Origin of the sequence: Streptococcus sp. 2018110, assembly GCF_019754115.1 — a bacterium.
Classification (GTDB): Bacteria; Bacillota; Bacilli; order Lactobacillales; family Streptococcaceae; genus Streptococcus; species Streptococcus hashimotonensis.
The window spans coordinates 1-57,671 of the sequence record NZ_JAIJZO010000006.1 but is presented as its reverse complement, the minus strand read 5'-3'; the positions used below and the strand labels follow the sequence as shown (position 1 = coordinate 57,671).

The 57,671-nt window shown below is 42.8% G+C and carries 49 protein-coding genes and 2 pseudogenes (1 of these 51 running past the window's edge); 45 read left to right on the top strand and 6 right to left on the bottom strand.

The window, feature by feature from the left end; all coding sequences use genetic code 11:
- Both K5Q34_RS05425 and K5Q34_RS05420 read left to right on the top strand, forming a co-directional pair.
- Positions 1–52, top strand: partial view of an ABC transporter ATP-binding protein gene (locus tag K5Q34_RS05425; RefSeq protein WP_221864638.1) — the 3' end only. It extends 833 nt beyond the left edge of the window; only the last 52 of its 885 coding nucleotides appear in the window; the start codon falls outside the window, past its left edge; it ends in the stop codon at positions 50–52.
- Positions 49–2,391, top strand: coding sequence for a hypothetical protein (locus tag K5Q34_RS05420; protein ID WP_221864637.1), 2,343 nt, complete (start codon positions 49–51; stop codon positions 2,389–2,391). Before K5Q34_RS05425 ends, K5Q34_RS05420 begins: the two co-directional genes overlap by 4 nt.
- 43 nt (positions 2,392–2,434) lie before the next feature.
- On the opposite strand, the gene def is transcribed toward K5Q34_RS05420, so the two are convergent.
- Complete coding sequence (gene def / locus K5Q34_RS05415; RefSeq protein ID WP_221864636.1) at positions 2,435–3,049, bottom strand: peptide deformylase; 615 nt, start codon at positions 3,047–3,049, stop codon at positions 2,435–2,437.
- A 129-nt stretch (positions 3,050–3,178) separates the two neighbouring features.
- Between def and K5Q34_RS05410 the strand changes: the two genes are divergently transcribed.
- Genes K5Q34_RS05410 through K5Q34_RS05395 form a run of 3 tightly spaced genes read left to right on the top strand, consistent with a single transcriptional unit; the run spans position 3,179 to position 5,724 of the window.
- Positions 3,179–4,342: an MFS transporter gene (locus K5Q34_RS05410; RefSeq protein WP_208564722.1), complete on the top strand. Its 1,164-nt coding sequence runs from the start codon at positions 3,179–3,181 to the stop codon at positions 4,340–4,342.
- A gap of 36 nt (positions 4,343–4,378) precedes the next feature.
- Complete coding sequence (locus tag K5Q34_RS05400; RefSeq protein WP_253214091.1) at positions 4,379–5,005, top strand: GNAT family N-acetyltransferase; 627 nt, start codon at positions 4,379–4,381, stop codon at positions 5,003–5,005.
- Positions 4,996–5,724: a pseudouridine synthase gene (locus K5Q34_RS05395; RefSeq protein ID WP_221864635.1), complete on the top strand. Its 729-nt coding sequence runs from the start codon at positions 4,996–4,998 to the stop codon at positions 5,722–5,724. Before K5Q34_RS05400 ends, K5Q34_RS05395 begins: the two co-directional genes overlap by 10 nt.
- A gap of 41 nt (positions 5,725–5,765) precedes the next feature.
- On the opposite strand, the gene K5Q34_RS05390 is transcribed toward K5Q34_RS05395, so the two are convergent.
- Positions 5,766–6,347, bottom strand: coding sequence for a xanthine phosphoribosyltransferase (locus K5Q34_RS05390; RefSeq protein WP_221864634.1), 582 nt, complete (start codon positions 6,345–6,347; stop codon positions 5,766–5,768).
- 216 nt (positions 6,348–6,563) lie between these two features.
- Between K5Q34_RS05390 and K5Q34_RS05385 the strand changes: the two genes are divergently transcribed.
- The 18 genes and pseudogenes from K5Q34_RS05385 to K5Q34_RS05315 all read left to right on the top strand — a co-directional run bounded on the left by K5Q34_RS05385 (position 6,564) and on the right by K5Q34_RS05315 (position 26,589).
- Entirely contained in the window at positions 6,564–7,874 is a 1,311-nt protein-coding gene (locus K5Q34_RS05385; RefSeq protein WP_114866846.1) for a nucleobase:cation symporter-2 family protein, read from the top strand.
- A 422-nt stretch (positions 7,875–8,296) separates the two neighbouring features.
- Positions 8,297–8,806, top strand: coding sequence for a hypothetical protein (locus tag K5Q34_RS05380; protein WP_002942154.1), 510 nt, complete (start codon positions 8,297–8,299; stop codon positions 8,804–8,806).
- A 256-nt stretch (positions 8,807–9,062) separates the two neighbouring features.
- Entirely contained in the window at positions 9,063–9,884 is an 822-nt protein-coding gene (locus tag K5Q34_RS11805; RefSeq protein ID WP_239515442.1) for a hypothetical protein, read from the top strand.
- A 68-nt stretch (positions 9,885–9,952) separates the two neighbouring features.
- Entirely contained in the window at positions 9,953–10,927 is a 975-nt protein-coding gene (locus K5Q34_RS11800) for an AAA family ATPase (protein WP_239515441.1), read from the top strand.
- 16 nt (positions 10,928–10,943) lie between these two features.
- Positions 10,944–11,474, top strand: coding sequence for a hypothetical protein (locus tag K5Q34_RS05370; protein ID WP_024407948.1), 531 nt, complete (start codon positions 10,944–10,946; stop codon positions 11,472–11,474).
- A gap of 33 nt (positions 11,475–11,507) precedes the next feature.
- Entirely contained in the window at positions 11,508–12,458 is a 951-nt protein-coding gene (locus tag K5Q34_RS05365) for a YafY family protein (RefSeq protein ID WP_205028467.1), read from the top strand.
- Positions 12,459–12,546: 88 nt separating this feature from the next.
- Positions 12,547–12,672, top strand: a complete 126-nt coding sequence (locus K5Q34_RS11795) for a hypothetical protein (protein ID WP_260619437.1) — start codon at positions 12,547–12,549, stop codon at positions 12,670–12,672.
- A gap of 32 nt (positions 12,673–12,704) precedes the next feature.
- The gene (locus K5Q34_RS05360) at positions 12,705–13,598 is read left to right on the top strand and encodes a ribonuclease D (RefSeq protein WP_221864633.1); all 894 of its coding nucleotides are present in this window, start codon (positions 12,705–12,707) and stop codon (positions 13,596–13,598) included.
- Between the two features lie 67 nt (positions 13,599–13,665).
- A complete protein-coding gene (locus K5Q34_RS05355; RefSeq protein ID WP_172115502.1) occupies positions 13,666–14,409 on the top strand; it encodes a hypothetical protein in 744 nt (247 codons plus the stop codon).
- Positions 14,410–14,437: 28 nt separating this feature from the next.
- Positions 14,438–14,548 (top strand): annotated as a pseudogene (locus K5Q34_RS05350) (polyketide cyclase); the annotation flags it as partial.
- A gap of 349 nt (positions 14,549–14,897) precedes the next feature.
- On the top strand, positions 14,898–16,175 hold the full coding sequence (locus tag K5Q34_RS05345; RefSeq protein ID WP_136627962.1) for a uracil-xanthine permease family protein: 1,278 nt from the start codon (positions 14,898–14,900) through the stop codon (positions 16,173–16,175).
- 202 nt (positions 16,176–16,377) lie between these two features.
- Positions 16,378–16,647, top strand: a complete 270-nt coding sequence (gene rpsO, locus K5Q34_RS05340) for a 30S ribosomal protein S15 (protein ID WP_002938849.1) — start codon at positions 16,378–16,380, stop codon at positions 16,645–16,647.
- A 14-nt stretch (positions 16,648–16,661) separates the two neighbouring features.
- Positions 16,662–16,787, top strand: a complete 126-nt coding sequence (locus K5Q34_RS11790) for a hypothetical protein (protein ID WP_260619436.1) — start codon at positions 16,662–16,664, stop codon at positions 16,785–16,787.
- A gap of 162 nt (positions 16,788–16,949) precedes the next feature.
- The gene (gene pnp, locus K5Q34_RS05335; RefSeq protein WP_105118974.1) at positions 16,950–19,169 is read left to right on the top strand and encodes a polyribonucleotide nucleotidyltransferase; all 2,220 of its coding nucleotides are present in this window, start codon (positions 16,950–16,952) and stop codon (positions 19,167–19,169) included.
- A gap of 53 nt (positions 19,170–19,222) precedes the next feature.
- Positions 19,223–19,840 carry a serine O-acetyltransferase gene (gene cysE, locus K5Q34_RS05330; RefSeq protein WP_105118975.1) on the top strand — a complete coding sequence of 206 codons (618 nt, stop codon included), beginning with the start codon at positions 19,223–19,225 and terminating at the stop codon, positions 19,838–19,840.
- Between the two features lie 293 nt (positions 19,841–20,133).
- Positions 20,134–21,477, top strand: a complete 1,344-nt coding sequence (gene cysS / locus K5Q34_RS05325) for a cysteine--tRNA ligase (RefSeq protein ID WP_172115504.1) — start codon at positions 20,134–20,136, stop codon at positions 21,475–21,477.
- Complete coding sequence (locus K5Q34_RS05320; RefSeq protein WP_024407940.1) at positions 21,470–21,868, top strand: Mini-ribonuclease 3; 399 nt, start codon at positions 21,470–21,472, stop codon at positions 21,866–21,868. Before cysS ends, K5Q34_RS05320 begins: the two co-directional genes overlap by 8 nt.
- 245 nt (positions 21,869–22,113) lie before the next feature.
- Positions 22,114–26,589, top strand: a complete 4,476-nt coding sequence (locus tag K5Q34_RS05315; protein WP_221864632.1) for an endo-beta-N-acetylglucosaminidase — start codon at positions 22,114–22,116, stop codon at positions 26,587–26,589.
- A gap of 39 nt (positions 26,590–26,628) precedes the next feature.
- Here K5Q34_RS05315 and K5Q34_RS05310 read toward each other — a convergent pair whose 3' ends face one another.
- The gene (locus K5Q34_RS05310) at positions 26,629–28,770 is read right to left on the bottom strand and encodes a GH92 family glycosyl hydrolase (RefSeq protein ID WP_105183600.1); all 2,142 of its coding nucleotides are present in this window, start codon (positions 28,768–28,770) and stop codon (positions 26,629–26,631) included.
- Positions 28,771–29,122: 352 nt separating this feature from the next.
- Between K5Q34_RS05310 and K5Q34_RS05305 the strand changes: the two genes are divergently transcribed.
- The 13 genes from K5Q34_RS05305 to K5Q34_RS11785 all read left to right on the top strand — a co-directional run bounded on the left by K5Q34_RS05305 (position 29,123) and on the right by K5Q34_RS11785 (position 45,504).
- Positions 29,123–30,409 carry a glycoside hydrolase family 125 protein gene (locus tag K5Q34_RS05305; protein WP_172115508.1) on the top strand — a complete coding sequence of 429 codons (1,287 nt, stop codon included), beginning with the start codon at positions 29,123–29,125 and terminating at the stop codon, positions 30,407–30,409.
- A 1-nt stretch (position 30,410) separates the two neighbouring features.
- On the top strand, positions 30,411–33,083 hold the full coding sequence (locus K5Q34_RS05300; protein WP_221864631.1) for an alpha-mannosidase: 2,673 nt from the start codon (positions 30,411–30,413) through the stop codon (positions 33,081–33,083).
- Positions 33,064–33,930 carry an ROK family protein gene (locus K5Q34_RS05295; RefSeq protein ID WP_221864630.1) on the top strand — a complete coding sequence of 289 codons (867 nt, stop codon included), beginning with the start codon at positions 33,064–33,066 and terminating at the stop codon, positions 33,928–33,930. Before K5Q34_RS05300 ends, K5Q34_RS05295 begins: the two co-directional genes overlap by 20 nt.
- 12 nt (positions 33,931–33,942) lie before the next feature.
- Positions 33,943–35,823 carry a beta-N-acetylhexosaminidase gene (locus tag K5Q34_RS05290; protein ID WP_221864629.1) on the top strand — a complete coding sequence of 627 codons (1,881 nt, stop codon included), beginning with the start codon at positions 33,943–33,945 and terminating at the stop codon, positions 35,821–35,823.
- A 201-nt stretch (positions 35,824–36,024) separates the two neighbouring features.
- Entirely contained in the window at positions 36,025–36,954 is a 930-nt protein-coding gene (locus tag K5Q34_RS05285; protein WP_044673256.1) for a sugar ABC transporter permease, read from the top strand.
- A 9-nt stretch (positions 36,955–36,963) separates the two neighbouring features.
- Positions 36,964–37,887: a carbohydrate ABC transporter permease gene (locus K5Q34_RS05280; protein WP_012027800.1), complete on the top strand. Its 924-nt coding sequence runs from the start codon at positions 36,964–36,966 to the stop codon at positions 37,885–37,887.
- Between the two features lie 68 nt (positions 37,888–37,955).
- Positions 37,956–39,437 carry an ABC transporter substrate-binding protein gene (locus K5Q34_RS05275; protein WP_024410857.1) on the top strand — a complete coding sequence of 494 codons (1,482 nt, stop codon included), beginning with the start codon at positions 37,956–37,958 and terminating at the stop codon, positions 39,435–39,437.
- A 128-nt stretch (positions 39,438–39,565) separates the two neighbouring features.
- Positions 39,566–40,171: a DUF624 domain-containing protein gene (locus tag K5Q34_RS05270; protein ID WP_221864628.1), complete on the top strand. Its 606-nt coding sequence runs from the start codon at positions 39,566–39,568 to the stop codon at positions 40,169–40,171.
- Positions 40,168–41,817 (top strand): sensor histidine kinase, encoded by a 1,650-nt coding sequence (locus K5Q34_RS05265; protein WP_221864627.1) that lies wholly within the window; start codon positions 40,168–40,170, stop codon positions 41,815–41,817. Before K5Q34_RS05270 ends, K5Q34_RS05265 begins: the two co-directional genes overlap by 4 nt.
- Positions 41,807–43,099: a response regulator transcription factor gene (locus K5Q34_RS05260; RefSeq protein ID WP_221864626.1), complete on the top strand. Its 1,293-nt coding sequence runs from the start codon at positions 41,807–41,809 to the stop codon at positions 43,097–43,099. The genes K5Q34_RS05265 and K5Q34_RS05260 overlap by 11 nt, the downstream gene beginning before the upstream one ends.
- 12 nt (positions 43,100–43,111) lie before the next feature.
- Positions 43,112–43,972, top strand: coding sequence for a helix-turn-helix domain-containing protein (locus K5Q34_RS05255; RefSeq protein ID WP_221864625.1), 861 nt, complete (start codon positions 43,112–43,114; stop codon positions 43,970–43,972).
- Between the two features lie 235 nt (positions 43,973–44,207).
- A complete protein-coding gene (locus K5Q34_RS05250; protein ID WP_002938838.1) occupies positions 44,208–45,338 on the top strand; it encodes an ABC transporter ATP-binding protein in 1,131 nt (376 codons plus the stop codon).
- Positions 45,339–45,375: 37 nt separating this feature from the next.
- Entirely contained in the window at positions 45,376–45,504 is a 129-nt protein-coding gene (locus tag K5Q34_RS11785) for a hypothetical protein (RefSeq protein ID WP_260619435.1), read from the top strand.
- 152 nt (positions 45,505–45,656) lie between these two features.
- Here the strand turns inward: K5Q34_RS11785 and K5Q34_RS05245 are convergent, their stop codons facing one another.
- The 3 genes from K5Q34_RS05245 to K5Q34_RS05235 all read right to left on the bottom strand — a co-directional run bounded on the left by K5Q34_RS05245 (position 45,657) and on the right by K5Q34_RS05235 (position 47,773).
- The gene (locus K5Q34_RS05245) at positions 45,657–46,244 is read right to left on the bottom strand and encodes a cadmium resistance transporter (protein WP_221864624.1); all 588 of its coding nucleotides are present in this window, start codon (positions 46,242–46,244) and stop codon (positions 45,657–45,659) included.
- An 88-nt stretch (positions 46,245–46,332) separates the two neighbouring features.
- Positions 46,333–47,313: an aromatic acid exporter family protein gene (locus K5Q34_RS05240; protein WP_221864623.1), complete on the bottom strand. Its 981-nt coding sequence runs from the start codon at positions 47,311–47,313 to the stop codon at positions 46,333–46,335.
- 70 nt (positions 47,314–47,383) lie between these two features.
- Positions 47,384–47,773, bottom strand: coding sequence for a DUF1761 domain-containing protein (locus tag K5Q34_RS05235; protein ID WP_105136472.1), 390 nt, complete (start codon positions 47,771–47,773; stop codon positions 47,384–47,386).
- Positions 47,774–47,966: 193 nt separating this feature from the next.
- Between K5Q34_RS05235 and K5Q34_RS05230 the strand changes: the two genes are divergently transcribed.
- The 9 genes and pseudogenes from K5Q34_RS05230 to K5Q34_RS05190 form a co-directional block, all read left to right on the top strand.
- A complete protein-coding gene (locus tag K5Q34_RS05230; protein WP_221864622.1) occupies positions 47,967–49,184 on the top strand; it encodes a PASTA domain-containing protein in 1,218 nt (405 codons plus the stop codon).
- Positions 49,185–49,239: 55 nt separating this feature from the next.
- Positions 49,240–49,968, top strand: a complete 729-nt coding sequence (gene rlmB, locus K5Q34_RS05225; protein ID WP_074391647.1) for a 23S rRNA (guanosine(2251)-2'-O)-methyltransferase RlmB — start codon at positions 49,240–49,242, stop codon at positions 49,966–49,968.
- Positions 49,969–50,481, top strand: coding sequence for an NYN domain-containing protein (locus tag K5Q34_RS05220; RefSeq protein ID WP_221864621.1), 513 nt, complete (start codon positions 49,969–49,971; stop codon positions 50,479–50,481).
- Positions 50,482–50,485: 4 nt separating this feature from the next.
- The gene (locus K5Q34_RS05215; RefSeq protein ID WP_221864620.1) at positions 50,486–51,349 is read left to right on the top strand and encodes a DegV family protein; all 864 of its coding nucleotides are present in this window, start codon (positions 50,486–50,488) and stop codon (positions 51,347–51,349) included.
- Positions 51,350–51,648: 299 nt separating this feature from the next.
- The gene (locus tag K5Q34_RS05210; RefSeq protein ID WP_205028450.1) at positions 51,649–52,059 is read left to right on the top strand and encodes a GNAT family N-acetyltransferase; all 411 of its coding nucleotides are present in this window, start codon (positions 51,649–51,651) and stop codon (positions 52,057–52,059) included.
- 301 nt (positions 52,060–52,360) lie between these two features.
- Complete coding sequence (gene rplM, locus K5Q34_RS05205) at positions 52,361–52,807, top strand: 50S ribosomal protein L13 (protein ID WP_002876943.1); 447 nt, start codon at positions 52,361–52,363, stop codon at positions 52,805–52,807.
- A gap of 19 nt (positions 52,808–52,826) precedes the next feature.
- The gene (rpsI, locus tag K5Q34_RS05200) at positions 52,827–53,219 is read left to right on the top strand and encodes a 30S ribosomal protein S9 (protein WP_002942223.1); all 393 of its coding nucleotides are present in this window, start codon (positions 52,827–52,829) and stop codon (positions 53,217–53,219) included.
- Between the two features lie 201 nt (positions 53,220–53,420).
- Positions 53,421–54,116: a methylase gene (locus K5Q34_RS05195; protein ID WP_221864619.1), complete on the top strand. Its 696-nt coding sequence runs from the start codon at positions 53,421–53,423 to the stop codon at positions 54,114–54,116.
- Positions 54,117–54,119: 3 nt separating this feature from the next.
- Positions 54,120–57,545: pseudogene (locus K5Q34_RS05190) on the top strand (DEAD/DEAH box helicase family protein); the annotation flags it as partial.
- Positions 57,546–57,671 lie beyond the last annotated feature (126 nt).

Below are 57,671 nucleotides of genomic sequence, written 5' to 3'. Positions count from 1 at the left end.
GGAATCCCTCTATCGTGATCTCTACGTGGAGGAAGGTGGTGAGGGGATATGAGACTGAACTTTGAAATCAAGAAAATTCTCTGGTCGCCTCTCTACTGCTTGCTCGTGCTGGGTTTTCTAGGTTTGGCTTATCTTCCTATTTCTCAGCGCCAAGTCCACCAAGCGGCCTATGTGGAAACCTACAAAGAAGAACTGAGTGAATTGGCTAGTGTCTTGGCAGATATAAAAATTGAGGAGGAGTCAGAAGAAGCACCGCGGATGGTGGGCTTGAAATCCGACATAGAAAGTGTCGGTCGGGCCTTAGATGAGGGGAAGTTTGAAGCTATCCCCAACTACCGCAAACTCATGTATCAGGATTTGGACTATTTTATCAGTCGCAATCGGCAGCTTTTTCAAACGCGACAATCCTTGACGCTTAGTGAAGTCGAGTGTTTGGCCAGATGGAATGACTGGTTGCTTGCCTACCAATTGCCTGATGGTCCTGAAAATCAAGCTTGGTCAACAGGCCGTATTGTTCAAGCCTACTTAGAAAGTTTGTTTGGTTTTCTTCCTGTATTTTTGGTGCTTGGTTTTCTACTTGCCAATCAACTGGCGGAAAAGACACTTGCGCATCAAGTTTGGCAGTTGCGGCAATGGGATAGTCTGAGTTTGCAGGGGATGAGGCGTTTGGCTGCTTCCTTGCTTTCGCTTTTACTGGCTGTGGGGATAGGTTTACTCTTTATCCTGGTCTATGATGGGCTGACAGGTCAGTTGGCTGTATCTAGTTTTCAAGCCCCTGTTGAGATTTTGGGTCAGAGTCAGTTGATAGGCTCTTGGCTTTACGGTCTTATCTTGCTTGGTTTTTGGCTGGTCTTGCTCCTAGCTATTCGTCTCTTATTTGGATTTCTAGACCACCTGTTAGCCAGTCGGCTGACTTTTGTGGTGACGGGGTTACTGTTAGCTCTGGGGCTTTCCTATCAGGCAGGTGCAGTAGCTGGTTGGTCAGGTCAAATTCTGCCCTTGCTTGCCTTTCCGAGTTTTTTAGACACAGCTGCATTTTCACAGGTCTTTGTAGCGGTGGATGTCTTGCTCCTGTTGACCATTGGGCTTTTTGTGGCTTATTATCTGCTGACAGAAAAGAAAAGGCTAGTCCTGACCGTGGGGCATCAGAAGGAGTTAGACACAGGGCGTTTGGACAAGGCTTGGTCTTTTGATGTTCTCATCCTTAGTCGGCTCAATTCTTGGAAAGGGCTCGTCTTAGGAAACTTGCTCCTAGCTCTGCTATTTTCCCTACTGACGGGACTAGAAAAGCAAGAGGTTGCCCAGGAGGAGAGGGTTTCGATGGAGTTGGTTGCCCAGTCCTATGAGCAGGATGGGGCCTATGTGGAGAATTTGCAGTCGGAAATTAACCGTCTGAGGCAGTTGGTCAAAGAGGATGCGAGCTATCAGGAGGAGTTGAAGTTGAGGGTTGGTCTCTTGCAAGAATACCGTGTCTATAAGGACCTCTATGTTAAGCAATGGCAGGTATATCAGGCCAATACCAAGGCTCTGCCCGCTAGTCATCTTGCTATGCTGGAGGCAGAGCAGGTCTATCTATGGGCTAGAGAGGAGAAGGCTTTTGCCAATGGTGATATTGGGGCTAGCCAGACAGTAGATAATCTTCGCCGTTACCAGACCCGCAATCAGGTCAGTCAGTATTACTGGCAGCAGCTGATGGAGGCTGGGGTGCCTGCGACCAAGCGGGGCAAGGATGTCATTTTGACCAGCTTGGAAAATCGTTTTGACACCAATGATGCCTTGGTTCCAGTAGACGATCCTTCTTGGGACCGCTCCAGAGATCTGTCAGGTATTGGAAGTCTGCGCTCTCTCTTTGATGGTCCGGCCTATTTGTTGGTGCTCTTGCTGGCGGTTTGGATTGGCAGTCGGGGTAAGGCGGTGGAGGTTGCAGGGAAAAACTGGCGTCTCTATCAGACCCAGCCTGTGGATTTGCGCAAGGTCCTAGTCACCAAGTGGTTGCTGGGACTGGGCCAGGCGCTAGGATTTACAGTGCTCTTTCTAGTTAGTCTTTTCCTGGTCAATAGCCTGATCGGAGGAATTGGTTATCTGGAAGATGGCCTTGTCTTGCTTTCTCATTCGGAGAGAGGGATTTTTCTTGAACTCCTGAGTGGACAGGAACTCTGGGCTTGGTTCCTTCCAAATGCCCCTTATCTCTTGTGGATGGTGCTTGGCTTGCTTGTCTTGGAAATTGTTCTAGTCAGTCTCAACCATCTTTTGCAAGTTCAGTTTTCAAATCGCTTGGTTGTCTTCATCCTACTAGCTGGTTTGCTGGCTCTGCTGGACTACCTCCTCTTTCAAGACCTGATTTTGGATGGGCAGGAAATTTTTAGGCAGTTAGCTCTGCTATTTTCATAAAAAAGAAAAACTGACCGAAAATTTTTCAGTCAGTTTCTTATGTTTACTCAATCACCAACATGCCTTCTTTGACGGCAAATGGGTGTTCTGGGTCAATGCGGTCGTAGAACATGACACCGTTGAGGTGGTCGATTTCGTGTTGGACCACGATGGCATTAAATCCTTTGAGTTTGATACGGTGTGTTTCTCCGTTTTTGTCCATGTAATCAACAGTCACGCGCGCGTGACGGACTACGTAGCCTTGGACTTCGCGGTCAACAGATAGGCAGCCTTCGCCTCCTTCCATAGCCGCTTCTTGGACAGAGTGTGCCACGATTTTAGGGTTGTACATGACCTCTTGTAGAGAGTAGGCTTGGGCAGGTGGATTGCCTTCCTCATCTTCTGGGTTTGGTACTAAAACAGCGATGATGCGTTTAGAAACATCCAATTGGGGTGCTGCTAGACCAACTCCGCCACGGAGTTTCATCTTCTCCGCCATGACTGGATCCTGCGAATGTTTGAGGAATTGCATCATTTTTTCGCCTAAAATAATTTCCTGGTCAGATAGGGGAAATACAACTTCTTCAGCGACCTGGCGTAGGGTTGGATGCCCTTCACGGATGATGTCATCCATGTCAATCAAATGGGCAGCTTTTGTCAATCGTTCAATAACAGACATAATTCTCTCCTTTGGGTATTGATAGATTAAGTATAGCATGAAATCTAGGAGAATAAAAGTCTCAGTCACCTATCTATTCTGTCTCAAATCTGTTATACTAGTAAAAGACGAACGTTGAAAGGGAGAAAAATGAAAAGAATTTTAGAAAAAGCCAGTTTGCTGGCCCTGTCCACCATGCTGGTTTCGACATTTGCTGTCTCGCCAGCTATTCCGCAGATGATTGAGTATTTTGCTCAGCAGGGAATTGCAGCGGCCCAGGTGGAAAATTTGATTACGGTGACCTCTTTTGCTATTATGGTTACTCTATTGGCAAACGGTCTAGTTGTCCGTTTCTTGTCTGAACGAAACATTATCATTGCAGGGCTTTTGCTTATGGCCATCGGCGGAGCTTTGCCCATGTTTCTAACTGCTTATCCTCTGATTTTATTGGCTCGTATCTTGCTTGGTTTGGGGATTGGTTTGATCAATGCGCGTGCTATTAATATCATCGGTAATTTTTTCACCGGTCAGGAGCGGGTACAGATGATGGGCTTGCGTGGTTCAGCAGAGGTTTTGGGAAGCGCAGGGCTTACCCTCCTTGTCGGTTGGTTGACCCAGTTTGGTTGGCAACCTGCCTTCTTGGTCTACCTATTTGCCTTGGTCATCTTGGCTCTCTTCCTTCTCTTTGTTCCCAAGGAGGAATTGCTGGCTCGCATGGAGGTAAAGGTTGAGGAGAATGCGTCCAAGGTCAAACTGGACAAGACCATGTGGATGATGGGCATTTTTCTGGCATTCTTAGCCTTCTTTGTTATCAATGTCAATACCTTCCTGACCATTCGTATTCCTCAGATTGTTTTAGCCAAGGGCATCGGTACTGCTCAGCAAGCCAGTCTGATTCTCAGTCTTATGCAGGTCATGGGGATTGTGGCAGGGACGGTCTTTAGTAGCTTGGTTGGTCGTTTGAAGGGCTGGCTTTTAGCTGTTTCCTACGTGGTCTTTGGACTCGCGGTTGTCGGCATTGCCTTTGCGGATAATCTCTGGGTACTGGGCCTCGGTGGTATGGTGTCAGGATTTTTCTACAGCATCATTCTAACCATTGTCTTTAGTCAGGTAACAGACCGAGCACCTAAGTCCTTGCTCAATGCAGTCATGACAATTGTCCTTATGGGTTGCAACATCGGCGGTGCGACATCTGCCATCTTGCCGACTTATCTGGAAAAACTTAACCCAACCCCAACAGGAGCCTTTGGTATCTACGCCATCGGCTGTGCCTTGATAAGCGCTGGCTTGATTTATAAACAACTGAAGAAATAGGAGCGGATTTCCGCTCCTTTTTGGTATAATATTCCTATGTTAGAAAACAACCGCTTAAATGAATTAATACTTCGCTTTCCCGAGGATGTTCAGTTGATTTTTAAGGACATGATTCCCTCCTATCAGTTGGGCTATGTGGATTATGTCTATCAGACAGATAATTACGCCACCCAAAACCGTCGGATTAAAAATTTGGCAAAAAATTTCCGAAGAATGGATTATTTTTATATCATGCCCTTACCCCAGGATCTGGCATTGGAAATTGCTAACCAATGGCGCTATCAACCACCTTTGGATGCCTATACGATTAGTGCAAACCCCGAGACTTATGCTGAGATGATTTCACCAGAGGCGCGTGGGGACCGCTTTTTTGCAGTCATCCGCAATGCCGCCCTCATGGGCTATTTCTGTATTGACCAAGATGGCGAGACCGTTGACATTCGTTTGGGCATGAAACCGTCTTTGACAGGTCAGGGAAATGGCAGAGCTTTCTATCAGACTATTGAAGACTACATAGTGGAACATGTTCAGCCAGCTAGTATCAAACTGACAGTTGCCACCTTTCATCAAGTAGCTCAAACCCTCTTTCATGCTCTTGGATTTACAGAAAGAGAACAGCAAGCAGAATATATCAAAATGGAAAAGAAACTCGTATGCGATTAGATAAATTTTTAGTGGATTGTGGTGTTGGCAGTCGAACAGAAGTCAAGAAACTCCTGAAAAACAAGCAAGTCACAGTTAACGGCCAAGTAGAGACGTCCCCAAAGCAACAAATTGACGAAAAGACGGACCAGATTGCAGTAGCAGGTCAGGTCTTGAGCCATGAGACATTCGTTTATTATTTATTGAACAAACCCAAGGGAGTTATTTCAGCAACCGAGGATGACCGTCATCGGACTGTCTTGGACCTGCTAGATGATACAGCTCGCCAGAAGGAAGTTTTTCCCGTTGGGCGCTTGGACATCGATACCCATGGCTTGCTCCTCTTGACCAACAACGGTCAGCTGGCTCATGCTATGCTTTCTCCGAAAAAACATGTTGATAAACTCTACCGTGCACAGGTTGACGGGATCATGACCCAAGAGGATGTCGAACGATTTGCGGCAGGAATTGAGCTGAAAGACTTTACCAGTCAGCCAGCCCAGTTGACCATCCTCTCTACAGATGAAGCTAAGCAGACTTCACTCGTTGACATCACCATCCGAGAAGGGAAATTTCACCAGGTCAAACGCATGGTACAGGCCTGCGGAAAGACGGTGACAGGCTTGCAACGATTATCAATGGGGCCTCTTCGCTTAGATCCAAAATTAGCGCTTGGGGAATACCGCAGGTTGACTGATGCCGAATTAAAGCAATTAGAAGTCTTTGGTGTGGAATTATAGATAAATAGAAGAGACTTGCTCCCGATTGGAAGCAAGTCCTTTTAAATATCTGCAGCTGCAAAAACAACCTGTCCATCTTGGAATTTTTCAATACGAGCGAGTGAAGTGACAGGGACACCTGCATCTAACAAGAGTTGACGTCCGTCTTGGAAGGATTTTTCGATGATGATACCAACGCCAATTACCTGAGCTTCGGCCTGTTGGATAATGTCAATCAAGCCTTTTGCTGCTTGTCCATTAGCCAAAAAGTCATCAACAATTAGAACACGGTCCTCAGGCGACAAAAACTTACTAGCAATAGAGACGGTGCTAGTGACTTGCTTGGTAAATGAATAGACTTCAGCGGTCAAAATGCCTTCGGTCATAGTAATATTTTTATGCTTTTTAGCAAAAATCATTGGCACATCTAAGCTTTCTGCAACATAGACGGCTGGTGCAATACCCGAGGCTTCGATCGTGACAACCTTGGTAATTTCTTTAGAACGATAGGCATCTGCCAAGACCTGCCCCATTTCTTTCATCAAGCGAAAATCAACCTGATGGGTCAAGAATGAGTCAACTTTTAAGATGTTTTCTCCTAATACCTGACCATCTTTTAAAATACGTGCCTCCAAAGCTTTCATGTTTATCTTCTCCTCCAAATGCTACTTTTGTGTATTATAGCATTTTTTTGTCAAAATCAAAACAATAAACGAATTTTTGGATTGAAACATTGTATATATTGACAAAATTCCGCAAAAAACACGAACGTTTTATGTTTTAAGGAGCGGAATGTATTGAAAATGATTGTGTTTTCTGATAGACTAATACCATTATTTAGGAATAAAGAAGGAGAACTCATGTCTCAGAAAATAACAAATGAACATTCCTCAGGGATGCTTTACGGAATTGATGAACAACCACCAAAAGGGATGGCTGTTTTGCTTGCTTTTCAGCATATTTTAGCAGCTTTTGCAGGAATCATCGCAGTACCTCTTGTCGTTGCGAGTGCCTTGGGATTATCGGTAGAAGATACTTCTATTATGGTATCAGCCTCTATCTTTGTTGCTGGTATTGCTACCATTTTGCAATCTAAAGGTTTGGGGCCAATTGGTTCACGTGTCTCTGGTATGATGGGGACGGACTTTACCTTTGCCAATCCAGCTATCAGCGTTGGTAGTCAGTTGGGAATTGCCGGTATCGTGGGTGCAACCATTGCTGGTTCATTTGTAGAGATTGCTCTCAGTCGCTTTGTCAAACCCTTGATGCGCTTCTTTCCGCCATTGATTACGGGGACTGTTGTATCCCTCATCGGTATTACCCTCATGCCAGTAAGTATGGACTGGGCAGCTGGTGGAGCTGGTGCTTCAGACTATGCTTCAGTTGAAAATATCAGTATTGCCTTTATCGTCTTGGTCTTTACTCTGGCATTGAATCATTATGGAAAAGGAATGTTGAAAACAGCGTCAGTCTTTTTCGGTATGGTTTTTGGATATGTCCTCTGTATTTTGCTTGGAAAAGTAGATATGTCTGCTGTTGGAGAGGCTGCCTGGTTTGCTCTTCCTAAAATTTTCCATTACGGTGTAAAATTTGACCTATCTTCTATTCTAGCCTTCATCCCAGCCTATGTTGTATCCTTGATTGGTACGGTGGGGATTATGATGGCCATTGGAGAAGCGTCAAATCAAAAGATTCCTTCTGAGCGGGCAGCAAATGGTGTTCTGGCAGATGGCGTTGGTTCCTTGATTGCTGGTATCTTTGGTGCAGGTCCAAATACAGCCTTTTCACAAAACGTTGGCCTCATTACTTTGACAAAAGTTGCTAGTCGTCATGTCATGATTTTAGCAGGTATTATCTTGACCCTACTTGGTGTCTTTCCCAAATTATCAGCCTTGATTTCCATCATGCCCCAGCCTGTTCTTGGTGGTGTTGGGATTATCATGTTCGGTTTGGTTGCTGCCCAAGGGATTAAGACTCTTGCAACGGTTAAAATTGGGGACCGTGAGCTCTTGATTATCTCTATTGCCTTTGCGCTTGGGATTGGAGTGACCGTTCGTCCAGAATTGTTAAGCCATCTTCCATCAGCTCTTCAAATGGTCTTCTCATCAGGTATTTCAACAGGGACCTTGGCTGCCTTGGTATTAAATCTGGTGTTAAAAGAGGAAAAATAAGAGTTATTTTATTAGCTTACTTAGATGAAAAGAGAAGAAGGTCCATTTGTGGTCTTCTTATTTTTTTAGGGTAAGTAAAAAATGCTGAGGATGTACAGTTGTCGTATCTGAAATTCTAGCCCCTGCTTGACCGTATTTGGTATAACATATTACAATATATATAAGAACCTGTGTTCACAGTTCATCGTTTCCATTGGAGTGTTTGAAGGTGGAGATAAGGAAAGGAAATTCCTGACCAATTAGGTGGTAGGCGAAAACAGCCACAGGATCTTTTTACTCGTCGAAGTAATAAAGTGAAACTAAATGATGATAGAGTCAAGTATTCCTTCAAAAAATGCCTTGATGAGAAAAAACGATGTCTTGCATAAGAATGCTTTGTTTATGAATATAGGTTCTAAGATTTGTCCAAGAGAGGTTATTGTATGTTGAAATATATCCGTGCCCTTCCCCTTGTTATAGTAGCGGGAGCGGTTGTTTACTTTACTATTTTTATCTGTATTGATAATGGTGATTGGACCTACGTTGTGACTAGAGCGCTCGGGCTTAAGGAAGAACATGCCAATAATGTTTCTTTGATTGTAATTGGTGCCCAATCACTTTTTCTGACTTCGGATTGGTTTTACAAGCGGATTCGTGCCTTTCTCAATCGTCGTTTGGAAAAGGCCAAAGGGCTTAATCGGCAGATTTATCTGGGCTATAAGGCAGGGATTGAGTTTTTGATGGCTCTGCCCAAACGAACTATTTTATTCACATTCTATCTACTTTTAGTAGTTGCTGAAAGTGTTGGTCTGATTGAAAAAGCCAAGGACTATGCTGCGGTAATCATCTTCATAATTGCTGTTGACCGCGTGACCAAAATCTGGCCGGAGGAAAAGCGGAGAATGATTGAGTTTAGTCAGAAGATTAAGAAACGGATTAAGAGTGTGGAGTAGGGAGAGTTGTTTGGATATATTTATTTTTTGAAAATCTAATGCAGATCTTCTTCTATTGAGAGAATGAACGGAACAGTGTGCTGTCTGTGTCTTACTGAAGGAATTCTAAGCAGTGGTATTGCCCTTGAGCCAAGATGCACTGAAAATAAAGTAGGGCGGAATGACACTTAAGTTTAACAATAAGCAAAGATGGACATATTTTGTCCATCTATTTTTATATACTTCTTATTGAGAATATCAGAATAGAGGGGTAAAGATGAACTATTATCACATAAAACTAATGGGAGAAGTACAGCAACTAGAGCGACCTAGTGAATCTTTTACACAAGAAAATAATTGGATGTATTTTTTGAAGGAAAAAGAAGATTTATTTATTGTAACGGGAGCTGCAAATACAAAACGAGAAATAGCAAAAAAGGTTCAATCACTTTGGAAAGTGGATGTCTATTTAGATGGCTATTCTTCACTAAACGAGAATGATTTTATTGAAAAAGTTGGGCGTGAAAATTTGGGAGAATTTGGTTATTTCTTATTGAAGCAATCAAAGGAAGATAAGCAAGATCTTACTCCGAATGCAGATGTGTTGTCAGAAAATATGATTGGTCTCAGCGACTTTAAAAATAGCATTCAGCATCTTATAAACTATTTAGACTACCAATCAAACGACTTAGAGTCGCATACGAAAGAGCCATTTTTCTTAATTTTCAACGGTCAAAAGGGGAGTGGACGAAAATATGCCCTCCAATATTTAGAACGATTGTTCAACTTGCAAGCGGTTGATACTCATTGTAGCGAATACTTTCTTCCTAAGACTGAAGAAAAACAATTTCCAGTTGTTTATGACTATTTAAAAGCAAGAGCTCGTCCTAAATTAGAACTTTTCGCTAATATCAATACAAAGAAGGAGAATAATATTTGTATTCTAATTGCTCAATCGACTGAAGAAGCTAAAAAAATAGAAATGGAATTACAGGAGGAATACTATAATGTAAATAGAATCGAGTTTCCTCCTTATACAAATGACGAACTGGTTGAAATTGCTATTCAACTATTAGCAAAAAGACGAGAATTAGTATAGACAAGAAAATTGTTAGGGAGTATGTAGAAAAGGCTTCAAATCTCATCAATGCAAAAGATATTCGACGAATGGTTCAGAGAATCCATGAATATGCGGTGGCAACCAATTACTGTCAAGAAAATGGACTGCTGGATCTGGGTCACTTTAGTTTACAAAAGGAACAATCTAAAAGTAAATGTGGCCAAGCTGAGAAGAGGCTGAATCAAATGATTGGTCTTCAATCTGTAAAAAAATTAATCAGACAACAAGTTGCTTTTGAACAACTATCGAAGCTGAGGAAAGAAAGAGGCTATCATGTTGAAGAAAGTAATGGGCACTTGTTATTCACAGGAAATCCAGGGACGGGTAAGACAGAGGTAGCTCGTCTTTATACAGAAATCCTGTATGAACATGGATTGATCGCAGAAAACAAGATAGTAGAGGTTGGAAGAGCAGATCTTATTGGGGAATATGTTGGCCAAACAGCACCAAAAATAAAAAAGGTGTTTGATAGTGCAAGTGGTGGTGTACTGTTTATCGATGAAGCTTACAGTCTGATTCCACAGAGTGAAAGAGATTTTGCCAATGAAGCTATACCAACCATTATTCAAGAAATGGAAAATCGTCGCAATGAGGTAGTTGTTATTTTTGCTGGTTATAAAGATTTGATGCACAATTTTATAGACACGAATCCAGGATTACAATCTCGAATCTCAAACATCATTCATTTTGAAGATTACTCTATGGACGAACTGTACGAAATTTTTAGAATGATGTTGAGTAAAAAAGAGTATTCTATTGAATCTAACTATGAGGAAGTATTGTGTTCGCATTTTTCAAAAGTTGGAACAACCGAACATTTTGGCAATGGTCGTTATGTTCGTAAACTAATAGAAGCTTGTTTGTATCAACAGGCGACTCGAGTGATGGAAAAGATAGACAATAGAACCTTAGAAGAAACAGAGATGAATGTCGTAATAGAAGCTGATATTAAAAACGCCATCCAAGAATTATCAGAGTTGGAATCAACTCAACGATTAATAGGTTTTGGATTACAGGGATAGAAGAAAGGAAATGCATATGAATAACAATGACTTGAAAGAAAACACTGTGTTTAATGATATGGAAATTTTAGAAATATTTATCGATTTGCTATACAGAAATTTGGACTCAGATACTAGGTTGAGAAGTTCTTTTGACAGTATCAATCGTGAAGTAAGTGATTTTTTGGGGATCCCTCAAAAGAGCTATATCGGACAACTTTTATATATTATTTCAGATGTTGATCAGATTAGAAGGAGCTTTGTTGACCACATAGAATTTTACTATCGAGAGATGAATAGGAAAGTGAAAAGAGTAGTTGGAGTTAGTCTAGCGATTGAAATAGTACAAAATGTTCATTTTCTAGAAGAATTTGATGTTGTGATGATTGAAAATATTGAAGAATTTTATAATAGTACCGATGCGATTCAGAAGAAATTGGCAAGAATTTTGGAAAGTTATCTAGAAACAGGCGGAAAATTACTGGTAACAGGTTGTGAGTTTGATAATTCAAATGACGCATTGAGCAAGATTCTTTACCAAGGAAATTTATTGAATTTGACTTGTTAAGAGTGTTATAATCTTTTTAGAATTGAGGTTTCTATGAACGATCAGGAAAGATTACTTACAATATTTTTACGCTTACAATCAGGGGCGCATCTAAAAAAATCACAATTGGCAGATGAATTTGGAGTTAGTGAGAAGACTATTCAAAGAGATTTTGCTCTTCTAGGAGGATTTATCGAAAGTCAGCCAATGATTGCAGCAGAGTTAGCCTATGATCCCAAGTACCATACTCGCTTCTTAAAAGGGAAGTCTCTTTTTAACAAAAAGGAAATTCTGACCATTTCTAAAATTTTGCTAGAAAATCGGGCTTTGAATAAGGAAGAAAATAAGGCTGTTTTAGATAGCTTATTTGCTCTAGTATCGAAAGATGAGCAGAAAGAAATTTCTGCCATTATCGCCAGTGAACTCTTAAACTATGCCCCTCTTTCAGATACTCAAAACAGGATTGATAAGATTTGGGAATGGTCAGAGGCCATTCGTAAGGAATTGGTATTAGATATTCGCTACCAATCTCCCTACAATGTAGAAAAGAAACACACAGTTTTTCCTGTGTCACTCTATTACGATAGTCATTACTTTTACCTTGTAGCTTTTAATCTAAAACATTCTTCCTATATGACTTTAAAGTTAGATCGGATTTTAGAGTGGAAAGTTTCGACTGAGAAGAAACCGGATATTTCTTATGGCAAAAAGTTTCGAGACGGTGAAGTACGGAATAAGCGCGTGGACTCTTTTATGGGACGGGAACTAACTATAAGAGTCAGATTTAGCTATGATCCAACCATTGTCTTGGATCAATTTCCGACAGCAAAGATTATCGAAACAAGCTCAGAAGGCAATGTGATTGAATTTGTCAGTCAAGACACACCAGGCTTAAAACGTTGGTTGTTGAGTCAGGCTGATGCCCTAACTGTGCTTTTTCCAAGTTCTCTTGTAGAAGATATGAAACATTTTCTCAAAAATATGCAAGAAAACTATAAAAATTAGAAAGGTAGGACAACATTCGTCCACCCTGTGTATTAGAATGAATGTATCAAATAGATATTGAATTCTTAATTGAAAGGAGGAGAAGTAAATGCAAGAATGGATTGTAGTAGATCAATTTGGGAATGTCATTGCAGGACCGTTTTATGATAAAACAGCTGCGGAAATGCATGCGAAAATGATTCCGAATGCAACAGTTATCTTGAAAAACAAATAGATTGCAAGAACAGGAATGGAGCTAGTAAGAATATGGAATACGTAGCAAGAATTAATTTAAAAACAGGAACAGAATTTCGTAATGAATTGATTGACTTTTGCCTGAAATCAGATGAACAATTTCTTGCGATTGGCTGGAGTGGTATTTTTAGTGAGAACGAAGAAGTTGATTACTTAGATTATTATAATGCAGTAAAAAGCCTTTCTAAGAAAATAAATCCAGTATTGAATATTTTTAGGGAAACCGAGGTTGACGATTTATTCTGGACACGTGACTTAGATGGTAATTACTGGATATGCAGAGCAATAGGGACTGCTGTTGCAAAAATCAATCACCGTTTAGATTACGGAGCTTTGTTACCCGTCAAAGCTTTTAAAGTTGGGACACAAGTTCCTGGACAGATAAAAGCTGCGTTCAACAGAGCTAATGCAGGCACAGCACAAAGAATTCGAGAATCAGTCATTATCGAGTATTCTAAAGCTGTTTATAACGAACTCTCTAATGAAAATTATTATGAGATTTCACACTTAGAGGGAAATCTACTGGACAACTTACCTGACTTTGACTTGGAGGAATTAGTGATAGCTTTTATCCAAATCAAGTATAATTACTATGTTTTATCCAATTCAATTGCTCGAAAATCTACAACTATTAAGGTAGAGTGTGAATTCCTTTCTCGAAATACAGATCAGCCTAAAAAAGCAATTGTTCAAGTAAAAGGGAGAAAAGCTACTCCACTAGATGCCCTGCAATTCATTGACTTTTTACAGGATGGGTATGAGGTGTTTCTATATGCCCCGACGATTGTAAATTCAAAAAATGTGAACAATCTCATTGTTATTACACCAAGTGAGTTATTAGAGTTTTATCATCAGTATAAGGCAGTCTTGCCTGCTTCTATAACACAGTGGGAAAAGTTGTACTAATGGATTTAATGGTATATGAGTACTGGAAATCAATCAACTCATAAAAAGTACAGATAAAGGAGAGGGTATGAGGCTACTTTATAAAACAGAACGAAGAAAGAGTACCAAGTATGAAAGTTTCCAAAATGAATATTACCAAAACGGAAATATAGTTGAAAGATATACAACTACTTGGACAAAAATTCCTGGTTGTCTTGAAAGAGACGAAACAAGAACGAAGGAAATACGAAGTTTAAGTGGTTCATGGGAGATTGATGACCCTCGTTTGCCACAATGGCTCAAAAAGTATATCGTTGTTGATTCGGATTCAGAATTACCTACTGAAGAATACATTGCGAAACTCAAAGACAAAGGATTTCGAGTTTATTTGTGGGGTGATGGTCATCTAATCGTTTTTAAAAATCGAATGGTCAAAATTTTACTTGAAGCTGTTTGGATGGACATCGTTCCGCTTATTAAGCTCTACTACGGTAAGAAAAATACTACTGAGAGACTATTGACTACTTTTGAGAATGATTGGTTTAATCAAAAAGTTACCTATCAACAACTATTGGATAGAGAAGAAGAAATTAATAAAGAAAAGAAACAGAATGTATATGACAACGCTTATCAAAGATTCTATGATATGGACTATGATAGTGAGGCATCAACAAGCCAGCTCATCAAACTCTTGAAGAAGCTTATTTCAATATCCAAAAAGAGTCATAAAGGATTCTATAGCAATCTCCTCGAACAAGTTCAACAAACTGAACCGAGTCGCGAGAGTTTTGCAACCTTTATGGCTACTATTTTCAAGCATAGGTCTCAATAAGCTATTACTGAATAATATTGTCTAATACTACGCCCACTTTGACGTCTACCGCCTCAAAGACGGAAAGATTGTCGAGCACTGGGACAACAAGGAAGTTATACCAGACAAAAAAGACTTGACCAATTTAGGGAAGTTTTAAGAAGGGAATTTTCTCTTCTTTTTTCTTGACTTGATTAGCTTCGCGGTGAATCGCGTGACCAAAATATGGCCAGAAGAAAAGCGCAGGATGATTGAGTTTGGTCAAAAGATTAAGAAACGGATAAGAGATGCAGGTGATAGCTAAGTTTACTGCTCTGCCATTTTCCTAAAAAATAAAATTTTATAAAATCCCTTGCAAAAAACCGAACCTTTATGTTACAATACCAAGAGCGTAGGTTTTTAAACTCATCCCGTGAGGTGAGAAAGACAACAGGAAAAATTATTAAGGGCCTATGACTATGTATATTTAGAAAGTCTGGGTCTTTTTGTGTACCCAGAATGGGAGATTTATGAGTACAAAAGCCAATCTTTTGTTTGATGTCCATGAGAAACCAGCACCGCTTCAAGGGATTTTGTTGAGTTTCCAGCACGTGTTCGCTATGTTTGGTGCGACGATTTTGGTGCCGCTGATTCTCGGTATGCCCGTATCGGTTGCCCTCTTCGCATCAGGTGTCGGGACCTTGATTTACCAAGTGGCAACCCAGTTTAAGGTGCCCGTTTACTTGGGTTCATCCTTTGCCTATATCTCAGCTATGGCCCTTGCTATCAAGGAAATGGGTGGTGATGTGTCGGCAGCTCAGACTGGTATTCTCTTCGTCGGCTTGATTTACGTATTGATCGCTGCACTTGTCAAAGTTATCGGTACTAAGTGGATCGACAGCCTCTTGCCACCGATTGTCATCGGACCAATGATTATCGTGATTGGACTTGGTCTTGCCAACTCTGCCGTGACTTCAGCGGGCTTTGTCGCAGACGGCGACTGGAAAAATGTCGTCGTGGCGATTGCAACCTTCTTGATTGCGGCTTTTGTCAATACCAAAGGGAAAGGCTTCGCCAAGATTGTTCCTTTCTTGATTGCCATTGTCGGTGGTTACGTGATTGCCCTCTGTCTTGGTTTGGTTGACTTCACACCCGTTTTGGAAGCGGCTTGGTTTGAATTGCCAGGTTTCTACCTACCATTTGAAACAGGTGCCTTCAAGTCGTACAATTTCTACTTCGGTCCAGAAATGATTGCTATTTTACCAATTGCTGTTGTAACAGTAGCTGAGCATATCGGTGACCACACCGTTCTCAGCCAAATCTGCGGCCGCCAGTTCTTGAAAGACCCAGGCCTCAGCCGTACCTTGATTGGTGACGGTGTGGCGACTGCTGTATCTGCCTTTATCGGTGGACCTGCTAACACGACTTATGGTGAAAATACAGGGGTTATCGGTATGACTCGTATCGCATCAGTATCCGTTATCCGTAACGCAGCCTTGATTGCCATTGCCTTCTCATTCTTGGGTAAATTTACAGCCCTTATCTCAACTATTCCAAGTGCCGTTCTTGGTGGTATGTCTATCTTACTTTACGGTGTTATCGCCTCAAACGGTTTGAAAGTTTTGATTGAAAGCCGTGTTGATTTCGGTCAAGTCCGTAACCTGATTATTGCAAGCTCAATGCTGGTATTGGGTCTTGGTGGAGCAGTTCTCAACATCGGTGCCATCACCCTCTCAGGAACAGCCCTCTCAGCCATTGTAGGTATTATCCTCAATCTTATCTTGCCAAAAGCAGAAAAGACTGAGTAAATGTGATATACAAGCAGAAAGTCAGCTCCGGCTGGCTTTTTTTGAAAATAGCAGAGCAGCTCAGCTATTTCTCAAATCAGTTGACAAAAGAGCCATTCCTTGATAGAATGGTTAAGGTCCAAAAGGACAAATCTAGCTTTTTCTTGGTTGCAGGTCGCCAACCTGTCACTCGGATTAGGCTCAAAACAAAGGAGAACATATCATGGCAATCTCAAAAGAGAAAAAAAATGAAATCATGGCACAATATGCTCGTCATGAAGGCGACACAGGTTCAGTTGAAGTTCAAGTAGCAGTACTTACTTGGGAAATCAACCACCTTAACGACCACATCAAACAACACAAAAAAGACCACGCAACTTACCGTGGTTTGATGAAAAAAATCGGTCGCCGTCGTAACTTGTTGGCATACCTACGCCGCACAGACGTAAACCGTTACCGTGAATTGATTCACTCACTCGGACTACGTCGTTAATATAGGAAACTGCCATGTCTTCGGACATTGGCAGTTTTTCTTATGTTCCATTATGGGAGTGTAGTGCTCGGAAAAAGCTGGGTGTTCTTCGTTTGATTGAAGAGTATTCGTTTCGTTCGGTTGTTTATATAGCAGGTTAGATTTTCCCTCAAATTCCTTCCTCAATTCCCCACATTTTCCGTCAAATATGATAAAATAAGAAGTATGCGTGGTTTTGTGCAAAAGAGAGTGAAACAAGCTTGTTTGATTGTCTTTTGTAGAAAACACGCAAGAAAAATTTCAGAAAAAATAGGAGACAATTCATGTCAAAACAAGTATTTGAAACGGTTTTTGCTGGCAAGAAATTGGTTGTTGAAACAGGCCAGGTTGCCAAACAAGCCAATGGTGCGGTTGTCGTTCGCTATGGCGACTCCACAGTCCTTACAGCGGCAGTTATGTCCAAGAAAATGGCAACGGGCGATTTCTTCCCGCTCCAAGTCAACTATGAAGAGAAAATGTACGCTGCAGGGAAATTCCCAGGTGGCTGGATGAAGCGTGAAGGCCGTCCGTCAACTGATGCGACCTTGACAGCTCGTTTGATTGACCGTCCGATTCGTCCAATGTTTGCAGAAGGCTTCCGTAACGAAGTACAAGTCATCAACACAGTGCTTTCTTATGATCCAGATGCTTCTGCTCCAATGGCAGCCATGTTTGGTTCATCATTGGCATTGGCAATCTCAGACATCCCATTCAACGGCCCAATCGCAGGAGTGCAGGTTGGTTATGTCAATGGTGAACTCATCATCAACCCTGACAAGGCTCAAATGGAAGAGTCTCTCCTTGACTTGACAGTAGCTGGTAACAAGGATGCCATCAACATGGTAGAGTCTGGCGCTAAAGAGTTGTCAGAAGACATCATGTTGGAAGCTCTTTTGAAAGGTCATGAGGCTATTCAAGAACTCCTTGATTTCCAAAATCAAATCGTAGCAGCAGTCGGCAAGGAAAAGGCAGATGTGGAACTTCTTCAAGTGGACCCAGAATTGCAGGCTGAGATTGTCGCAGCTTATAATGACGATTTGAAAAAAGCGGTGCAGGTTGAAGAAAAATTGGCCCGTGAAGATGCGACCAATGCCGTTCGTGAGACCGTCATCGCGGCCTACGAAGAAAAATACGCTGAACACGAAGAATTCGACCGCATCATGCGTGATGTCCATGAAATCTTGGAACTCATGGAGCACGCAGAAGTTCGTCGTTTGATTACAGAAGACAAGGTCCGCCCAGACGGCCGTCGTGTCGATGAGATCCGTCCGCTGGACGCAGAAGTGGACTTCTTGCCAAACGTTCATGGCTCAGGTCTCTTTACCCGTGGTCAAACTCAGGCACTTTCAGTCTTGACCTTGGCCCCAATGGGTGAAACTCAAATCATCGATGGTTTGGATGATGAATACAAGAAACGTTTCTTGCACCACTACAATTTCCCACAATATTCAGTTGGTTCAACTGGTCGTTATGGTGCACCAGGTCGTCGTGAGATTGGTCACGGTGCCCTTGGTGAGCGTGCCCTTGAGCAAGTCTTACCGAGCTTGGAAGACTTCCCTTACGCTATCCGCTTGGTAGCAGAAGTTTTGGAGTCAAACGGTTCTTCATCGCAGGCTTCTATCACAGCTGGTACCCTTGCCCTCATGGCAGGTGGTGTGCCAATCAAGGCACCAGTTGCAGGGATTGCCATGGGTCTGATCTCAGACGGCACCAACTACACTGTCTTGACTGATATTCAAGGTCTTGAGGACCACTTCGGCGACATGGACTTTAAGGTTGCTGGTACCCGTGACGGTATCACAGCTCTTCAAATGGACATCAAGATTGACGGTATTACACCGCAAATTTTGGAAGAAGCCTTGGCACAGGCTAAGAAGGCACGTTTTGAAATCCTTGATGTCATCGAAGCGACGATCCCAGAAGTTCGTCCTGACTTGGCACCAACCGCACCGAAGATTGACACTATCAAGATTGATGTGGACAAGATCAAGATTGTCATCGGTAAGGGTGGCGAAACCATCGATAAGATTATTGCAGAAACTGGCGTGAAAATCGATATTGACGAAGACGGTCTTGTCGCGATCTTCTCACCAGATCGCGATGCGATTGAGCGGACCAAGGAAATCATCGCAGGTCTTGTTCGTGAGGCAAAAGTGGACGAAGTCTTCCAGGCAAAAGTTGTTCGTTTGGAGAAATTCGGTGCCTTTGTCAACCTATTTGATAAGACAGATGCCCTGGTCCACGTTTCTGAAATGGCTTGGACTCGTGTCAATAAACCAGAAGACCTAGTTGAAATCGGTGATATTGTCGATGTTAAAGTCATCAAGATTGATGATAAAGGACGTATTGATGCTTCTATGAAGGCTCTTCTTCCAAAACCAGAAGGTTATGTGGAACCAGAAAAACGCGAGCGTTCAGACAGACCACGCCGTCATAAAGACAACAAAGAGAAAAAAGATAACAACTTTGGTGAATTCAAATTCCACAAGGTTGAAAAGAAATAAGCTGAGTAGACAAGTTCGGTAGCGGGCTTGTCTTCTCGCTAGAAGGAGTGACTATGGGTTGGTGGAAGGACACCATTGAGATTGTAAAAGAAAAAGATCCGGCAGCACGGACGACCTTGGAAGTTCTTTTGACCTACCCAGGTGTCAAGGCCTTGGCTGCCCACCGTCTGTCCCATTGGATGTGGAAAAAAGGCTTTAAATTACTAGCTCGGATGCACAGCCAATTTTGGCGTTTTTGGACCAATATTGAGATTCATCCAGGTGCCGAAATTGCTTCGGGAGTCTTCATTGACCATGGAGCTGGTTTGGTTATCGGTGAGACAGCTATTATTGAGTCTGGTGTCATGCTTTACCACGGCGTAACGCTTGGTGGAACAGGAAAGGATACGGGTAAACGCCATCCAACCGTCCGAAAGGGTGCTCTTATCTCTGCACACGCACAGGTTATTGGACCTGTTGAAATCGGAGAAAATGCCAAAGTGGGTGCAGCTGCCGTTGTCCTAGCCGATGTTCCAGCAGATGTGACAGTGGTCGGCATGCCAGCTAAAATTGTCCGTGTACACGGTCAAAAAGATGAGAAGGTCATTCATGACATGGAAGATGGCCGTGAACACTATACCACCAAATTGGCAGAGCTGAGAGAAGCCAGCCACCATTCGTCGCATTTGTAGGAAAGAAGGTTGATATGCTTCTAGAAGAATTTGAACCAAGTCCTGCAGTTATTGAACCGACGGATAAGACCGTTGCAAGAAAATTAGAAAGTACATCATGTTAAAAAAATTAGTAAGACAAAACTGGCCTTATGTGTTGACCTCCATCGCTGGAACAATTCTATCTATCCTTAAGTTTTCCCAAGGAAACTGGCAGCTAGGGATGATTTGGCTGGCAGTGACAGCTTATTGGCTAGTAAAATTGTATCAAAAGTATCAAGTCCTAAAGAATACTCAGAAGTAATGGAGAAACTATGATTAAAATTTATGATACCATGACCCGCAGTTTGCGTGACTTTGTGCCCTTGGAAGAGGGTAAGGTAAAGATGTATGTCTGCGGTCCGACGGTTTACAATTATATCCATATCGGCAATGCCCGTAGTGTCGTGGCTTTTGATACCATCCGCCGCTATTTTATATACCGTGGCTTTGATGTGAACTACATCTCCAACTTTACGGATGTGGATGACAAGATTATCAAAGCTGCTAATGAAGCTGGCATGACAACCAAGGAACTGTCCGATAAGTTTATTGCAGCCTTCAAGGAAGATGTGGCAAAGCTGGGTGTCGAGCCTGCAACCAAAAATCCTCGCGTTATCGACTATATGGATAAAATCATTGATTTTGTGCAGGTCTTGATTGACAAGGGTTACGCCTATGAAGCGGCTGGCGATGTTTATTTCCGAGTGGAAAAGGCGGAAAACTATGCTCGTTTGGCCAATAAAACCCTGTCAGACTTAGAAGCTGGGGCTTCTGGTCGTGTTGAGGGTGAAGGTCAACTGAAAGAGCATCCCTTTGATTTCGCTCTTTGGAAATCTGCCAAGCCAGGTGAAGTGTCTTGGGAAAGTCCCTGGGGGGCAGGTCGTCCAGGTTGGCATATCGAGTGCTCGGTTATGGCGACAGAGCTTTTGGGAGATACTATTGACATTCATGGTGGCGGTGCAGACTTGGAGTTTCCTCACCATACCAATGAGATCGCTCAGTCTGAGTGCAAAACAGGGCAAACCTTTGCCAACTACTGGATGCACAATGCCATGCTCAATATCAATGATGAGAAGATGTCCAAGTCCTTGGGCAATTTCCTGACAGCCCATGATATGTTGGAGCAAATTGACGGTCAGGTCTTGCGATTCTTCCTATCGACCCAGCACTATCGCCGTCCACTCAACTACACTGAGAAGGCTATTTCAGATGCGGAAATCAATCTTAAATATCTAAAAAATACTTATACACAACCTGTGCAAAACTCTGTGGATAAGTCAGGTATTGAATTGCATTTGGCAGCCTTTGAAGCGGCCATGGACGATGATTTCAATGCGGCAAATGGGATTACGGCTATCTTTGACTTTGCCAAATGGATCAACTCAGGTAACTACGATGAAACTGTAAAAGAAGCCTTTGGAAATATGCTGCAAGTGTTCGGCATTGTCTTTGAAGAAGAAGTCTTGGACAGCGAGATTGAAGCATTAATAGAAGAACGTCAAGCAGCGCGTGCCAATCGGGATTTTGCGACGGCTGACCGCATTCGTGATGAATTGGCAGCCCAGGGCATCAAGCTCTTGGATACCAAGGATGGTGTGAGGTGGACACGTGACTAAGGCAGTAGATGTCAATCTCATCAACGGTATTGCCCTGGCTTTTGAAGGGGATGCTGTCTATTCCATGTATATCAGACGGCACTTGATTTTCAAGGGGCTGACCAAGCCTAATAAATTGCACGGTGAGGCTAACAAATACGTCTCGGCTAAGGCTCAGGCAAGCCTGATTTCTGCCCTCTTAGAAGCTCAGCTATTGACCGAAAAAGAGGAAGAAATCTACAAGCGGGGGCGTAATGCCAATAGCCACACCAAGGCTAAGAATGCGGATGTGGTCACCTATCGAATGTCCACAGGTTTTGAGGCGGTTTTGGGCTATTTGCACATGACCGAGCAGATGGAACGCCTGGATGAACTGGTGGGCTGGTGTATTGAGTTTGTAGAAAATAATTAACTAAGACAATGAGGAGGGAAACTTCCTCTTTTTTGTTTTCTCTAAACTAAAGTTCTTTTTATCTGATTTAAAGAAGGGGACCATGAGGGCTTGAAGGTCATATTTTTCCTCTGTACAATGGAATTAATAAAACCTGATAAACTTCGTGTGATAGCTGTTCTATCAAAGGTAGCATGTGCCAACTATGATCTGGAAAGGAGTAAATTGAGAATAGCTGTAGCACTAGAATTGTGTAGGAGGAAAATATGACAAAATGTGATTTCGACAAACGTGAGCGATTCGGTATTCGAAAATTTACAATAGGTGCCTGTTCTGTTTTGATTGGTGCGACCTTATTTGGGACACAGGTTTCTGCGGACCAGCTAGAAAATGTGGACAGCTTGTCAGAGCCAGCTGTTGAGCTCTCTTCGGTAGGGAACGAACATGTGGAAAAGACCGAAGCTGAGGAAGGAATATCACCAATTTCAGCAGATGAGAAAGCGGTGACCGAAGAGTTGAATGGAGAAGTATCTGTATCAGATAGTAGAGAAGAAAAACTGCCTTCAACTCCGTCTGATAATCCAGAAAATAAACTAGAGGACACAGAGGAAGCGGAAGATAAAGAGGTAGATTCTTCGGATTTTGGTCTGTTGCTTTCTGATTTTCCTCAGGTAGAGGATCAAGGAATTCGTCCGAAAGAGATTAAGTTTGATAACTGGGATCAGGTGCTTGCCTGGGAGCCGGGTGCTCGTCCAGATGATGATTTGAACCGTGCTTCTGTAGAGTTGGTTGAGCGCTTTAGAGGGCATGTCGTCAATGAGAGAGCCAATGAGAATGCAAAGGTAGAAGCTCTTTCAAATACCAACTCTAAGGCGAAAGACCATGCCTCTGTTGGGGGAGAAGAGTTTAAAGCCTATGCTTTTGATTACTGGCAGTATATTGATTCAATGGTATTTTGGGAAGGCTTGATTCCTAGCCCAGACGTTATTGATGCTGGACACCGCAATGGTGTGCCTGTTTTGGGAACGATTTTCTACAATTGGTCCAGTAGTATTGAAGACCAAGAGAAGTTTGTGGCTTCTATGAGACAGGATCCTGATGGAAGTTTTCCTGTTGCTCGTAAATTGGTAGATATGGCAAAATACTATGGTTTCGATGGTTATTTCATTAATCAAGAGACTACAGGAAGCATGGTTCAACCACTAGGGGAAACAATGAGAAACTTCATGCTCTATACCAAGGAATATGCAGAATCGATTGGTTATCCGATTACGTATTCTTGGTATGATGCCATGACCTACGAATATGGTCGCTATCACGAAGATGGTTTGGGTGAGTACAACTATCCGTTTATGGAAAAGGAAGGAGACAAGGTCCCTGCGGATCGTTTCTTTGCGAATTTTAACTGGACACGGGCGAAAAATAACTATTCAATCGAAGTGGCGAAACGAATCGGTCGAGATCCATTTGATATTTTTGCTGGATTTGAATTGCAACGGGGAGGCTCTTACAAAACGCAAATTAACTGGGATGCTCTGTTTGATGAAAATGGGAAATTGAAATTATCACTCGGTCTGTTTGCGCCAGATACCATTACAAGTTTGGGTGCGACGGGTGAGGATTATCATGAGAATGAGAATATCTTCTTTACAGGCTATCAAGGTGATCCAACCAAGCAGAAACCTTCGGATAAAAATTGGTATGGCTTGGCCAATCTCATTGCGGATAAGACGGCTATTACAAGCAGTAATTTCAATAGTTCCTTTAATACAGGGCACGGGAAAAAATGGTTTGTAGATGGTAAGGTTGCCAAAGATGGGGAATGGAATTATCGCTCTGTGTCTGGTATTTTACCAACCTGGCGGTGGTGGATTGAAGCAAGTGGTGAAAAGCTTGCTGCGGCTTATGATTTTGATGATGCCTATAATGGGGGCAACTCTCTTCGTTTTACAGGCGATTTGGAAAAAAATGGCAAGCAGGAAGTTAAGTTGTATTCCACCAAGATTCCTCTATCAGAAACAAGTCGTTTAAGGGTTGCGCACAAAGGAGGGCAAGGTGCAAATATCTCCCTAGCTCTAGCGCTTGAACCAGATTATCAATTTGCTAATAAAGAAGCGTGGCGCTTGCTTAAACTATCAGGAGATTGGCAAGATCAGACTTTTGATTTATCTAGTCTGGCAGGAAAGACAGTGTACGGTATCCAAGTGGTTGTTGAAAATGAAGCAGCGCTGTCGGATTTTGATTTTCGTTTAGGGCAGTTGGCTATTTATGACCAAGAAAATTCACCTACTGCACCGAAAGATGGGCAAGTCCTTGCTAAGCGATTGAAGAATGCCCAAGATGCTGAAGCTGTGATTAGCTTTACAGGGACAGATGATGCAGACTATTATGAAGTCTATGCGCAAGTTGACGGACAGTGGAAATTGCTGACAGGTTCTTCTAATACAAGGATTTACCTCCCTCAGCTAGTTCGTTCTGCTCAGGCAGAAGGTCGAACCCAAGCTTTGAAAGTTCATGCCGTTGGGAAAAACGGTTTGCGTTCGGAAGCAGGGGAGTTTATCTTTGATTGGGAAATGACGGTGAAAGATACTAGCCTTCCTAAACCATTGGCAGAAAATATTGTTCTCGGAGCAGAAGTCATCGGTTCAAGTTTTGCTAAAAAAGAAGGTGGAGAAGGCATTGAGGGCATGTTGAATGGGACCATCACCAGTCTGTCAGATAAATGGTCTTCCCATCAGTTGAGTGGCCATGTAGATATTCGTTTGACCCAACCTCGGACAGTCGTGCGATGGGCTATGGATCATGCTGGTGCAGGTGGTGAATCGGTCAATGATGGCTTAATGAACACCAAGGATTTTGATCTCTATTATAAAAATAAGAATGGTGATTGGGTGTTAGCCAAAGAAGTTCGTGGCAATCGTGATCATGTAACAGACATCGTATTGGACAAGCCAATTCGAGCGCAGGAATGGCGTTTGGATGTCTTGACTTCTGATAATGGTACTCCTTGGAAGGCCATTCGTATTTATAATTGGCGTATGTATGAAGAATTGGACATGGAGACACCAAATATTCCGATGACCCATGCTGTTGCTCGCCATCTCGGTAATCATCAGATTCAAGTAGGTTTCAAGGATGTCCCTGCCAATCGGAAAATAGCGCTTTATTCTAGTCCAGATGCCGTAAAACCACTGGCAGAATTGGAATCGACAGAGTCAGGAAATCTTATATTCGACCCGATTCGCTTTAAGTCCCTGCCTGAGTTCATTTACTACCGTACTCTGGAGGAAGGAAAGGATTGGAGCAATCTATTGGCCATTCGCGTACCGCAAGGTGAAAAAGTCGTGAAAGCGATGGAATGGATAGCTCCCCTAGAGAAAAAAGTTTACCGACAAGGTAGTCCTTTATCGCTTGCAGGAGCACAATTCCGTGTAGCTTTTGAAGGAGATTGGCCTGCTGAACGGGTGAATACCACAAATCCGGCAGTTACAGTAAGGGGATATGATCCGCAAAAATTAGGTGAACAAACATTGACCGTTTCCTATCTAGGCGAAACACTTGCTCAGCCACTGACGGTATATGTTGTTGAAGATATAGCCCAAGGTGAGAAAAAAGCAGTCGGTCTAGAAATCCAACAGTTACCAAAAGTGCAGTATGTTGTAGGAGATGATTTGGATGTTACAAATGGTCGATTTGCTATTATCTATGACGATGAGTCAACTCAGTCCTTCTCTTTGACAGAAGCTGGAGTAGAAATTGTTGGTTTCGATTCCCGTAAAGAGGGGCGTCAGAGCCTAGGTTTGCGGTATGCTGGTTTGGAGACTTCATTTGATGTCCTTGTTTCACCGAAGCCAATCGTCAATGATGAGTATCTAAAGCAGAAAATAGCAGAAATTGAGGCTCTACAAACCCAAACAGCCTATCTCTATTCTAGTGAGCAGACACAACTTGCCTTGCAAACTGCCTTGGAAGAAGCTCAGTCTGTGGTAGCAGATACCAATCGGACAGTCGAGCAGGTTGAAGCCGTTCAAACTCTTTTAGAGAAACAGTTAGGAGAGCTGGATGGGGAGAAACTTTACCAAGCAGATCTTGGGCGTCTCAATCAGCTAATCCAAGAGGTGAAAGGAATAGATACGCCTATAAATTCTTCTGAGCTGAGTTCTTTACTTGAAAAAACTGAGAAAATTTTGGGTTCAGATAGTATTCGTCCAGATGAGATGAAGGAGCTGCTCAATGAATGGACTGATTTGTTTGAACAGTCTAGTCTGGTAACGCATGTCGGTACAAGAGATTCGATGGAGTCTAAGAATTTACTAGCTCCTGAAAAACCGAGGATGGATTTGACCTATGAGCTGGTGCCGAGACAAGTCATCAAACGGATCAGCACTGATTTGCCACTGGGCAAAGAGCGAATTGTTCAGGAGGGGGCGGATGGTCAAATGATGGTAGCTCACCTAGTCTATAGTGATGGCCGTCGCGAGCTGTATTCACGAACAGTTGCTAATGAGAGTCAGCCGAAAATAGTAGAGGTCGGCAGCGGTTTGCCTATCCAGCAGGAGAAGACTTTAATGGTAGAAAATAGCCCGCAGGTTGAAAAGCAGATCAGAGATGCTTCTCTGCAGAAGAGCGGTCTTCCACAAACTGGTGATACCTATCAGGAGAAGTATGTCCTTCTTGGGTTAGTTGGTATGGCTCTGGCTGGCCTATCTCAGTTAGCTAAGCTCAGAAAACAAGGTGAATAAAATAAATAGTCAGGGTTTGCTCCCTGACTATTTATTATTCTAAGAGTATGCCTCTATGCTTGGAAGTATAGATAGGTCAAATTCCAGACACTTAGCTGTCACTAACTGATCATGCTTGATGGTTTGGATGACTTGTGTGTCTAATGAAACTTGCTTGACAAACTGGAAATTTGCATCGCTCTTTGGAGTAGAAATGGTCAGCTTGTGTTGATCTGCAAGTAGCAAGTCTACTTCCTTAAAATGCGGTAGTCCGATTTGGTAGTCAGCTTTTCCAGGACAGACAGGATAGAAGCCTAGACAGGAGAAAATGTACCAGGCTGAAAGGCTACCATTATCCTCGTCACCTGGATAGGCTTGAAAACCTGTCTTGAAAGCTGTTTGTCTGATTTTGTGAATGAGTAGACTAGTGTATTCTGGTTTGGTAGACCATTGGAAAAGGTAAGGGATATGGAAGCTCGGTTGGTTTGAAATAGCAAGCTGACCGAGATTGACTTGCGCCATTTCCGACATTTCGTGGATTTCGTAGCCGTACTGTTCAGGTGAGAAATAAGCTTCCTGATTGCACAGTTGGATGAGGTAGGTGGTAAAGGCTTCTTTTCCGCCCATCAATTCGATCAGTCCATCGATGTCATGAAAGACGGACAGGGTTGCTTGTAGGGCAGAACATTCGGCATAGTCTCTTCCCCAGCTTAGAGGGGAAAAGTCTGCTCGGAATTGTTTCTGTCTATCCTTGGCGCGTATGTACCCTGTTTGGTCATCGAACAGCTGTCGGTAGCCCAGGCTCATTTGAGCGTATTGCTTAGCCAGTTGGTCCTTCCCCAGTTTTTCTGCTACTTGGCTGATAGCCCAATCACTGTAGGCATAATCAAGAGAATGGCTAACAGATTCGTTGAAATCAAGAGGAAGATAGTTTAGTTGACGGTAAATGTGACTGCCATGGCGACCGTAACGTTGATCCGCATCGGTCTTTTGACTGGTTTCAATCATGGCCTGGAGAAAATCTTCCATCAAATCAGGAACAAGTCCCTTGCAGGCCGCATCAGCAATGACTCCATCTACAAGAGTTCCTGGCATGATACCGCGCTCGTCTGGCGATAGCCATTTGGGTAAAAATCCAGTATCTCGATAGTGTTGGAGAATGCCGTGGAGAAACTCTTCCAAATAGTCTGGGTAGATAAGTGCCAGCAGGGGATAGGAGGAACGGAAGGTGTCCCAGTAGCCATTGTTGGTGAAAAATTTGCCTAGTTTGGCCTGATTGCTGATGGGGTCAAAATGAATGGCTTGTCCATCAGGACTGGGTTCATAGAAAGTCTGTGGGTAAAGTAGGCAACGATAGAGGCAGTGGTAGAAGAAATTGATGTCTTCTGTTTTTTTGTCACGAATCTGAACACGGCCCAGTAGTTGGTTCCAGTTGCTTTCTGCTTGTGTTTGGGCTTGGGGGAAGTCAGGTACATCTTTCAATAGAAAGGTGGCCTGCTCAGGGCTGATAAAGGAGGTAGCCAAACGCCCCTTGATAGAAGTGTTTGAGAAGTTGATGCGAAGATGCAAATCTTCTCCCACCACTTCCGTTTTAGCTATCTTGCGATCCTTGACCAGATGGTAACATTCTGTTATTTCCTCTTCAAATTCTAGGAGAGCATACATGCAGAAATCAGGGGATTGGCAGGCGCTGACCTGAAAAATCTGAATGAGCAATTGATGAGGATTGAGCAGTCGATAAATGGATTTTCCAGATGAATAGAAGACTATTCCGACAGGCTGGTTAGCAAAAGACGCTATCTCAAAACTGGCTCCGTATCGGCTGGGAGCTAAACGGCTTATCAAGCGATAGCGGTTGGATTGTAATTGAAGAAGGTCAGGTCGGAAAACAGCCTGTTCCAGTTGGTAGCTAGATTGACGGTGAAAGAGGCTATCTCGGCTTAATTCGCCTGTGACAGGCGTCAATAGGAGGGAGGCAAAATCTCCCAACCAAGGACTGGGTTGATGGGTCAAGCGAATGCCCTGATAGACAGGTTCATAGGGATTGAACCACCAGTTTCCAGTCTGGTCGCTGGTCTGGGGAGCAAAATAATTCATGCCGAAAGGGACCCCTGTCAATGGTAGGGTATTTCCATTTGAAAAGGCATGTGAGTTATAAGTACCATAGCGGGTGTCAATGGTTGAAACGATGGAGGTATGCATAGGTTATCCTTTTCTTTTTTATTTTATCTTCATTTAGTTGACTTTTATTACTTCGTTAACTCGCCTTGCCTAACTCTAGTTATGCCTGTGGCTCGTTGCCTAGTACTAAAAGTAAACTAAAAGACGATATTGATAATAAGTGGTGTCTCCTTATTATATAGAGAAAGCGAGCAAAAAGAAAGCGTTTTCTAAAACTGGCAATATTTGTGTAAAAATGCGTTTAATTTGTGTATAGGATTTGCATTTGGAATTGTATAGACTGATACTAGGAACCTTGTGTCCAATGAAAATGATATGGACTTGCCAGATAGAGGTTGGAAGAAGTCTGAGCAAAGGATGAAAAGGAGAAATCATGTTTTACACAAAAGAAATCATAGAGAACTGGCTAACGGACATTCAGAAGAAAACAGCAGATCGCCCAAGTTGGGGGAGTGTATTTGAAAGGTGTTATACGGATACGCTTGATAGGACCATTAGTCAGTTGGAAGATGGGACTACATTTATCTTAACAGGGGACATTCCAGCCATGTGGTTGAGGGACTCGACAGCCCAGGTCAAACCCTATCTAGCCCTAGCAGGCAAAGATGCGACCTTGCGCCAGATGATTGTAGGTCTGGTAGAGCGACAAATGGCCTTTATTTTGATGGATCCTTATGCCAATGCCTTTAATCAGGCAGCCAATGGACGGGGGCACCAGACCGACCACACTCAGATGGGTCCCTGGATTTGGGAGCGGAAATATGAAGTGGATTCCCTCTGCTACCCCCTTCAACTAGCCTATCTACTTTGGAAAGCGACAGGGGAAACCAGCCATTTTAACCAGACCTTCTTTGGGGCAGCTGAAAAAATTGTTCAACTCTGGAAATTGGAGCAGCACCATGAAAACTCCCCTTATAGCTTTGAACGGGATACTGACCGGCTAGAGGATACCCTCACGCACCAAGGGAAAGGGGCTCCCTGCGCCTATACAGGGATGACCTGGTCTGGTTTTCGTCCAAGTGATGATGCCTGTATCTACCCTTATCTCATCCCCTCAAATATGTTTGCGGTCGTCGTCTTGGGCTATTTAGGGGAAATAGCAGAGCAGTTTGCCAGTGAGGAATTCTCAGAGTTGGCTGAAGGTGCCAGACAGTTGGCGCAGGAAATTGACCAGGGGATTCGGACCTTCGGGCTGACCAAGAATCAGGCGGGAGAAACTATTTTTGCCTATGAAGTGGACGGATTGGGCAATCAGTCGATCATGGATGATCCCAATGTCCCTAGCTTGTTGGCGGCTCCCTATCTAGGATATTGTTCCAAAGATGATCCTATCTATTTGGCAACCCGTCGGACTATTTTAAGTCAAGAAAATCCCTATTACTACGAGGGCGACTATGCTGCGGGTCTTGGTTCCAGTCATACCTTCTATCGCTATATTTGGCCGATTGCCTTGGCTATTCAAGGATTGACGACGGATGACAAGGAAGAAAAAGCGCGCTTATTGGATACCATGGTGGCCTGTGATGGCGGTACAGGACTGATGCATGAGAGTTTCCATGTGGATGATCCGACGCTTTACTCTAGAGAGTGGTTCTCCTGGGCAAATATGATGTTTTGCGAATTGGTTTTAGATTATTATGATATACGACCGGAGGAATAAAATGGGAAAAGAAACGGTTCATATTATTTCACATAGCCACTGGGATAGGGAGTGGTATCTTCCTTTGGAAGAACATCGGATGCGCTTAGTAGAGCTATTTGATGACCTATTTGACTTATTTGAAACAGATCCTGAGTTTCGGAGTTTTCATTTGGATGGTCAGACCATTGTTCTAGATGACTATCTGGAAATTCGTCCGCAGAATCGAGAATTATTGAAGAAATACATTCAAGACGGTCGGCTGATTATTGGACCCTTTTACATCTTGCAGGATGATTACCTCATCACCAGCGAGGCCAATATGCGCAATACCCTTCTGGGCCACTTGGAAAGTAAGAAGTGGGGACGGGCTCCGAAGATTGGCTACTATCCAGATACTTTTGGAAATATGGGGCAGGCTCCTCAGCTACTGCGTCAGGCTGGTATAGATGTGGCCTTGTTTGGTCGTGGGGTCAAACCAGTTGGCTTTGATAATCAGGTTCTGGGAGATGACCAATTTCAGTCCACTTTCTCGGAGATGATTTGGGAGGGGGCAGATGGCAGTCAGGTTCTGGGAATTTTATTTGCTAACTGGTACAGCAATGGCAATGAAATCCCAGTTGATGAGGAGGAAGCGTGTGTTTTCTGGGAGAAAAAATTGGCAGATGTCCGCAAATACGCTTCAACCTCCCACTATCTGCTGATGAATGGCTGTGATCACCAGCCTGTACAGAAAAATCTCAGCCAAGCATTACGACTGGCCCGAAAACTGTACCCAGATATAGACTTTGTTCATTCAAGCTTTGAAGAATATATTGCAGCTGTCAAGGAGGAATTGCCAGTAGACCTAAGCCGTGTCAAGGGAGAATTGACTAGCCAGGAAACAGATGGCTGGTACACCTTGGCTAATACGGCCTCTTCGAGAATCTATCTCAAGCAGGCCAATGACCAAGCCAGTCAGCTTTTGGAACAAGTTGTAGAACCCTTGGTGGTGATGACAGGAGATAAGGTGCCCAGAGATGAGTTGCGCTATGCCTGGAAACTCTTGTTGCAGAATGCCCCCCATGATAGCATCTGTGGTTGTAGCGTAGACCAGGTGCATAGTGAGATGGAAACCCGCTTTAAGAAGGTCAAGCAAGTTGCTCATTTCCTGACCCAGCGCTCCCTAGACAGGTGGGAAAAGCAGGTGGATTCTAGCCAATTAGACGGCTTACTATTTACGGTCTTCAATACTACAGCTTGCCGACAAACCCAGCTAGTAGAGCTTGATTTGGTGGTTGAACAGGAGGATTTCCGAGATGGGCAGTTAGAACAACACTTTCAATCCATGGCAGCTATTTCTCTGCCAGCCTTGGGCCTCTTTACCAGTCAAGGCCAAGAGGTAGAAGCTACCATTGAAGATCTAGGTGTCAACTTCCGCTACGATTTACCAAAAGATGCTTTTCGCTCTGCTAATTTTGCCCGCCAGATTCGTGTCCGCTTTGTAGTGGAAAATCAGGCACCATTTTCATGGCAGACCTATCAGGTCAAGCCGATTGGTGACACTAGGCTGAATAGCCGTTTAAGTGAACAGTTTGAGAATGATTACTACCGTATTGACGTGGTGGATGGTCAGCTCTTACTGGAAGACAAGAGAACTGGTCAAGTCTATAAAGATTGGCTAGGGTTTGAAGATTGTGGAGATTTGGGCAATGAATACATCTTTATGGCGCCTAAAAGTGATCGACCAATCTATGGTCAGATAGAGGACTTCGGTCTTGTCTACCAAACAGAAGCAGTCAGCATTGCCAAGGTCATTCATCGTTTACAACTGCCTGTAGCCATGGAAACAAGTCTGGAAGATGAACAGAAGCGCCTGGTAGAATTTAAACATCGAACCTCTCAAAGGAGTCAGGAAAAGAAAGACCTGCTCCTTACCACCTATCTGACTCTCTACCGCCATCAACCACAAATTCGCATCCAGACCAATTTCCACAATCAAATCAAGGACCATCGATTACGAGCAGTCTTCGATATTGGTATAGAAGCTGAGAACCACTTGGCGGATTCCATCTTTGAAGTCGTTGAACGTCCAAATCAGCCACATCCAGCCTGGGAAAATCCGTCCAATCCTCAGCGTCACCGCAGTTTTATTTGTCTATCTGATGACCGACAAGCCATGACCGTTTCGAGTAAGGGCCTACATGAGTATGAAATCCTAGGCAAGGGCAAGATAGCTCTGACCCTGCTTCGTGCGACCGGAGAACTAGGAGATTGGGGCTACTTCCCAACACCAGAAGCCCAGTGTTTGAGGGAATGTCAGTTGGACTATGCCCTTGAAATTTGCCCAGTAGAGGAAGGTTTTGCCAGCTTCCAAAGAGCGCAAGCCTTCCAAGGACACCTGCTAACCAAACGACTGACCAGCCATAGTGGGCATCTGCCGTGTGATCATCAGTTTTTGAGCCATCCAGCACTGGAAGAGGATCGCTTATGTGTGACTTCTTTGAAGGTGGCAGAAACTTCGGACCGCATCCTGCTCCGTTATTACAATATGAGCCAGGAGCAGTTAGCAGGCTGGAGCGAGTGGACTGAAGGGGTTGATTTGCTAGAAGAACCATTAGAGGCTTTGCCGGTTAGGATTGAACCTCAGGCAATCCGAACAGAGGTCATTGGCTATCTTGAAAAGGAGAAAGAATATGGTAGTAGCTTGTTTTGATATTGGAGGTACAGGTATAAAAGCGGCCCTGATTGGTTCAGATAAGCAGATCAACCATCGACAGGAATGGCCAACACCGGCCAGTTTAGCGGAATTATTGGCGCTTATGGACAGTCTTATTCAGCCAGTAGACGGCTTGGAGGCCATTTCCCTCAGTATACCTGGAGCGGTAGACCTTGAAACAGGTGTTATCCAGGGGTTGAGTGCGGTTCCTTATATCCATGGTGTATCTTGGTATGACTTATTAAGTCAGTATGGCTGTCCTGTTTATTTGGAAAATGATGCCAATTGTGTCGGTCTGAGTGAATTGGCTGTTGATGACCAGTTATCGACCTTTGCCTGTGTCGTCTGTGGGACAGGTATCGGTGGTGCCTTGATTGTGGATAGAAAACTCATCCGTGGGAAACAAGGTTTCGGTGGCGAATTTGGCTATATGCTGATTGCTACTGGAAAGGGACTTCTCAAAAACTGGTCCCAACTTGCTTCTACTGGAAGTTTGGTCAGACAGGTTGCTAGTCAGTATGAGGAAGCTGTGGAAGATTGGAACGGGAAGCGGATTTTTGAACTAGCAGAACAGGGAGATGAGGTATGTCAATTAGCCATTGAAGAAATGACACGCAATCTGGCCTATGGCATTTTAAATATCTCCTATTTCCTAGAACCAGAAGTGCTGGCTATCGGCGGCTCTATCAGCCAGAATCCAGCCTTTATTCAAGCCATTCAGGAGCAACTAGAGGCCATTCAAAAGGAATATCCAGAAGAATTTCCTTATCTACCTGCAATTCGTGCCTGTCACTATCAGCAGGATGCCAATCTTATGGGTGCTTATATGAAGACCCTACAATAAGGAGAAATGATCATGTTACAGATAAACCATTCGTTACAGCAGTCGGAGGGGGTCTTGGAAGAGATTTGTTCTGGGCTGGGTTTGGATTGCCAGTTAGAACTTGAAGTCGATGGCAAAGAGAGCTTGCGGATTGAAGGTTCAGCAGGTTCTTACCGTATCCGTGCGCCCAAAGAACACATGATTTATCGAGGCTTGCTTGTTTTGGCCAGTCAGTTGGCTCAGGGCGAGACTGATATACAGATCCAGGAAAGACCTGCCTACCGTCAACTCGGTTTTATGGAAGATTGTTCTCGAAATGCTGTCCTTACTGTCGAATCCAGTAAGATCTTGATTAGACAACTGGCCTTGATGGGCTACAGCCATTTCCAACTTTATATGGAAGATACCTACCAACTGTGTGAGGAACCCTATTTTGGTTATTTCCGAGGGGCCTATACAAGAGAAGAATTGCAGGCTATTGAGGAGGAGTGCCACCGTTACGGTATGGAATTTATCCCCTGCATCCAGACCTTGGCCCATCTGATTGCCTACCTCAAGTGGAATATATCATCTATTCAGGCCATTCGAGATGTGGACAATATTCTCTTGATTGGGGATGAGAGGACCTATGCCTTGATTGATAAGATGTTTGAGGCCTTGTCCCATCTGAAAACACGGACCATTAACATCGGTATGGATGAGGCTCACTTGGTTGGGCTGGGGCAATACCTCAATCAACATGGCTATCAGAAACGAAGTCTGATTATGTGTCAACACTTGGAACAGGTCTTGGATATTGCTGACAAGTATGGTTTCCATTGTAGTATGTGGAGTGATATGTTCTTCCAGTTGTTGACAGCGAGTAAGGATTATACTGGTCAGTTGGAAATTGATTCGGAAATCCAGGCTTACTTGGATCGCCTCAAGGACAGAGTGACCTTGATTTATTGGGATTACTATCAGACCAGTCGTGAGAGTTATGCCCAAAAACTAGCTAGTCATCAGCAGTTGGGAGAACGGATTGCCTTTGCAAGTGGGGCCTGGAAGTGGATTGGTTTTACTCCTGATAATGATTTCAGTATGCGGATTGCGCCAGAAGCCCATGCTGCCTGCCAAGAGTATGGTGTCCAAGAAGTGACGGTGACCGCTTGGGGAGATAATGGTGGGGAATGTGCCACCTTCTCGATCTTGCCGAGTCTTCATGCCTGGGCAGAACTCCAGTACCGAGGAAATTTGGACTGTCTGGCTGAGCATTTCTATCAACTACACCAAGTTTCCCTAGATGACTTCCTGCAATTGGATTTGCCAAATAAGACACCTAGCCACCCAGGTCCAGGTCATCACGGTTTCAATCCCAGTCGCTACATCTTGTATCAGGATATTCTCTGCCCCTTGTTGCAAGAGCATATTGATGCCGAAAAAGATAGTGCCTTTTATCAGGAATTAGCGCCTAGATTGGCAGAGGTTGGAAGCCGAGCCAAGGGCTATGCCTATCTCTTTGATACTCAGGCTAAGTTGTGTCAGGTTTTGGCGACCAAGGCGGCTATATCAGCACATATTCGTCAGGCCTATCAGGAAGGAAATCGTCAGGTCTTGGCAGAGCAAGTTGACGGTTTGCAGCAGCTTAGGATAGACCTAGAAAGCTTCTATCAGGCGCTCAGCTACCAATGGATGGTAGAGAAGAAGGTGTTTGGTCTGGATACGGTGGACATTCGCCTAGGGGGCTTGGATGCCCGCATTCGCCGAGCAATCCAGCGGTTGCAAGCCTATCTGAACAATGAAGTGCCTAAACTAGATGAACTAGAAGTGGCTATTCTCCCTTACGATGACTTCCATCAGGACAAGGGTTTTCGTGCGACAACTGCCAACCAATGGCAGATTATTGCGACGGCTTCAACCATCTACACAACCTAGTGATATTCGAGCTCGAAAGGGCTCGATTTTTTATGCAAATGTTGATTAGCAACCCAGATTTTCTTTGTTTTTTACAGAAGATATATCGGTTGTTATATACACCTATAATTTGTAGAATTTTGCCTATAATGTGGCAATTCACAGTTGGCCCAATCAGGAGTAAACTAATAATGTAAAGGTTCATAATAGAAAGGAGCTATGATGAAAGACCTCATAAAAAATCTAAAACAAAATGCCATTTTTTTCCTAATGGTATTGCCAGGAGTCATCTGGCTCATTCTATTTTTCTATATTCCAGTATTTGGCAATGTGATTGCTTTTAAGGACTATCGCCATACAGGTAATGGCTTTTGGGATAGTCTCATACAAAGTAAGTGGATAGGATTGGATAATTTTAAATTTCTATTTCAGTCATCCGATGCCTATATCATCACAAGAAATACCATCTTATATAATATTGGTTTTATCGTGTTAGGGCTAATATTTGCAGTAGGTATTGCCATTATCTTTAGTGAGATGCGGTCGAAGAAGCTGGTAAAGATCTACCAGACCACAACCTTGTTCCCTTATTTCCTTTCTTGGGTCATTATCAGTTTCTTCGTTTACGCATTTTTGAGTCCAGATAAAGGATTGATAAACAATATTCTCAAAGGAATGGGGATGGACCCTATCAACTGGTACAGCACACCGACCTATTGGCCCTTCATTTTGCTTTTCTTAGGAATTTGGAAAGGTTTGGGCTACAACAGTATTATTTATTATGCAACCATTATGGGCATTGATCCAACCTATTATGAAGCTGCGATTGTGGATGGAGCGACCAAGTGGCAACGCATCCGCTATGTCACCCTTCCTCAGTTAATGCCTCTGATGACTATTTTAACGATTCTGGCTGTCGGAAATATCTTCCGAGCAGACTTTGGCCTTTTCTATCAAATTCCGAAAAATTCAGGTCCTCTCTTCAATGTGACTCAAGTCCTTGATACCTATGTTTATCGTGGCATTGCAGGAACAGGGGACATCGGTATGGCTATCGCGGCAGGCCTCTATCAATCTGTTGTCGGCTGTATCTTGGTGGTAGTGACCAACCTGATTGTTCGTCGCTTTGATAAGGAATCAGCCTTATTCTAGGAGGGGAGTATGAAAAAAAAGAAACAAATCACTTCTGTTTCGATTCATTCATTTAGTAAGAAAACAGATCTATTTTTCTCAAGTTTACTAGGGATATTTGCCCTATCTTGTACCCTTCCCTTCATATTTGTTATCATCATTTCTATGACAGATGAGACAAGCTTGGCTATCAACGGCTATTCTTTCTGGCCAGAGCAATGGAGTTTGGCAGGTTATGAATATCTCTTTCAATTGAAAGATCAGATTCTCCAAGCCCTCTTTATCACCTTCTTTGTGACCATTGTAGGGACGAGTTTGAATGTCTTCTTCACCGTTCTTTACGCCTATGCCATTTCGAGAAACAGTTTCAGATACAGACGATTTTTTACCCTGATGGCTCTCTTTACCATGCTGTTTAGCGCAGGGACCATTCCAACCTATATCGTCATGACCTCGTTTTTAAATCTCAAAGATACAGTGGCAGCCTTGATTCTACCCATGCTGCTGTCTCCTTTCAATATCATGGTGATGAGGTCCTTCTTTAGAAAGACTATTTCTGAGTCTATTATCGAATCCGCCAGGATTGACGGGGCCAGTGAATTTCGGATTTTCTTCCAAATCTGCTTGCCACTAACCCTACCAGGTATCGCAACCATCGCTCTCTTTACAGCCCTCGCTTTTTGGAATGACTGGTACAACGCTCTCCTCTATATCCAGAGTGATAACCTCTTCCCCCTCCAATACCTGCTGATGAAAATTCAAGCAAACATTCAATATCTCTCTGAAAATGCTGCTGCGGCAGCGGCTATGTCCTCAGAAGTTGCAGGGGCCCTTCCAAAAGAAGCAACACGTATGGCTATTGTGGTCGTATCGACTCTACCAATTGCCTGTCTCTATCCTTTCTTCCAACGTTACTTTGTCAAAGGTTTGACAATTGGCGGAGTCAAGGAGTAGAGACATCACTCTATCTTAACAATCGTATTCCATACTTCATTATCTAAAAAATAGAAAGGAACAGCCAAATGAAAACATGGAAAAAATTTGCCTACTCCTGCGTGACACTTGCGTCCGCAGCTGCCCTTGCCGCTTGTGGTAGTCTGACTGGAAATAAGACCGCATCAAGTAGCGCTACAACAGAAAATGGATTGACAAACATCCTCATGTATCAAATCGGAGACGCACCGAAAAACATTGATGTTCTTTTGGAAAATGCTAATAAGATTATCGAAAAAGAAGCAGGTGCCCATCTAGACATCAAGTATATCTCATGGGGTGACTATAAGGATAAAATGGCCATTATTACCTCATCTGGTGAGGAATATGATATTGCCTTTGCAGACAACTATATTATCAATGCGCAAAAAGGAGCTTATGCTGATTTAACAGAACTTTACAAGAAAGAAGGCAAGGCTCTCTATGACATTATTGACCCTGCCTACATCAAAGGAAATACCATCGACGGAAAAATCTACGCAGTCCCTGTCATCGGTAACGTAGCTAGTCAACAGATGCTTTCCTTCAACCAAGACATGGTTGATAAGTATGGTTTTGACATTTCTAAAGTAGATAGCTACGATGATGTGGAAAGCATGTTGGCAACCATCAAAGAAAAAGAAGCAGATGTGACACCATTTGCCTGGGTGAAATCTAGCAAACCATCAACAGACGGTTTGGAATATCCAGCTGGAAATGAGTTACCGTTTGCTATCGACTTGAAAGGCGACACTACAAAAGTGGTAAACCCATTTGAAGTTGACCGTCACATGAATAACCTTCGTACCATTCACAAATACTATAAGGCTGGCTACATTATGGCAGATGCAGCGACTACTGACGCAACCTTCTCACTTGATGTAGCCAACTGGTTTGTTCGTGAAGAAACACAAGGACCAGCTGACTTTGGTGATAGCCTCCTTTCAACAGTTGCAGGCTATAAGATTACTTCTAAACCAATCACATCTGCCTATAAGACAAGCGGCTCTACCCAAGTAGCAAACTTTGTCATTTCAAAAACATCTAAGAACAAAGAAAAAGCTATGGAAGTATTGACTCTTATCAATACAAATCCAGAATTGCTGAACGGCTTGGTATTTGGTCCAGAGGGCGTCAACTGGGAAAAAGACCCAAGTGCTGAAAATCGTATTAAGTTGTTGGATGGTTACAAAGGCGATACTCGTATGTCAGCTTGGAACACAGGTAATAGCCAAATTCTGTACATCACTGACAAGGTAACAGATGAAGATGTGAAAAAAGCAGAAGAATTGCTGGCAGGTGCAGAAGAGTCTCCACTTCTTGGCTTCAACTTCAATGCTGATGCAGTTAAGACTGAAATTACAAGTATCCAAAATATCATGAGCCAATATGCAGCAAGTATCAATACTGGTACTGTGGATCCTGATGTTGCTGTTCCAGAAATGCTGAAAAAATTGGAAGCAGAAGAATCCTACAAAAAAGTAAAAGAAGAAATGCAAAAACAATACGATGAGTTTTTAGCAAATAAATAATTTGATACAGGTGATGAAGTGTGAAAAGAGGTTGGGTTCAACATCCAACCTTTTTGCATTTGTTTTATGTTAATATATACAAAAAGCACCGATTTTTGATAAAATAGATAAAAAAGGAGGAATATACAATGTTAGGGTGGTTAGACAGGCTTTTTACTCTTCTTTTCTTCCTCATGAAATTGAGTGCCATCTATTTGGTTCTTCTATTGCTAGGAGGCGTAGTGCTGGGCATTTCACCAGCAAATGGAACGATACTTTACCTCTACGATAACTATCATATGGATGCATCTAAGTACAATTTTCGAGAGGCGTTTGGCTATTTTAAAGAGCATTTTATTCGGCTTAACCTTGGCCTCGGTCTTGTCCTCTTATTGATTGGTCTTTTATTTAGCGGCATTTGGCTCTTGATTCAATTGCCCCAGACCTGGTGGATGCCAGCAGTTCTTATTACAAATGCTTGTGGTCTTTTCTATGTTTTTGCGCTCTATGCTCTCTTTTTAAAACTTCAAGTACATTTTGAATTTAGTCTAAAAACAGGCTTACAGTTGGCGGCTGTCTCGCTTTTTCTTGATTGGAAAGCCCTGATCAAATTTTTGTTAGGCAGTCTCGTCTGTGGGTTCTTGCTATTCAAACTTCCCTTGATTTTATTCTTCTTCCTACCGGTCTTATGGCTCTTGTTTCTCTATGATGCCTTTGATCCAGTGTACAAGCAAGTTGACAAGGATTACTTATGAAAAAAGTTTTAATTCATACTCTTTTGAAAAGTTATTCTTTATTAGTGATTGGGATTGTCATTTTCTTTGCCAGTATTCTTTCCTACATCAGCTGGTATCAGTATGACACCAATCGCCTCCGCATTCAACAGGAAGTAGCAGATGGTCTAAAAGAGGAGTTGGATTATTATCAAGGACGGGTTGGGAATTATCTAGCAGACTACATTACGGACAGGGATCGTCTAGACAGTCTTTATCACTATTTTCAATTATCTCCTTCTCAGTACCAGGTCTGGTTACTGAGTCACCCTCACCTGATGGTCAAACGGATTTCCTTGCAGGATTCTGTTCGCACTCTCTATCTCTATTATCCCTTCGTAGAAGGAGTCGATATTGCTCCGATGGATGCAAATACTGTCTTTGTTTCTACCTCTGACTTAAAGTCTGGTAAAAAGGTCACGGCCGAAAATTACAAGGCTCCGCAACATAGTATCTCGATGACCTTATTTTCTCCGTCGACAACAGAAGGTATTGCGACCATCTATGTCACCATCGATGCGGATTTACTGAAGCAATATATCCAACGTAAGACGGATCTCCCCATGACCGTTAGAGTTCAAGATTCTCTGGATCGGGAATTTTATAGCTTACGACCAGATGTTGCCTCGCCTCCGCTCTCCTATCGAATGAGTGGGGATTTGCAAATTGCAGTTGGAGTTGACCAGCAACATGCTATTGAAAAAGTTGGTAGCCTAGTTGGAATCATTTTTCTAGGAAGTAGTTGCCTCGTTGCTCTTTTACTACTGGTCCTGAGAAGGGTGTTTAAACGATATGAAGTCCAAGTACTGGACATTGTTGATACCATGCAACAGATTCGTGGCGAAGACAGGCATCTTCGTCTACAGACGGACAATAAAGAGCAGGAAATGTATCTCATTTCATCAGAAATCAATCAGATGCTGGATGCTATGGACCAGAGTATTCAAGACATCTATCGCTTGCAGTTAGCTCAGAAAGATGCCAATATGCGAGCCTTACAAGCCCAAATTAACCCTCATTTTCTCTACAATACCTTGGAATTTTTCCGTATGTATGCAGTCAGCAAGCAGATGGATGAGCTAGGGGATATGATTTATGAATTTTCAAGCTTGCTTCGCAGTAGTGTGACACAGGCAAAAATGACAACGGTGGCAGAAGAACTTTCATTTTGCGAAAAACATAGCTACATTTGTCAAATCCGCTATCCTCGTTCCATTGCCTATGCCTATCAAATGGATCCTGGGTGCGAAAGGGTTGAAATTCCTCGTTTTGTAATCCAGCCCCTAGTAGAAAATTATTTTGTCCATGGAGTAGACCTCAAACGAAAAGACAATGCGCTTAGTGTCAAAGCTCTCAAGCATGGACAGGATATGGAAATTCTCATCAGAGATAATGGTAAGGGAATGGACGCAGAAACCCTGGAAGCCAACAAACACCTCTTGGCAAGTCGAGAACTGTCGCAAGAAAATCGGTCACAATCAATCGGATTACGAAACGTTCACGAGCGGTTACTTCTCTATTTTGGAGACCGTTACCAGATAGAATTAGATTCTAAAGAAGGGGAAGGGGTGACCTATTCAATCTTATTTGAAGGTATCTTCCCTCGAGGAGATGAGCATGATGCATAAGATGTTAGTAGTTGATGACGAATACATGATTTTGGAAGGGATGAAGCATCTTCTCCCTTATCATGAATACAATGTCGAGATTGTTTATACGGCAGAGAACGCCGAAGAAGCTCTGGATTATTTTTCACAGCATACTGTGGACCTTGTCCTAACCGATGTCAGCATGCCAGATATGACAGGCCTAGAAATGGTTCGACGAATGAAAGAACAATCGCCGGATACCCACATTATCATCATGTCTGGTTTTCAAGAATTCGAATATGCCCGTAAGGCCATCTCCCTTGGGGCAATGGATTATCTCCTTAAGCCCATCAATAAACAAGAACTGGCTAAGCTGCTCCAACAGCTACCAACGTTGAAGAAAGAGACAGATAGGGAATATACCAAGGGCTTTTTGGCAGGAACCCTGACAGCGAGTGAGTTATTAAGTCACTCCCAGAAAACATGGTTTGCCGCCAGAGAGACTCCAAACCCAATGGGCTACTGTCGTGAAAAAAATATTTTACATCAAGTCTACTATTTTCAGTTGACAGAAAGTCGACCAGAGGGTAGTCTATATACAGAAGAAGTTACCCCGACGATGACCATACGGCAGTTGATTGATAAGGTAGAGAGGCGCTTATTTTATAGGCAACTATCAGAAGATCTAACGGCTACTACCACAGAACTCCATAAAGATATGGAACCGCTTCTACGTGCAGGAAGATTGGCAAAAATCGTTGATGTTTTACCACATTTGGCTGATAAATTGCGAGAAACCACTCCGGCAGTTTACCTAACAAAACAATTTTTTAATCAGATGATGTCGGATGTGTTTTACTATTTTAATGAAGAAGACCATCAGCGATTGGAAGATTTCTATGTAAAGGTAGAAGCTAGTCGAGATTTACATCAACTAATGGAGTATTTTTGTCATTATCTGAAAAAATTTTCCGAGAGTTCCACTTACAGTCCTCATGTACAGGAAGTTGTTACGATTGTTCGTGAACGCTTTGCAGAGGAATTGTCTTTGAAAGATATGAGTGCCCATCTCTACCTAAATACGGTTTACCTAGGTCAACTTATCAAAAAAGAGACCGGGCATACTTTTGCAGAATTGCTCAATCATCAGCGAATCAAGGTAGCCCAGCAGCTTCTCTTGAACAGTCAGTTGGGAATCGAAGAAATTTGTTTTCAAGTTGGTTACACGAATGTGGGCTACTTCTATAAGATTTTTAAACGCATTTGTGGGGAATCTCCCAAAAATTACCGACAGAAAATCGGTCAATTACAGACAGAATGAGATGGAGGCGAGATGAGCAAAAGGGAAGAATTGCAGCACCTATTTCCAAAAGGAAGGCTTGTATTTGAAAAGACAGAAGATGGAGCAAGTATCCAGTTACCTCTGGCTGATCATACTTGGTTTTCCGTTGAACGCAAGGATTTGACAAATCGAGAAATCGAACTGATTGACTTGCTGATGAATGACTCGAGCGCAGAACAAGGTCATCCTTGGGGACGCTATTTCCAAGGGGGAGGTCCTCTTCCACAAACCTTGGAAAAGCTACAGGTTATTCATGCTCATGTAGGCCATGTATCCGATGAAGATGGAAAGGTAGCCTGGCTTGATATGATGGCCAAACTCCTCCCCAATCTCCAAGGCTACTATACAGGCAATGGACAGGATTACCTATTCATTCTACATCAGGCACCTCTTTTTGATGTCAAAGAAATACTGCGTGATACCCTTGCTACCATGGAGTTCGATTTTGGTCTGAGAATTACATTGTTTTTAGGTCAAATCTGGCCGGCTAAATTGGTACACTCTTGGCCACAATTAATCGAAGCTGAACAATCCCTTTTTCACCATTGGCGAAGCAGCCACCATCAATCACGGTTGCTTACCTTCGGTCAGCTCTATCTTTGGGCAGGTCAACTCCACCCCGTTTTGAGAGAAGGACTTGCTAGTTTGATTACCCACCAGCAGCTAGAAAAGGAAATTGTAGCTCTTTGGCAAGAAGGTGCGGTCATAACCAAGGCAGCCCAGTCTCTCTATATCCATCGAAATACGCTACAGTATCGCTTGGACAAATGGTTTGATTGGACGGGATTACAGCTCAAGGAATTGACGGATTTGGCAGTTTGCTACATGGTTATCATGGATTTAAGTATCTAATAGGAGCTAATGATGAGAAAAGCGTTGTAGCCTTTGAGAATACCGCCCATCGGTTCGTCCCTTTTCTCCTGAAAATCCCAAAGGGCTCATTGAATTTTTGAAAAGTAAACTATTTCAGTAACACAGTCTTTTGTGCAACTTGTACAAAAGATTGTGTTCTTTTTGTTCACCTTGACCTAGAAAAATAAAACGCTTTCATTTATAATAAAACTATCAAAGAAAGTGAGGCTTGAACATGGTTCAACTTAATTTAAAAAATATTTATAAAAAATATCCAAATAGCGAGCATTATTCCGTTGAAAACTTTAATCTAGATATTAAAGATAAAGAGTTTATTGTTTTCGTAGGTCCTTCAGGATGCGGTAAATCAACTACTCTTCGTATGATTGCTGGATTGGAAGATATTACAGAAGGTGAAGCTTACATCGACGGCGTGCTGATGAACGATGTGGCACCGAAAGACCGTGATATTGCCATGGTATTCCAGAACTATGCCCTTTACCCACACATGACTGTATTTGACAATATGGCTTTCGGTTTGAAATTGCGTAAATACAGCAAGGATGAAATCAAAAAACGTGTGGAAGAAGCAGCACAAATTCTTGGCTTGACAGAATTCTTGCAACGTAAACCTGCTGACCTTTCTGGTGGTCAACGCCAACGTGTTGCCATGGGTCGTGCTATTGTCCGTGATGCAAAAGTATTCTTGATGGATGAGCCTTTGTCAAACTTGGATGCCAAGTTGCGTGTATCCATGCGTACAGAGATTGCTAAAATCCACCGTCGTATTGGTGCAACAACGATCTACGTAACGCATGACCAAACAGAAGCCATGACCTTGGCTGACCGTATTGTTATTATGTCTGCGACTAAGAATGAAGCAGGTACAGGTACAATCGGTCGTATCGAACAAATTGGTAGCCCAGAAGAGCTTTACAATAAACCTGTAAACAAATTTGTTGCCAGCTTCATCGGTAGTCCTGCAATGAACTTCTTTACAGTGACTCTTCAAGAGGGTGTGCTTGTTGGAGATGGTTTCAAAGTAGATCTTCCAGAAGGTCGTCGCAAGCACTTGGAAGAAAAAGGTTACAACGGTAAATCATTTACATTGGGTATCCGTCCAGAAGACATTAAGGCTTCACAATTGGAGTTGGACACTTATCCATCTTCTATCGTGGAAGCAGAAGTTGTCGTTTCAGAGCTTCTTGGTGCGGAAACCATGCTCTACTCTAAAGTAGGAAATACAGAATTTGTATCTCGTGTAGATGCGCGTGACTACCACAATCCAGGAGACAAGGTTCGCTTGACCTTCAACCTCAACAAAGCTCATTTCTTTGATGATGAAACAGATCAAGCCATTGTTTAATCTTTTATAATTTGTTCATAAAACACCTGACCGTCAGATGAAAATCTGGCGGTTTTTGGCTAGGGAAGGTGTCCGCCAAGGAGGAATTTATCATTGCAGTCGCAGGGAATACGGTCATGATGGGGCTGTCTTTCTTGCATTTGCACAACCAAGTATCGTCATTTAGTTTATCTTTTATTACGTCGTTAACTCACCTTGCCTAACTCCAGTTATGCCTGCGGCTCGTTGCCTAGTACTAAAAGTAAACTAAAAGACTATATCAGATGAATTTCATGGGAAAATAGAAGAACCGTCGGTTTAAACTGACGGTTCTTTTTCTTATGTTAGTAATTGCAGTAGGTAGGTCATTGTTCCGAATTCGAATAAAATGTAGATTCCTAATATGATAAAAATGGTTGGAAGAATCATTTTTTCATATTTTTCTATGAATTCAGAAATGCTATGGAGACTCCCAAATTTTTCTGCTAGGTAGCAAATGGCGATTGTCTCTAGCAAGATCAGGCCAGCAGTTAAGAGCGTTTCTAAGGTACTTAAAGTTGTAAAATAGGGTGTGAATATTCCTAAATTATCTACTCCCGATGCTAATGAAATAAAAATTATAGATAGTAATCCGATTTTGCTATCAGGAATCTCTGTTTCTGCTTCGTTTTCAAAAAGGATTCTAACCCCTAGTAGAATAGGGACGAAGCCGAGCAGACCAAGGATCCAGTCAGCTAGAAAAACATTGGCAACTTGGCTAAGGGTCGAACTTAAGAGAATGAGTATAAAACTAGCAAGTAGTTGTCCAAAATAGATTGTGCGTCTTTCACCTGGTTTTTTTGCCTGTGAAAATAAAAGGAATAAAATTAGGAAATAATCGATACTTGTTGAAATACCGAGAATCAGTGCATAAGTAATAATAGTCATGGTCCCTCCGTATAATATAATAGTCATAGATATTTATTTACAGAGGCACATCAATTTTGAAAGATAGAAGTAAAAATTGCGATTCATTTTAATTTCCTTTTTCACTACCCTCATCTTCATCTTTATAAACCTCATAAAAGTCAACCTTGAGGCGAATAAAGGCTTCCATATCGTGTAGGAGCTGAAAGAGGGTGGCTCGGGTTTCAAATTCTTCTCGGGTTTGCGGCAGAGGTCGCTCGCGGAAGGTGGCATGGAAGAGCTCGATGTCCAGGAGCAGTTCCTTGGCGGAGTTTTCTCGGCTTAGTTGCTGGGCTGCTCGCTCGAATAGGCTGGACAGGATGACATTTTCTCTGCCTTCCAGTAAACACTTGTTGATATTTCCTGCCATGGTCCGCAGGATTTTGTTTTGTGCAGCTCGCATTTCAAAGTAATGGACTTGATAATTTGTTTGTTGAAAGACTTGGTTGTGGCGTTCTAAATAAACGACTTTGAGGGCCTCATCCAAGGTCTTATCCAGCTGCGTAATCAATTCTGCCTCGTTTCGTCCGTCGCCGTTGAGCAGAAAGGCTTCAAAGCGGAGGAGAATCTGCTTGAGCAGGTCTTCGACTTGGTCGTGGTAGGCCTCGATTTTCTTTTCTTGCGAGGGCATATAGAGGTTAAACAAGAGTGCCAGTCCTGCCCCAATCAGAAAAAGCGCCAGCTCATTTCCTAAAAAAATCAGCGAAATATCTTGCTCTAGCAAGAGGTGGGTGACGAGGACGGTTGAGGGGGCGATGCCAGCCTCCCAGTTGAATCTGTAGGCTAGAGGGACGTAGAGTGCCAGGTAAATGCCTAGGGTCCAGATGCCAAAGCCAAAGAGGGCGAAGGTCAGGACGGCTATGGTCAGGGCCAGGAGGGTGGAAAAGAGGCGGTTGCGGGCCATTTTAAAGCTGGACTTGCGGGTGTCGAGGACGCTGAGAATGGCGATGATACCAGCTGCCGTCGCATAGGACAAACCCAGGGCGGTCGCTAGGTAAATAGCCAGCACGGTGGCAAATATCAGTTTAATCGTTCGGAGGGAGAGGGACATGGGGGCTCCTTTAGTCTTAGTCTTCCTTTTATTGTACCATAAAACCCTCCTAAGGTTAGGAGGGTTGACTTTATACAAACAAGGCAATGATTCCGACTACCAAATAGCAGACCAGTTTGTAGCTTTCGTTGATGAGGATGAGTTTAAGAGGGCGTTGCTCAAAGACATAGTTTTTCAATGAAGCAAGGACTGCAATCACGCCCATGCCGCCAGCTGCGTGGAGTGGTGAAACATCAAGGGTCTTGATGAAGAAAATCGCCACAACAGCAGTCAAAACTTCAATCGCTAAGGAAATCATCATTTCCTTCTGGCCATTTTTCCCAGCCTGACGGTCAGCTTCTACCTTGGCCATGTCAATGCCAGAGGCTTCAATCCAAGCATCACGGAAAATCAAACCATACCACAAACCACCAATAGCAAAGGCAATCAGCCCTGCCACAATTCCCAAAATAAGTGTCATACATTCTCCTTTTTGTGTCCGTTTGTACGGACAAATGATAGACGTTAGAATATCATAGGCTTTACTATTTGTCAAAAGTTAGATTGAAACGGGGTGAAAATGAGAATTGACAATTTTAGGTGTTATGTTATACTAAAATAAAATAGATTTCGTTTATAGATATCAACCAATATTTTATGAGGAGATGATTGTTATGGATCAATGGATGCGAGATTTTGAAGAGCAGCAGAGACATGATGAGTTGAAACGAAAAATGGATGCTCAAACCTCTGCCATGAACTCTCAGGCAATAGCACTTCACAAACAAAATGACATTTTGCAAAAAGAGCATGAGCGTCAAATTGAAAAAGAGTTTAAGGACAGAATTTTTCAATTACGATTGCATCTAGCACAGGCTACAGATGATAGTCAACGATTTGTACTCCAGCAAATGCTCAGCGAAGCTGAGGAAGATTATGAGAATTATCAAAGAGAGCAAGCTGAGAAACGTTTGGCAGACGCAAAAAGACGAAAGATATGGCTTATCATTTCAAGTGTTGTGGCTGTGTTAGGAATGGCTGGTTTATATTTTGTCTACCAAGATATTTCTCAAGTTACAGTTCCTGAATTATATGGTATTGAGCTATCTGAAGCAAAGGATTTACTGTATGAAGAGGGGTTAAAAGTTGGTACAATAACAGAAGTTGGTGGACAGTCAGTTCAGCCTGGGATGGTTAGTGTATCTTCTCCAAGTAGTGGGAAGAAGGTAAAGCGGGGAAGTGCGGTTAACTTAATTATTGCTAAAAATGTAGATGCAAAGGATACTACCATAGTTGAGGATAGCTCGACTAGTGAGACAGCAACTAGTAAGACTGCTGGAAGTTCGCAAGCTTCTAGCCAGTCCCAGGTAGGTAGCGCCGTTCAATCGTTTACTGTGGATATTAAAAAACAAGGACTGGTTATTCGTCAGGAACCTAGTTTATCTGGAGAAGTTGTGACCAATATAGAACCTGGAACGTACACGATAGTTGAGACGACTCAAAAGGAAGGACATAGTTGGGGCAGGTTGAAATCAGGACAGGGCTGGATTTCGTTGACAGATTTGCATAATCCTGTACCGCAGGTTGATACAAAAAACTTAACAACAGATCAGGTAAAAGCTTGGGTCATGGATGATTTGTTTAGTCGTAGCGTCATGATTGAAAAGTATCGGAAAAATCAGGTTGTCATTAGTGTCCGTATGGCTGAAGATGGTCTAGTATATGCAGATGTAACGGTACCATCAGACCCTAATTTTGAGCCACGAGATTGGAGTTATCGGATCAATAGTCGTGGGGAGTTGGAAGCTAGTGAGTATGATACAGATCCGGAACAAGGGGGTGTCAACTGGTATGTTGCCCAACATTATTATCTGGAAAACAGTGTGAACTAAGAAAGCTGAGAAACTCTCGGCTTTTTCCTTTTCCAAAATATGCTATAATAATACCATGGAACAAAATGATATAGTATATGGCGTACACGCTGTGGTGGAGAGTTTGGAGGCCAACACCGGCAACAAACTCTACATTCAGGATGATTTGCGCGGAAAAAATGTAGAAAAAATCAAGGCACTGGCGGCAGAGAAGAAGGTGTCGATTTCTTGGACGCCGAAGAAGACCCTGTCTGACATGACGGAAGGTGCCGTCCACCAAGGCTTTGTCCTGCGGGTCTCCGAGTTTGCCTATGCAGACCTTTCGGTAATTCTAGAAAAAGCAGAGCAGGAAGAAAATCCCCTCATTCTCATCTTGGACGGGCTGACAGACCCCCACAACTTGGGCTCGATTTTACGGACCGCAGATGCCACTCAGGTAGCAGGCATCATCATTCCCAAGCACCGAGCAGTTGGCGTGACGCCCGTTGTGGCTAAGACTTCCACAGGTGCGGTGGCCCATGTCCCAATCGCCCGAGTGACCAATCTCAGCCAAACCCTCGACAAGCTCAAGGAAGCTGGTTTCTGGGTATTTGGTACCGATATGAACGGAACCCCAAGCCACAAGTGGAATACGGCTGGCAAACTAGCACTTATTATTGGCAACGAAGGTAAAGGGATTTCCAGCAATATCAAAAAGCAGGTAGATGAGATGATTACCATTCCCATGAAGGGCCATGTCCAATCTCTCAACGCCAGCGTAGCAGCAGCTGTGCTGATGTACGAAGTATTTCGGAAGAAAATCTAAATGAAAGAAAAAGTTCTCATTGTAGATGGCTACAACATGATTGCCTTTTGGCAGGCCACCAAGAAAGATTTTAAAAAGGGAGACTTGGATGCGGCCAGAACGACCTTGCTTCGCACCTTGTCTCACTACGCAGCCTTTGAACAAATCGAGGTGATTTGTGTCTTCGATGCCCACCATGTGCCAGGTCTTCGCCAGCAGTATGACGAATTTAAGGTATCGGTCATTTTTACAGAGGAGGAAGAGACAGCAGATAGCTACATCGAACGACTCAGTGCCCAGCTCAATAGTGACCGTCGCAAGCAGGTTTCCGTCGCAACCAGCGACCTCAACGAACAATGGGTGGTCTTTTCACAAGGGGCCTTACGGGTTTCGGCGCGTGAGTTGGAGGAAAGAACCAGGGTCATCAAAAAGGACTTGGACAAGTTTGTGGATCAGGTAGAGCTCTACACCCCACGGCTCAATCCCTGGTCAGATGGGAATTTTCAAGCCTTAAGAGAAATGATGGAGAAATGAAAGAGTGACATTTACAATCGTAACCGATTCGACATCGGATTTGCCAATCAGCTGGGTCCAAGAAAACGATGTGACCGTTCTTGGTTTGACCATTAACCTAGACGGCGTAACCTATGAAACCGTTGGGGAAAACCGCTTGACCTCAGCAGATTTGCTGGAGAAAATGGCTTCTGGCAGTCAACCTACGACCAGTCAGGTCAATGTTGGTCAGTTTGAAGAAGTTTTTGAAGCGGTAGCCAAGGAAGGTCAAGAGGTGCTTTATCTCGCTTTCTCAGCAGCTCTTTCAGGGACCTACCAGAGTGCAGTCATTGCACGGGATATGGTTATGGATCAATATCCAGAAGCAGTCATCACCATCGTTGATACAGAGGCAGCGACCATTGGAGAAGGTTACTTGGTCATGAAGGCCGTTGAGGCGCGTGCTACGGGTAAGACTTTGGCGGAAACTAAGGCAATCGTAGAAGATTTGGTGCCGCGCCTACGGACCTACCTCTTGGTCGATGACCTTAACCACCTGGTGCGTGGTGGTCGCTTATCGAAAGCAGCAGGCCTTATTGGTGGCTTAGTGAATATCAAACCTCTGCTTTCGCTAGATGTAGAAGGGAAACTTGTGCCTATTGCTAAAATCCGTGGTCGTAAAAAAGGAATCAAAGAAATGCTGAACCTGACCTTGGACAACTTGGATCATTCTACAGTCATGGTTGCTTATACGGGTGATATTGAGGCGGCAGAGGGTGTCAAATCTAGTTTATTGGAAGAAGACCGTGTTTCTGATGTTCTATTGACAGAATTAGGACCAGTTATTGCCACTCATACAGGGACAGGAGTCCTAGCTATTTTATCAATTGGGACAGAAATGAGAGCCTAGATTCTAAGGGATATTTCTTGCAAAGATGTATTCCTTTTTGTGTGGCAGCGAACTATTGCAGAATAGGACAATCAAAAGGAGATAAGATGTTACTCATCATCAGAAGAGAAGAAGAAAAGGATCATCGGGTGGTTGAAGAGTCAACACGGGAGGCTTTTTGGAATGTCTTTCGTCCGTCAGTTTATCTTTTATTACATCGTTAACTCGTTTTGCTGTACTCCAGTACTGTCTACAACTTGTTGCCTTGTACTAAAAGTAAACTGAAGGACTATTATCTGAGTGCGACGGAGCATCTGATTGTGCATCAATTACGGGAGCAAAAACACGTCATAAAAGACCTCAATCTTGTGGCGGAAGCCGACGGTCAGCTGGTGGGGCATATCCTCTATGTGGCGTCGGAGATCACGGCAGACGGCGCTCGCCTGCCCAGTCTGACCTTTGGTCCATTTAGCATCTCGCCAGATCAGCAAGGCCGCGGTTACGGTCAGGCACTTTTAGAGCATTCGTTGGCTTTGGCGGAAAATAGCGGAGCAGTCATGGTGGCCATTACAGGTTTTCCTGATTACTACAGTCGATTTGGTTTTGTCAAGGGTAAGGAGGTCGGCATTCGCTATCAAGCGGACCCAGAAGCTGATTATTTCTTGGTCAAGTTGTTCCAACCAGAAGCCTTGGATGGCCGAGACTGGTGGTTTACAGATCCGCCGGCCTAAACGGTGGATGAATTGGTCTTGGAAGAATTTGATAAAACCTTCCCTTATAAGGAGAAGCTGGTCTTGTCTGGACAGCTAGGGCAGTAGGAAAAGTAAACCTGATAAGGCTTTCATTCTCAGCAGCTCTGCTATCTTTCAAAAAATAAAAAAAGTAAAGTAAAATAGCTTGACGGAGACTAGTAGATTTGATAAAATGGTAGACGGTATTGTTTACCCCATTTGAAAGGCCCCGGAACCTTCCAAATACCCGCGGACCGGAACATCCGCCCAGTAAACAAAAACGATTCGTATAGGAGAAATCATGAACAAAACAACATTTATGGCTAAACCAGGCCAAGTTGAACGTAAATGGTATGTAGTAGATGCTACTGATGTACCTCTTGGACGCCTTTCAGCAGTAGTTGCTAGCGTTCTTCGCGGTAAAAACAAACCAACTTTCACACCTCACACTGATACTGGTGACTTCGTTATCGTTATCAACGCTGAGAAAGTGAAATTGACTGGTAAAAAAGCAACTGATAAAATCTACTACACTCACTCAAACCACCCAGGCGGATTGAAATCAATCTCAGCTGGTGAATTGCGTTCTAAAAACGCTGTTCGTTTGATTGAAAAATCAGTTAAAGGTATGCTTCCACACAACACACTTGGTCGTGCACAAGGCATGAAATTGAAAGTGTTTGTAGGTGCTGAGCACACTCACGCTGCACAACAACCAGAAGTACTTGATATTTCAGGTCTTATCTAAGGGAAAGGACGTAATCTAAATGGCACAAGCACAATACACAGGTACTGGTCGTCGTAAAAACGCGGTTGCACGCGTACGTTTGGTCCCAGGTACTGGTAAAATCACAGTAAACAAAAAAGATGTAGAAGAGTACATCCCACACGCTGACCTTCGTTTGGTTATCAACCAACCATTCGCAGTAACTTCAACACAAGGTTCATACGACGTTTTCGTTAACGTGAACGGTGGTGGTTACGGTGGTCAATCAGGTGCGATCCGTCACGGTATCGCGCGTGCATTGCTTCAAGTAGACCCAGACTTCCGCGATTCATTGAAACGCGCAGGCCTTCTTACACGTGACGCTCGTATGGTTGAACGTAAGAAACCAGGTCTTAAGAAAGCTCGTAAAGCTAGCCAGTTCTCTAAACGTTAAGAACCAGCTACAATACAACATTTACAACACTTCATGGTTCACACCATGGGGTGTTTTTTCGTGATTTTTGAAAAGCATTTGTTAAAAATCGTGTACCAATTTTATTTGACGTTTTTTGGATAAAGCGCTGATGAAATCTAGTAGTGTTCATTGGAAAATGGTATAATGATAGTCAAGATAAACGTTTTCAAGGAGTTGGCTTTGGAAGAGAATTTAATCAAATCAAAACAACGTGTGCAAAAACATGGTGAAGTCTTTACACCTGCCTGGATGGTTCAGAAAATGCTGGATACTCCGGGTGTGAAAGAAGCTTGTGAAAGTGTATATAAGACCTTTTTAGAGCCATCTGCAGGTGATGGCAATTTTTTGCAAGCTATTTTGGAGAGAAAACTAAAGGCAGTGGTCAGACAGTATGACAAAAGAAATTGGAAAACAAAGTCTTTAGTTGCTCTCTCGTCTATTTATGGCATAGAGTTTTTAGAAGATAACCTAGAAGTGGCACGATCGCGCATGTTTCTTTATTACCTAGATTGGTATGAAAGAACTTTTAGTGTGAAACTGAGTAGTAAGAGCGATATCTACAAATCAGCTCACTATCTTATTCATAAAAATATTGTGAGAGGAAATACCTTGACTCAGCAGCATCCTATTACAGGAGAGCCTATTTGGTTTAATGAGTGGCAAATGGTCAAAGGTCATCCAAGTTTGGTAAGAAAAATTCCTTTTGCACTTTCAGAACTTTTGGGTAAGGAAGTAGAAGACGATCGGACAGTCGTGGAAGGACAACTGAGTTTTTTTGATATAGATGATGAATTTATTATTGAGAATGAATCCGTTAAAAAAGCAGATACGATAAAAGAGATAACCATTCAAAAAGTGTATTTACTAGGAGATTAGGCTATGATTTCAAATTTTGAATTTTTGGCAATTGATATAGATACAGCCGAGCTTTTTAGAACCATAAATATGGCTGAAGAAAATTATACACATGGGGACTATGAAGGCACGCTGACTAAGGTTAGAAAAGTTGCTGAGAATACTGCGAGGTTGGTTGCCGATAGAGAATATTTAGATATTAGTGAGCGCGCCACCTTTAATGACGTACTAAGAGTGATAAGAGACTTTATTCCCAATAAAACAATCGTCGATCACTTTTATGATATCAAGGGAAAGGGGAATAATTCTGCCCATGTCCTTAATCCAGAAGATGCGACAAAAGAAAATGCCTTAAAATCACTAAAACAAGTCTTTGACATACTAGCTTGGGTCATGCTGACCTATATTGAACCGGATATTAAAGCCAGTGCAATTGGTCATTTTTTAGAACCGAGAGCACAAGAAATGTACACTACGGCTGAGCGGAAGTTTATCTATATTCAAACAGTTAACAATGAAAGTGGACTATTTAATGCCTTCGAAGGGACTCAAAAAATTGGTGAGGGTAGCGTTTCTTCGGATGATATTGAGACAGATTGGTCGCCAAATAGTGACTTTTTACGTACTGTTGCCCCAAAACGTATTAATCAATACATGAAAACATCTGGTCTGCCTTATACGCTTGGTTGGGTAGAGCTTGCTTACAAAAAGGCGACCAAGTCCTGGTTTCATGATTATGATGTGCATAATGTCTTGAAGCGTTCAGGGATTAAACAGGCTGAACAACTGGAAGGAACAGAGTGGTTCAAAACGGATTTAGAGACAGCTAAGGCTGCTATTAAAGCTGTTAAAGAAGGTAGAAATTATCTAAATATTACTGCCAAAGAATCATTTATTGAAGAACCAGTTATCACCCTTCGTCCAGAACAAGAGGCAGCGGTCGAGCAGACGCAAAAAGTCTTTAAGAAAAAAGACCGAATGCTCTGGAATGCTAAAATGCGTTTTGGTAAAACCTTGACGTCCTTGCAATTGGTCAAGAATGAAGCCTTTCAAAGGGTGCTCATCATGACTCATCGTCCTGTTGTGGCGGATTCTTGGTTTGATGACTTTAAAAAGATGAAGATGAGCGCCGATGGGTATGATTATGGCTCAGTTAATCAAGGAGAAACGCTTGAAAACCTGAAGCGAGGGGAGAAACCTTTTGTCTATTTTGCTTCCATCCAACTCCTTCGATACAATGGCGGACAAACCAATCTGAAAGATTTTGCGGATGTAGATTGGGATTTGATTATTGTTGATGAAGCACACGAGGGCACGCAAACCGAGCTCAGCGACACCGTTATGAAGGAATTGGTCAAAGAGCATACAAAAATACTAGAACTATCTGGGACGCCGTTTAATCTTTTGGATCAATTTGATGAGGAACAAGTCTATACTTGGGACTATGTTATGGAACAACAGGCTAAGAAGAAGTGGGAATTAGAACGTCCAGATGAGCCAAATCCTTATGAAACTTTGCCAAAAGTATCCATGTACACTTTTGAAATGAAGCATAAGGAACGTTTTTCTGATGAGAGTAAATCGTTCAACTTTAGAGAGTTCTTCCGTGTGGCTGAGGATGGGCAGCTTGTCTATCAGCAGGAGGTTCGTCAGTTCTTAGACAATATTACGCATCCAGATAGCAGTACTAACTATCCATTTTCAACAAAATCATATCGTGAGGAGTTGCGCCATACGCTTTGGCTTATGCCAGGTGTTAAGGAAGCTAATGCTTTTGAGGACTTGCTTAAAGAACACCCTATTTTCGGGAAAGAATATAAAATTGTTAACGTTGTTCGAGGTGCAAGTAGTGATGATGGAATTGCTAACGATGCGGACATAGAGAAAGTTCGTTCTGCTATTGGTAAAGACCCTTCACAGACAAAAACCATTACCCTGACGGTTCGTAAACTAACTACAGGTGTTAATATCCCAGAGTGGACAGCAGTCTTGTTTTTGTCAAATACCAATAGTGCCATGAACTACCTACAAGCTGCCTTTCGTGCTCAGACGCCTTTTTCTCATGAGAAATTGGGAATGAAGACAAATTGTTATGTTTTTGATTTTGCCCCTGATAGAGCCTTGACTGTCATGGCGGAGAGTGCCCAGATTAACTCAGGTGTAGGGAAGAAAAATACGCAAGCACAAAAGCAAGCTATGGCTCGTCTTCTAAACTTTATGCCAATCTTAGGGGCTTCAGACAATGGAATGAGGACCTACGATGTGGATAGAATGCTGACACAGCTCAAGAAAGTTTATGCTGAAAAGGCAGTGCGGTCAGGTTTCGAAGATGACAGTCTATATAATGATAATCTTTTAACTTTAACCGCTGATGATGCAAGCATGTTTACCAAACTAAATGCTATCGTTGGTAAGACACAGAGTCAAAAAACGCCTAAGAAAGTTGTAATCAATGAAAATGGATTGACAACTGAAGAGCATGAGCAAGCTGAAAAAGCTAAAAAGAAACCAAAAGCTAAACGAACAGCAGAAGATCTAGAGGTTATCGAAAAACAAAAAGAAGCGAAGAAACAGCGGAAAAATATGATTTCTATTTTACGCGGGGTTTCTATCCGTATTCCAATGATGATTTACGGCATGGCGGTCGATTTATCAAAAGATATTACCATTCAAGACTTTATTAAGCAGGTGGATGATGAATCGTGGAAAGAGTTCATGCCAAAAGGTTTCACCAAGGGAATGTTTAGTGAGATTACCAAGTATTATGATGCTGAGGTCTTTATCGAAGCGGGTCGTATCATTCGTCAGCGTGCCAAATCCTTTGATGATCTGGACTTCATCGAGCGGGCGGAGCGGATTGCGGAGCTGTTTGGGACCTTTAAAAACCCTGATAAGGAAACCGTACTGACACCGTGGCGCGTGGTCAATCTACAAGTATCTAAGTCAGTAGGCGGTTTGAACTTCTATGATGATAACTTTGAGTCGGTGACAGATGATGCGACGTCAAATCTTCACTGGGTAGACAATGAGCTTACCTCATCTATCTATCAGAAAGAGACTAAAATTTTAGATATCAACTCGAAGACAGGTCTCTACCCCCTTCATAGTGCCATTAGTTTGTATTATCAACGAGTGGCAGAAAATGATGATAATCGTTTTGAAGCTGACCAAGTTTATCAGGAGATTTTATCGAATAACATCTATGCTATTGCCAAAACACCAATGGCAAAAACCATCACAGAACGTACACTGACAGGATATCGGAAGTACAAAACCAATGTAACTTACATTGAAAGCTTGACAGATACCCTAAAAACAGATATTGAACAAGGTAAAAAACTAGTCGAGGAGGCATTTAACAAGGTGAAATTTGATGTAGTGATAGGAAATCCTCCGTATCAGGAAGAAGCGGTTGGTAAAAGACCGGAACCTATTTATCATAAATTTTTGAAAGTTCTATAATGAAGTTAGCCACCTTACCTTAGTCAAGAATTAGATGTTTCACTATGTTTGAGTAAGTTGATGATTTCATTTGATAACAGGTTTGAAGCTGTTAGGCTAGGTGGCCAAGGCTAA

Excerpts from the sequence above, each read along its gene's own strand:
- K5Q34_RS05420 (WP_221864637.1), top strand. The coding sequence starts at position 49 with ATGAGACTGAACTTTGAAATCAAGAAAATTCTCTGGTCGCCTCTCTAC.
- def (WP_221864636.1), bottom strand. The coding sequence starts at position 3,049 with ATGTCTGTTATTGAACGATTGACAAAAGCTGCCCATTTGATTGACATG.
- K5Q34_RS05410 (WP_208564722.1), top strand. The coding sequence starts at position 3,179 with ATGAAAAGAATTTTAGAAAAAGCCAGTTTGCTGGCCCTGTCCACCATG.
- K5Q34_RS05400 (WP_253214091.1), top strand. The coding sequence starts at position 4,379 with ATGTTAGAAAACAACCGCTTAAATGAATTAATACTTCGCTTTCCCGAG.
- K5Q34_RS05395 (WP_221864635.1), top strand. The coding sequence starts at position 4,996 with ATGCGATTAGATAAATTTTTAGTGGATTGTGGTGTTGGCAGTCGAACA.
- K5Q34_RS05390 (WP_221864634.1), bottom strand. The coding sequence starts at position 6,347 with ATGAAAGCTTTGGAGGCACGTATTTTAAAAGATGGTCAGGTATTAGGA.
- K5Q34_RS05385 (WP_114866846.1), top strand. The coding sequence starts at position 6,564 with ATGTCTCAGAAAATAACAAATGAACATTCCTCAGGGATGCTTTACGGA.
- K5Q34_RS05380 (WP_002942154.1), top strand. The coding sequence starts at position 8,297 with ATGTTGAAATATATCCGTGCCCTTCCCCTTGTTATAGTAGCGGGAGCG.
- K5Q34_RS11805 (WP_239515442.1), top strand. The coding sequence starts at position 9,063 with ATGAACTATTATCACATAAAACTAATGGGAGAAGTACAGCAACTAGAG.
- K5Q34_RS11800 (WP_239515441.1), top strand. The coding sequence starts at position 9,953 with ATGGTTCAGAGAATCCATGAATATGCGGTGGCAACCAATTACTGTCAA.
- K5Q34_RS05370 (WP_024407948.1), top strand. The coding sequence starts at position 10,944 with ATGAATAACAATGACTTGAAAGAAAACACTGTGTTTAATGATATGGAA.
- K5Q34_RS05365 (WP_205028467.1), top strand. The coding sequence starts at position 11,508 with ATGAACGATCAGGAAAGATTACTTACAATATTTTTACGCTTACAATCA.
- K5Q34_RS11795 (WP_260619437.1), top strand. The coding sequence starts at position 12,547 with ATGCAAGAATGGATTGTAGTAGATCAATTTGGGAATGTCATTGCAGGA.
- K5Q34_RS05360 (WP_221864633.1), top strand. The coding sequence starts at position 12,705 with ATGGAATACGTAGCAAGAATTAATTTAAAAACAGGAACAGAATTTCGT.
- K5Q34_RS05355 (WP_172115502.1), top strand. The coding sequence starts at position 13,666 with ATGAGGCTACTTTATAAAACAGAACGAAGAAAGAGTACCAAGTATGAA.
- K5Q34_RS05345 (WP_136627962.1), top strand. The coding sequence starts at position 14,898 with ATGAGTACAAAAGCCAATCTTTTGTTTGATGTCCATGAGAAACCAGCA.
- rpsO (WP_002938849.1), top strand. The coding sequence starts at position 16,378 with ATGGCAATCTCAAAAGAGAAAAAAAATGAAATCATGGCACAATATGCT.
- K5Q34_RS11790 (WP_260619436.1), top strand. The coding sequence starts at position 16,662 with ATGTCTTCGGACATTGGCAGTTTTTCTTATGTTCCATTATGGGAGTGT.
- pnp (WP_105118974.1), top strand. The coding sequence starts at position 16,950 with ATGTCAAAACAAGTATTTGAAACGGTTTTTGCTGGCAAGAAATTGGTT.
- cysE (WP_105118975.1), top strand. The coding sequence starts at position 19,223 with ATGGGTTGGTGGAAGGACACCATTGAGATTGTAAAAGAAAAAGATCCG.
- cysS (WP_172115504.1), top strand. The coding sequence starts at position 20,134 with ATGATTAAAATTTATGATACCATGACCCGCAGTTTGCGTGACTTTGTG.
- K5Q34_RS05315 (WP_221864632.1), top strand. The coding sequence starts at position 22,114 with ATGACAAAATGTGATTTCGACAAACGTGAGCGATTCGGTATTCGAAAA.
- K5Q34_RS05310 (WP_105183600.1), bottom strand. The coding sequence starts at position 28,770 with ATGCATACCTCCATCGTTTCAACCATTGACACCCGCTATGGTACTTAT.
- K5Q34_RS05305 (WP_172115508.1), top strand. The coding sequence starts at position 29,123 with ATGTTTTACACAAAAGAAATCATAGAGAACTGGCTAACGGACATTCAG.
- K5Q34_RS05300 (WP_221864631.1), top strand. The coding sequence starts at position 30,411 with ATGGGAAAAGAAACGGTTCATATTATTTCACATAGCCACTGGGATAGG.
- K5Q34_RS05295 (WP_221864630.1), top strand. The coding sequence starts at position 33,064 with ATGGTAGTAGCTTGTTTTGATATTGGAGGTACAGGTATAAAAGCGGCC.
- K5Q34_RS05290 (WP_221864629.1), top strand. The coding sequence starts at position 33,943 with ATGTTACAGATAAACCATTCGTTACAGCAGTCGGAGGGGGTCTTGGAA.
- K5Q34_RS05285 (WP_044673256.1), top strand. The coding sequence starts at position 36,025 with ATGAAAGACCTCATAAAAAATCTAAAACAAAATGCCATTTTTTTCCTA.
- K5Q34_RS05280 (WP_012027800.1), top strand. The coding sequence starts at position 36,964 with ATGAAAAAAAAGAAACAAATCACTTCTGTTTCGATTCATTCATTTAGT.
- K5Q34_RS05275 (WP_024410857.1), top strand. The coding sequence starts at position 37,956 with ATGAAAACATGGAAAAAATTTGCCTACTCCTGCGTGACACTTGCGTCC.
- K5Q34_RS05270 (WP_221864628.1), top strand. The coding sequence starts at position 39,566 with ATGTTAGGGTGGTTAGACAGGCTTTTTACTCTTCTTTTCTTCCTCATG.
- K5Q34_RS05265 (WP_221864627.1), top strand. The coding sequence starts at position 40,168 with ATGAAAAAAGTTTTAATTCATACTCTTTTGAAAAGTTATTCTTTATTA.
- K5Q34_RS05260 (WP_221864626.1), top strand. The coding sequence starts at position 41,807 with ATGATGCATAAGATGTTAGTAGTTGATGACGAATACATGATTTTGGAA.
- K5Q34_RS05255 (WP_221864625.1), top strand. The coding sequence starts at position 43,112 with ATGAGCAAAAGGGAAGAATTGCAGCACCTATTTCCAAAAGGAAGGCTT.
- K5Q34_RS05250 (WP_002938838.1), top strand. The coding sequence starts at position 44,208 with ATGGTTCAACTTAATTTAAAAAATATTTATAAAAAATATCCAAATAGC.
- K5Q34_RS11785 (WP_260619435.1), top strand. The coding sequence starts at position 45,376 with ATGAAAATCTGGCGGTTTTTGGCTAGGGAAGGTGTCCGCCAAGGAGGA.
- K5Q34_RS05245 (WP_221864624.1), bottom strand. The coding sequence starts at position 46,244 with ATGACTATTATTACTTATGCACTGATTCTCGGTATTTCAACAAGTATC.
- K5Q34_RS05240 (WP_221864623.1), bottom strand. The coding sequence starts at position 47,313 with ATGTCCCTCTCCCTCCGAACGATTAAACTGATATTTGCCACCGTGCTG.
- K5Q34_RS05235 (WP_105136472.1), bottom strand. The coding sequence starts at position 47,773 with ATGACACTTATTTTGGGAATTGTGGCAGGGCTGATTGCCTTTGCTATT.
- K5Q34_RS05230 (WP_221864622.1), top strand. The coding sequence starts at position 47,967 with ATGGATCAATGGATGCGAGATTTTGAAGAGCAGCAGAGACATGATGAG.
- rlmB (WP_074391647.1), top strand. The coding sequence starts at position 49,240 with ATGGAACAAAATGATATAGTATATGGCGTACACGCTGTGGTGGAGAGT.
- K5Q34_RS05220 (WP_221864621.1), top strand. The coding sequence starts at position 49,969 with ATGAAAGAAAAAGTTCTCATTGTAGATGGCTACAACATGATTGCCTTT.
- rplM (WP_002876943.1), top strand. The coding sequence starts at position 52,361 with ATGAACAAAACAACATTTATGGCTAAACCAGGCCAAGTTGAACGTAAA.
- rpsI (WP_002942223.1), top strand. The coding sequence starts at position 52,827 with ATGGCACAAGCACAATACACAGGTACTGGTCGTCGTAAAAACGCGGTT.